The sequence below is a fragment of the Xanthomonas sp. LMG 12462 genome, assembly GCF_009192885.1.
In the GTDB taxonomy this organism is placed as follows: domain Bacteria; phylum Pseudomonadota; class Gammaproteobacteria; order Xanthomonadales; family Xanthomonadaceae; genus Xanthomonas_A; species Xanthomonas_A sontii.
On record NZ_NMPP01000057.1, the window covers coordinates 1 to 53,946 of the forward strand.

Annotated in this window: 42 protein-coding genes; 21 read left to right on the top strand and 21 right to left on the bottom strand. The window is 70.2% G+C overall.

The window, feature by feature from the left end:
• Positions 1 to 20: 20 nt before the first annotated feature.
• A complete protein-coding gene (locus CEK69_RS14075; RefSeq protein WP_043095008.1) occupies positions 21 to 1,409 on the bottom strand; it encodes a sigma-54 dependent transcriptional regulator in 1,389 nt (462 codons plus the stop codon).
• Between the two features lie 82 nt (positions 1,410 to 1,491).
• Entirely contained in the window at positions 1,492 to 3,105 is a 1,614-nt protein-coding gene (locus CEK69_RS14080) for an ATP-binding protein (RefSeq protein ID WP_152246240.1), read from the bottom strand.
• Between the two features lie 391 nt (positions 3,106 to 3,496).
• Between CEK69_RS14080 and sucC the strand changes: the two genes are divergently transcribed.
• The 4 genes from sucC (at position 3,497) to CEK69_RS14100 (ending at position 10,093) form a co-directional block, all read left to right on the top strand.
• Complete coding sequence (gene sucC, locus CEK69_RS14085) at positions 3,497 to 4,666, top strand: ADP-forming succinate--CoA ligase subunit beta (protein ID WP_010342227.1); 1,170 nt, start codon at positions 3,497 to 3,499, stop codon at positions 4,664 to 4,666.
• A gap of 22 nt (positions 4,667 to 4,688) precedes the next feature.
• Positions 4,689 to 5,564, top strand: a complete 876-nt coding sequence (sucD, locus tag CEK69_RS14090) for a succinate--CoA ligase subunit alpha (protein ID WP_010342226.1) — start codon at positions 4,689 to 4,691, stop codon at positions 5,562 to 5,564.
• A gap of 379 nt (positions 5,565 to 5,943) precedes the next feature.
• A complete protein-coding gene (locus tag CEK69_RS14095; protein ID WP_152246242.1) occupies positions 5,944 to 7,995 on the top strand; it encodes a pyrroloquinoline quinone-dependent dehydrogenase in 2,052 nt (683 codons plus the stop codon).
• A 460-nt stretch (positions 7,996 to 8,455) separates the two neighbouring features.
• On the top strand, positions 8,456 to 10,093 hold the full coding sequence (locus tag CEK69_RS14100; RefSeq protein WP_152246244.1) for an NAD+ synthase: 1,638 nt from the start codon (positions 8,456 to 8,458) through the stop codon (positions 10,091 to 10,093).
• Positions 10,094 to 10,295: 202 nt separating this feature from the next.
• Here CEK69_RS14100 and egtD read toward each other — a convergent pair whose 3' ends face one another.
• Positions 10,296 to 11,279, bottom strand: a complete 984-nt coding sequence (gene egtD, locus CEK69_RS14105) for an L-histidine N(alpha)-methyltransferase (RefSeq protein ID WP_152246246.1) — start codon at positions 11,277 to 11,279, stop codon at positions 10,296 to 10,298.
• On the bottom strand, positions 11,276 to 12,565 hold the full coding sequence (egtB, locus tag CEK69_RS14110) for an ergothioneine biosynthesis protein EgtB (protein ID WP_152246248.1): 1,290 nt from the start codon (positions 12,563 to 12,565) through the stop codon (positions 11,276 to 11,278). The genes egtD and egtB overlap by 4 nt, the downstream gene beginning before the upstream one ends.
• A 70-nt stretch (positions 12,566 to 12,635) precedes the next feature.
• Between egtB and CEK69_RS14115 the strand changes: the two genes are divergently transcribed.
• Positions 12,636 to 13,844 carry an aminotransferase class V-fold PLP-dependent enzyme gene (locus CEK69_RS14115; protein WP_226975167.1) on the top strand — a complete coding sequence of 403 codons (1,209 nt, stop codon included), beginning with the start codon at positions 12,636 to 12,638 and terminating at the stop codon, positions 13,842 to 13,844.
• A gap of 186 nt (positions 13,845 to 14,030) precedes the next feature.
• Here CEK69_RS14115 and CEK69_RS14120 read toward each other — a convergent pair whose 3' ends face one another.
• The 4 genes from CEK69_RS14120 to CEK69_RS14135 all read right to left on the bottom strand — a co-directional run bounded on the left by CEK69_RS14120 (position 14,031) and on the right by CEK69_RS14135 (position 18,481).
• Positions 14,031 to 15,533 carry a glycine betaine ABC transporter substrate-binding protein gene (locus CEK69_RS14120; RefSeq protein ID WP_226975168.1) on the bottom strand — a complete coding sequence of 501 codons (1,503 nt, stop codon included), beginning with the start codon at positions 15,531 to 15,533 and terminating at the stop codon, positions 14,031 to 14,033.
• A complete protein-coding gene (locus tag CEK69_RS14125) occupies positions 15,530 to 16,267 on the bottom strand; it encodes an ATP-binding cassette domain-containing protein (protein ID WP_026144649.1) in 738 nt (245 codons plus the stop codon). The genes CEK69_RS14120 and CEK69_RS14125 overlap by 4 nt, the downstream gene beginning before the upstream one ends.
• Positions 16,268 to 16,319: 52 nt before the next feature.
• Positions 16,320 to 17,270 carry a hypothetical protein gene (locus tag CEK69_RS14130; RefSeq protein WP_152246250.1) on the bottom strand — a complete coding sequence of 317 codons (951 nt, stop codon included), beginning with the start codon at positions 17,268 to 17,270 and terminating at the stop codon, positions 16,320 to 16,322.
• Positions 17,271 to 17,605: 335 nt separating this feature from the next.
• Entirely contained in the window at positions 17,606 to 18,481 is an 876-nt protein-coding gene (locus CEK69_RS14135) for an outer membrane protein assembly factor BamD (RefSeq protein ID WP_017910377.1), read from the bottom strand.
• Between the two features lie 116 nt (positions 18,482 to 18,597).
• On the opposite strand from CEK69_RS14135, the gene rluD reads away from it, so the two are divergent.
• The 5 genes from rluD to CEK69_RS14160 all read left to right on the top strand — a co-directional run bounded on the left by rluD (position 18,598) and on the right by CEK69_RS14160 (position 22,450).
• Positions 18,598 to 19,605, top strand: coding sequence for a 23S rRNA pseudouridine(1911/1915/1917) synthase RluD (gene rluD, locus CEK69_RS14140; protein ID WP_043091751.1), 1,008 nt, complete (start codon positions 18,598 to 18,600; stop codon positions 19,603 to 19,605).
• Between the two features lie 112 nt (positions 19,606 to 19,717).
• A complete protein-coding gene (gene pgeF, locus CEK69_RS14145; RefSeq protein ID WP_152246252.1) occupies positions 19,718 to 20,491 on the top strand; it encodes a peptidoglycan editing factor PgeF in 774 nt (257 codons plus the stop codon).
• Positions 20,476 to 21,018 carry a DUF4166 domain-containing protein gene (locus tag CEK69_RS14150; protein WP_152246254.1) on the top strand — a complete coding sequence of 181 codons (543 nt, stop codon included), beginning with the start codon at positions 20,476 to 20,478 and terminating at the stop codon, positions 21,016 to 21,018. The genes pgeF and CEK69_RS14150 overlap by 16 nt, the downstream gene beginning before the upstream one ends.
• Before the next feature lie 37 nt (positions 21,019 to 21,055).
• The gene (locus CEK69_RS14155; RefSeq protein ID WP_051064839.1) at positions 21,056 to 21,448 is read left to right on the top strand and encodes a thiol-disulfide oxidoreductase DCC family protein; all 393 of its coding nucleotides are present in this window, start codon (positions 21,056 to 21,058) and stop codon (positions 21,446 to 21,448) included.
• A gap of 249 nt (positions 21,449 to 21,697) precedes the next feature.
• Positions 21,698 to 22,450, top strand: coding sequence for a hypothetical protein (locus tag CEK69_RS14160; protein ID WP_152246256.1), 753 nt, complete (start codon positions 21,698 to 21,700; stop codon positions 22,448 to 22,450).
• 36 nt (positions 22,451 to 22,486) lie between these two features.
• Here the strand turns inward: CEK69_RS14160 and CEK69_RS14165 are convergent, their stop codons facing one another.
• From CEK69_RS14165 to CEK69_RS14185, 5 genes are all read right to left on the bottom strand, one after another.
• The gene (locus tag CEK69_RS14165) at positions 22,487 to 24,340 is read right to left on the bottom strand and encodes a methyl-accepting chemotaxis protein (RefSeq protein WP_152246258.1); all 1,854 of its coding nucleotides are present in this window, start codon (positions 24,338 to 24,340) and stop codon (positions 22,487 to 22,489) included.
• A 460-nt stretch (positions 24,341 to 24,800) separates the two neighbouring features.
• Positions 24,801 to 26,171: an alpha,alpha-trehalose-phosphate synthase (UDP-forming) gene (gene otsA / locus CEK69_RS14170; protein ID WP_017916188.1), complete on the bottom strand. Its 1,371-nt coding sequence runs from the start codon at positions 26,169 to 26,171 to the stop codon at positions 24,801 to 24,803.
• A complete protein-coding gene (locus CEK69_RS14175) occupies positions 26,168 to 27,949 on the bottom strand; it encodes a glycoside hydrolase family 15 protein (RefSeq protein ID WP_152237168.1) in 1,782 nt (593 codons plus the stop codon). Before CEK69_RS14175 ends, otsA begins: the two co-directional genes overlap by 4 nt.
• 76 nt (positions 27,950 to 28,025) lie before the next feature.
• Positions 28,026 to 28,778, bottom strand: a complete 753-nt coding sequence (gene otsB / locus CEK69_RS14180; RefSeq protein ID WP_152182409.1) for a trehalose-phosphatase — start codon at positions 28,776 to 28,778, stop codon at positions 28,026 to 28,028.
• Positions 28,779 to 29,107: 329 nt separating this feature from the next.
• Entirely contained in the window at positions 29,108 to 31,546 is a 2,439-nt protein-coding gene (locus tag CEK69_RS14185) for a TonB-dependent receptor (RefSeq protein WP_152246260.1), read from the bottom strand.
• Between the two features lie 243 nt (positions 31,547 to 31,789).
• Between CEK69_RS14185 and CEK69_RS14190 the strand changes: the two genes are divergently transcribed.
• The 5 genes from CEK69_RS14190 to CEK69_RS14210 all read left to right on the top strand — a co-directional run bounded on the left by CEK69_RS14190 (position 31,790) and on the right by CEK69_RS14210 (position 36,761).
• Positions 31,790 to 32,269: a DUF3574 domain-containing protein gene (locus CEK69_RS14190; RefSeq protein ID WP_010344366.1), complete on the top strand. Its 480-nt coding sequence runs from the start codon at positions 31,790 to 31,792 to the stop codon at positions 32,267 to 32,269.
• Between the two features lie 101 nt (positions 32,270 to 32,370).
• Positions 32,371 to 32,823, top strand: a complete 453-nt coding sequence (locus CEK69_RS14195; protein WP_226975169.1) for a GNAT family N-acetyltransferase — start codon at positions 32,371 to 32,373, stop codon at positions 32,821 to 32,823.
• A 106-nt stretch (positions 32,824 to 32,929) separates the two neighbouring features.
• Positions 32,930 to 34,528: a hypothetical protein gene (locus tag CEK69_RS14200; RefSeq protein WP_152246264.1), complete on the top strand. Its 1,599-nt coding sequence runs from the start codon at positions 32,930 to 32,932 to the stop codon at positions 34,526 to 34,528.
• 54 nt (positions 34,529 to 34,582) lie between these two features.
• The gene (locus CEK69_RS14205) at positions 34,583 to 35,788 is read left to right on the top strand and encodes a lysozyme inhibitor LprI family protein (protein ID WP_226975170.1); all 1,206 of its coding nucleotides are present in this window, start codon (positions 34,583 to 34,585) and stop codon (positions 35,786 to 35,788) included.
• A gap of 139 nt (positions 35,789 to 35,927) precedes the next feature.
• Positions 35,928 to 36,761, top strand: a complete 834-nt coding sequence (locus tag CEK69_RS14210; protein WP_152246266.1) for a DUF3014 domain-containing protein — start codon at positions 35,928 to 35,930, stop codon at positions 36,759 to 36,761.
• Positions 36,762 to 36,982: 221 nt separating this feature from the next.
• Here the strand turns inward: CEK69_RS14210 and CEK69_RS14215 are convergent, their stop codons facing one another.
• On the bottom strand, positions 36,983 to 37,687 hold the full coding sequence (locus CEK69_RS14215) for a glutathione S-transferase (protein ID WP_150409759.1): 705 nt from the start codon (positions 37,685 to 37,687) through the stop codon (positions 36,983 to 36,985).
• A 218-nt stretch (positions 37,688 to 37,905) separates the two neighbouring features.
• On the opposite strand from CEK69_RS14215, the gene clpB reads away from it, so the two are divergent.
• The 4 genes from clpB (at position 37,906) to CEK69_RS14230 (ending at position 42,557) form a co-directional block, all read left to right on the top strand.
• Entirely contained in the window at positions 37,906 to 40,491 is a 2,586-nt protein-coding gene (clpB, locus tag CEK69_RS14220) for an ATP-dependent chaperone ClpB (protein WP_152246268.1), read from the top strand.
• Positions 40,491 to 40,988, top strand: coding sequence for an HAD family hydrolase (locus tag CEK69_RS14225; RefSeq protein ID WP_226975171.1), 498 nt, complete (start codon positions 40,491 to 40,493; stop codon positions 40,986 to 40,988). The genes clpB and CEK69_RS14225 overlap by 1 nt, the downstream gene beginning before the upstream one ends.
• A 6-nt stretch (positions 40,989 to 40,994) precedes the next feature.
• The gene (locus tag CEK69_RS21310) at positions 40,995 to 41,141 is read left to right on the top strand and encodes a hypothetical protein (protein ID WP_226975172.1); all 147 of its coding nucleotides are present in this window, start codon (positions 40,995 to 40,997) and stop codon (positions 41,139 to 41,141) included.
• A 129-nt stretch (positions 41,142 to 41,270) separates the two neighbouring features.
• Positions 41,271 to 42,557 (top strand): O-acetylhomoserine aminocarboxypropyltransferase/cysteine synthase family protein, encoded by a 1,287-nt coding sequence (locus tag CEK69_RS14230; RefSeq protein ID WP_152246270.1) that lies wholly within the window; start codon positions 41,271 to 41,273, stop codon positions 42,555 to 42,557.
• A gap of 24 nt (positions 42,558 to 42,581) precedes the next feature.
• On the opposite strand, the gene CEK69_RS14235 is transcribed toward CEK69_RS14230, so the two are convergent.
• Positions 42,582 to 43,412 carry a helix-turn-helix transcriptional regulator gene (locus CEK69_RS14235; RefSeq protein WP_226975173.1) on the bottom strand — a complete coding sequence of 277 codons (831 nt, stop codon included), beginning with the start codon at positions 43,410 to 43,412 and terminating at the stop codon, positions 42,582 to 42,584.
• A 30-nt stretch (positions 43,413 to 43,442) separates the two neighbouring features.
• On the opposite strand from CEK69_RS14235, the gene CEK69_RS14240 reads away from it, so the two are divergent.
• Entirely contained in the window at positions 43,443 to 44,681 is a 1,239-nt protein-coding gene (locus CEK69_RS14240; RefSeq protein ID WP_152246272.1) for an MFS transporter, read from the top strand.
• Positions 44,682 to 44,783: 102 nt separating this feature from the next.
• Positions 44,784 to 45,881 carry a sterol desaturase family protein gene (locus tag CEK69_RS14245; RefSeq protein ID WP_152246274.1) on the top strand — a complete coding sequence of 366 codons (1,098 nt, stop codon included), beginning with the start codon at positions 44,784 to 44,786 and terminating at the stop codon, positions 45,879 to 45,881.
• Between the two features lie 462 nt (positions 45,882 to 46,343).
• Here CEK69_RS14245 and CEK69_RS14250 read toward each other — a convergent pair whose 3' ends face one another.
• The 6 genes from CEK69_RS14250 to CEK69_RS14275 are packed head-to-tail and all read right to left on the bottom strand — an operon-like array spanning position 46,344 to position 53,832.
• Complete coding sequence (locus tag CEK69_RS14250; protein ID WP_152246276.1) at positions 46,344 to 46,658, bottom strand: PsiF family protein; 315 nt, start codon at positions 46,656 to 46,658, stop codon at positions 46,344 to 46,346.
• Positions 46,659 to 46,712: 54 nt separating this feature from the next.
• On the bottom strand, positions 46,713 to 47,966 hold the full coding sequence (locus tag CEK69_RS14255) for a type III PLP-dependent enzyme (RefSeq protein ID WP_152246278.1): 1,254 nt from the start codon (positions 47,964 to 47,966) through the stop codon (positions 46,713 to 46,715).
• Positions 47,963 to 49,720 carry an IucA/IucC family protein gene (locus CEK69_RS14260; RefSeq protein ID WP_152246280.1) on the bottom strand — a complete coding sequence of 586 codons (1,758 nt, stop codon included), beginning with the start codon at positions 49,718 to 49,720 and terminating at the stop codon, positions 47,963 to 47,965. Before CEK69_RS14260 ends, CEK69_RS14255 begins: the two co-directional genes overlap by 4 nt.
• The gene (locus CEK69_RS14265) at positions 49,698 to 50,870 is read right to left on the bottom strand and encodes an MFS transporter (RefSeq protein ID WP_152246282.1); all 1,173 of its coding nucleotides are present in this window, start codon (positions 50,868 to 50,870) and stop codon (positions 49,698 to 49,700) included. The genes CEK69_RS14260 and CEK69_RS14265 overlap by 23 nt, the downstream gene beginning before the upstream one ends.
• Positions 50,867 to 52,663 (bottom strand): IucA/IucC family protein, encoded by a 1,797-nt coding sequence (locus tag CEK69_RS14270; RefSeq protein ID WP_152246284.1) that lies wholly within the window; start codon positions 52,661 to 52,663, stop codon positions 50,867 to 50,869. The genes CEK69_RS14265 and CEK69_RS14270 overlap by 4 nt, the downstream gene beginning before the upstream one ends.
• Positions 52,660 to 53,832 carry a siderophore biosynthesis protein PvsA gene (locus CEK69_RS14275; protein WP_193313995.1) on the bottom strand — a complete coding sequence of 391 codons (1,173 nt, stop codon included), beginning with the start codon at positions 53,830 to 53,832 and terminating at the stop codon, positions 52,660 to 52,662. Before CEK69_RS14275 ends, CEK69_RS14270 begins: the two co-directional genes overlap by 4 nt.
• Between the last annotated feature and the right edge of the window lie 114 nt (positions 53,833 to 53,946).

Genomic DNA, 53,946 nt, shown 5'->3' on the forward strand with positions numbered 1-53,946 from the left:
ATTCCCCATTCCCGGCTTCACTACTCCATCCCCAGCTTCTTCAGCTTGTAGCGCAACGCGCGAAAGGTGATACCCAACTGCGCGGCGGTGCGGGTCTTGTTCCAGCGGTTCTCTTCCAGCGCCTTCTGGATCGCGGCGCGTTCGAGTTGCTCGATGTAGGACGGCAGGGCGGAGGAGCTGGGGTCGATGTCGACCACGCCGCGCGGCAGTGCGGGAGCGGCCTCGGCGGCGCTGCGTGCATGGTTGCCGGGTTGCGGCAGGCGCAGGTCGGTGGCGCTGATCTGGTCGTCCTCGGCCATTGCCAGGGCGCGCTCGAGGATGTTTTCCAGTTCGCGCACGTTGCCGGGGAAGGCGTAGCTGCTCAGTGCGTCCAGGGCGGAGGGCGACAGCAGCGGGGTGGGGCGGCCGTGGCTCTTGGCCAGCCGCGCCAGGATCGCCGCGGCCAGTTGCGGCAGGTCGCCGCCGCGCTCGCGCAGCGGCGGCACGCGCAGTTCGATCACGTTGATGCGGTAGTACAGGTCGTGGCGGAAGCGGCCCTCGGCGACCAGGTCGGCCAGGTCCTTGTGGGTGGCCGAGAGGATGCGCACGTCCACCGGCACCTCGGTGGCGGCGCCGACCGGGCGGACCGATTTTTCCTGGATCGCGCGCAGCAGCTTGACCTGCATCGGCAGCGGCAGTTCGGCGACCTCGTCGAGGAACAGGGTGCCGCCGTGCGCGGCCTGGAACAGGCCGGCCTGGTCGGCGTGGGCGCCGGTGAAGCTGCCCTTCTTGTGGCCGAAGAACTCGCTTTCCATCAGTTCGGCCGGGATCGCGCCGCAGTTCACCGGGACGAAGGGGCCGGCGGAGCGGGCGCCCTGTTCGTGGATGGTGCGCGCGACCAGTTCCTTGCCCACGCCGGATTCGCCGAGGATGTAGACCGGCGCCTGGTTGCGTGCGACCTTGGCGATGGTGCTGCGCAGGGCGTCCATCGCCGCCGAGGCGCCGAGCAGGCGGCTGGCCTGCTCCGGGGCAGGCTGCGGCGGCGCGGCGCGGCTTTCGTTGTTGAGTTCCAGCGCATGCTTGACCAGGCCGCGCAGCACCTGGATGTCCACCGGCTTGCTGACGAAGTCGAAGGCGCCGGCCTTCAGCGCTTCCACCGCCAGGTCCATGCTGCCGAAGGCGGTGATCATCGCCACCGGCGTGCGCGGGTAGTGTTTGGCGATCTCGCTGACCAGTTCGATGCCGTTGCCGTCGGGCAGGCGCATGTCGGTGATGCACAGATCGTAGGGATTGCTCGCCAGCAGTTCGCGCGCTTCGGCGAGGTTGGCGGCGGTGCTGATGCGCAGCCCCATCCGGCCCAGGGTCAGGACCAGCAACTCGCGGATGTCGCGCTCGTCGTCGACGACCAGGGCGCTTCGGGTTTCGTTCATGTGCAGGGAAGATAGCGTAGGAACCGGGGCATGCGCCAATTTACCGGCGCCGGCCGCGCGCTGGCGGAGCGATTCTCACCTTTCAGCCGCTGAGCATGGCGTGCGGGCCGGGCAGGGCGACGCGGAAGCAGGCGCCGCCGGCCGGCACCGGCACGTACTCCAGGCGCGCCTGGTTGGCCCGGCACAGCTCGCGGGCGATGTACAGGCCCAGCCCGGTGCCGTGCTCGGAGGTGGTGAAGAACGGCCGGAACAGCTGCGCCGCCACCGCCTCGGGAATGCCGGGGCCGCGGTCCATCACGTCGACGATGGCGTTGCGCTCCTGCAGCGCCACGCGCAGGCGCACCCGCGCCGGCTCCTCCATCACCCGCCCGTACTTGAGCGCGTTGTGCACCAGGGCGCTGAGGATCTGGTGCAGGTGTTTGGGATCGACCAGCGCGTGCACCGGCTGCGGGGCGAGGATCGCTTCGAGGCTGTCGGTCTCGATCGACAGGGTCTGCCGGTATTCCAGGACGAAGCGGCGCACGAACGCGCCCAGGTCCAGGTTCTCCGGATTGGAGCGCTCGCGCCGGGCCAGGCCGAGCACGCTCTCGACGATGCCGTTGGTGCGCTGGCACTGCTGGTGGATGATCTGCAGCAGGCGGCGGTCGGCATCGCCGATCGCCGGGGATTCCTCCAGCAACTGCGAGGCATAGTTGATCGCGGCCAGCGGGTTGCGGATCTCGTGGGCCAGGCTGGCCGAGAAGCGGCCCAGCGCCGACAGCGTCAGCGATTCGGCGCGCCGCGACACCACCGTGGCGTCGTCGAGGAACACCAGGGTCAGGTCGCCCTCGGCCAGCAGCCGGGCGAAGCGCGGCTGCACCTCCGGCTGGTCCGGCGACAGCTGCAGCGGGCTTTCGTCCTGGTTCCAGCCGTTGCGCCAGCGCTGCAGGCGCCGCGCCAGTTCCGGCGCGGCGCTGGCCAGGTCCAGCCGGCCGCTGCCGCTGTTGCCGTCTGTATCGCCGAGCAGGGCCGACGCGGCCTCGTTGGCCAGCGTCACCCGGTTTTGCGCGTCCACCACCAGCACCCCGGTGCGCATGCGGCGGATGATCAGTTCGTTGATTTCGTAGAGATTGGCCACCTCGGCGCCACGGCGCTCGGCCAGGTGCTGGCTGGTGCGCGCACGCTGGCCGATCCGGTTGCAGATGTAGGCCACCGCCAGGTAGCTGGTGGCGAACATCGCCAGTTCGGCCAGGCTGCGGGTGTTGTCGGCGCCGTCCAGCACGCTCCAGACGTATTCGGCCAGCGTCGCCGCCGAGGCGGTCAGGGCGATGGCGATGCCGCCGCGCAGGCGCAGCAGCATTGCCGCGGCGGCGACGTTGAACAGCAGCATCATCGCGATGCCGGCGCTGGCCGCGGGCAGGGCATGCGCGGCCAGGGTCGCGGCGACGATGTCGGCCAAGGCGCTGAAACCGACGATGGGCGCCAGGTGCGCCTCGTTGCGCCCCCACATCAGCAACACCAGCGCCACCGCCAGGTAGGCGGTGGACAAGGTGGCGGCCAGTTGCGGGTAGCGCGGTTCGCCCACCAGTACGCTGAGCGGGCTGAACACCAGGGCGGCGATCAGCCCGGCCACCAGCACCCGGTACAGCGCGAAGAAGTACAGCTCGCGGCGCGGAATGGACTCGATGCGATCGATGAGCGAGGCGCTGGTGGGCAAGCCGGACTCCGGGCGGACAGCGGACGGCGCGAGTATAGGGGCGGCGCCGTCTACGCGGAGGGCGACCGGGGCGGTGGCGACCTGCCTGGGCCGTCACCGCCCTCGACGGGGAAACCGCGATTGCCGTCGCCGGCAGCCCGGCGCCGGATCGGGGCAAGGGCCAAGGACGACGTCGCGGAGTGAGGGAAGCATGGCGGGGGCGCCCGAGTGCCTGCTCCACCCGGTGGCGCCACCGCGGACCTCGCCGGAGGCCTCGGTCGGGCCAGGCCGCCGGCGCTTTTGCGCCGCCGCCCTCGGTCGGCGACAATAGGCGTCCCGTCCGTACCGCTCCCGGCCGCCACTCAGGGCCCGGATCGCTGCGGGACGGTCGTTCCTTTTCCCACGGTGACGCATGAATTTCCACGAATATCAGGCAAAACAACTGCTTGCCGAGTACGGCATCCCGGTCCCGGCCGGCAAGGTCGCGGCGACTCCGGAAGAAGCGGTTGAAGCCGCCAAGTCGCTTGGCGCTGGCCCTTGGATGGTCAAGGCGCAGATCCACGCAGGTGGCCGCGGCAAGGCCGGCGGCGTCAAGTTCTGCAAGACCACCGACGATGTGAAGGCCGTTGCCGAGAAGCTGCTCGGCACCAAGATGGCCACCTACCAGACCGCCGGCGTCGAGCTGCCGATCAACCTGGTGCTGGTGACCACCGCTGGTGAGATCGTCAAGGAGCTGTACCTGTCGGTGCTGGTCGACCGCGGCACCCGCACCATCAGCTACATCGCCTCCTCCGAGGGCGGCATGGAGATCGAACAGGTCGCCGCCGAGACCCCGGACAAGATCCACACCCTCAACGTCGACTTCGTCGAGGGCGTGCAGGGTTACCACGGCCGCGACATCGGCTTCAAGATGGGCCTGACCGCCAAGCAGGCAGGCCAGTTCGCCAGCATCATGGTCAACCTGTACCGCATCTTCAACGAGAAGGACCTGGCGCTGGTGGAGATCAATCCGCTGGCCATCCTCGACGACGGCAACCTCTACGCGCTGGACGGCAAGTTCAACAGCGACGACAACGCCAACTTCCGCCACAAGGAACTGGTCGCCATGCGCGACAAGTCCCAGGAAGACGAGACCGAAGTGACCGCTTCGGAGCTGGACATCAACTACGTCACCATGGACGGCAACATCGGCTGCATGGTCAACGGTGCCGGTCTGGCCATGGCGACCATGGACGTGATCAAGCTCAACGGCGGCGAGCCGGCGAACTTCCTGGACGTGGGCGGCGGCGCCAACAAGCAGCGCGTGATCGAGGCGTTCAAGCTGATCCTGTCCTCGGACAAGGTCGAAGGCATCTTCGTCAACATCTTCGGCGGCATCGTCCGCTGCGACATGATCGCCGAGGGCATCATCGCGGCGGTCAAGGAAGTGGGCGTCAAGGTGCCGGTCGTGGTGCGCCTGGAAGGCACCAACGTGGAAGAAGGCAAGCAACTGCTGCGCGACAGCGGCATGGCCATCATCCCGGCCGACAACATCAACGACGGCGCCAAGAAGGTCGTTGAAGCTGTCAAGAACGCTGCCTGATCCACGACACCAAGGAACTCCAATGTCTGTTTTGATCAACAAGAACACCAAGGTGATCGTGCAGGGCTTCACCGGCCAGCAGGGCACCTTCCACGCCACTCAGATGATCGAGTACGGCACCCAGGTCGTCGGCGGCGTCACGCCGGGCAAGGGCGGCACCACCCACATCGACCTGCCGGTGTTCAACACCGTGGCCGATGCCGTGCAGAGCACGGGCGCCGACGCTTCGGTGATCTACGTGCCGCCGCCGTTCGCGGCCGACGCGATCCTGGAAGCGGCCGCGGCCGGCATCAAGGTCATCGTCTGCATCACCGAAGGCATCCCGGTGCTGGACATGCTGCGTGTCAAGAACGTGCTGACCCGCTCGCATCCGGACACCGTGCTGATCGGGCCGAACTGCCCCGGCGTGATCACCCCGGGCGAGTGCAAGATCGGCATCATGCCGGGCCACATCCACAAGCCGGGCAAGATCGGCATCGTCTCGCGTTCGGGCACGCTGACCTATGAAGCAGTCAAGCAGACCACCGAAGTCGGCCTGGGCCAGTCCACCTGCATCGGCATCGGCGGCGACCCGATCAACGGCCTGAACTTCGTCGACTGCCTCAAGCTGTTCAACGAAGATCCGCAGACCGAAGGCATCATCATGGTCGGCGAAATCGGCGGCGACGCCGAGGAAGCCGGTGCCGAGTACATCGCCAAGCACGTCAAGAAGCCGGTCGTCGGCTTCATCGCCGGTGCTTCGGCCCCGGCCGGCAAGCGCATGGGCCACGCCGGTGCGATCGCCTCGGGCGGCAAGGGCACGGCCGAGGGCAAGTTCGCGGCGATGGAAGCCGCAGGCGTCAAGACCGTCCGCTCGCCGGGCGACCTGGGTGCGGCGATCGCCTCGCTGGTGAAGTAAGCCGTCAGCGCTGCTGCAGCGACCCGCCTTCGGGTGCGTCGTTGTCGCCGCCGCTGTCCGCAAGGGCCTCGCGCGAGCGAGGCCTTTTGCGTTTAGAGGATCCGGTACGCGGCACTGCCGCAGTGTCCCTGGCGCGACGAGGCGGATGGGGCGGGCACGCACTGCTGCCCCGCCAACGTCTGCGCAATCAAGCAGTTGCGCCATCCCCTTGGTCGCCATTCGTCCCTGCGGCCCCGCCATTGGTCCCCTGGCCGGGTGGTGCCGTCCCTGCGTTGCCGACACGGTCCGGCACTGTGCCGACACTGCCGCCACTTTCTTCGACAGCGACAGGAGCGGATGCGTGATCAGGCGATGGCGGGCAGCGGTATGCGGGGCGGGCATGGCGATGGGTATCGGTGGCATCTGCGCGGCGGCGCCAGGCGACTGGGCCAGTTATGCCGGCGCGCCCGGCGGCGGGCAGTACTCGCCGCTGACCCAGATCACCCCGGACAACGTCGGCCGGCTGCGCATCGCCTGGTCGTTCCGCACTGGCGAACTCGGCGCGGGCCTGCCCGATCCGGAACGGCGCCGCTTCGAGGCCAATCCGCTGGTGCTGGGTGGACGCATGTACCTCACCACCGGGACCGGCATCGCCTTCGCGCTGGATGCGGCGAGCGGCCGCGAACTGTGGTCGTTCGATGCCAAGGTCGCGCGCAACAAGCACTACAGCGACCCGGCCTCGCGTGGGGTGAGTTTCTGGCGCGACACCCAGGCGACGGCGGGCGCGTGCCGCAAGCGCATCGTGTACGGCACTCTGGATGCGCGGCTGATCGCGCTGGATGCCGCCGACGGCAAGCCCTGCGCCGGGTTCGGCAAGGACGGCACGATCGACCTGCATGCCGGCATCGATGTGCACGACAACGCCAGCGATGCCTGGGCCAACTATGCGGTGACCTCGCCGCTGGTGGTGGCCGGCGACGTGCTGGTGGTCGGCAGCTCGATCGGCGACAACCGCGGGCATGCGCTGGAGCAGGGCGTGGTGCGTGGCTACGACGCGCGCAGCGGCCGCGAACTGTGGCGGTGGGATCCGGTGCCGCGCGATCCGGTCAAGGCCACCGCCGCCGGCTGGCAGCCGGAGCAGGCGGCCACGGTCGGCGGCGGCAATGCCTGGGCGCCGCTGTCGGTGGATCCGGCGCTGGGCCTGGTCTACGTACCGACCGGCTCGGCCAGCCCCGACTATTACGGCGGCGAGCGCCTGGGCGACAACCGTGACACCGACTCGCTGGTGGCGCTGGACCTGCGCAGCGGGCGCCGGGTGTGGGCGCAGCAGCTGGTGCATCACGATCTGTGGGACTACGACCTGGCCTCGCAGCCGGTGCTGACCACCGTGCAGACTGCGCAGGGACCGCGCGCGGCGGTGCTGCAGGCGACCAAGACCGGCTTCCTGTTCGCTTTCGATCGCCGCGACGGCACGCCGCTGTTCCCGATCAGCGAGGTGCCGGTGCCGGCTTCCGACGTGCCGGGCGAACGCGCCTCGCCGACCCAGCCGATGCCCGAACCGGGGCTGCGCCTGGCGCGGCACACGCCGCTGACTGCCGCCGACGCCTGGGGGGCGACGCCCGGCGCGCGCCGCGAATGCGCAGCGCTGATCGCCGGGCTGCGCTCGGAAGGCCTGTTCACCCCGCCCAGCGTGCGCGGCACGATCGCGCTGCCGGGTTGGGCCGGCGGCGTGAACTGGGGCGGCATCGCGGTGGATCCGCAGCGCCAGCTGGCGATCATGCCGGTGTCGGACTTGCCGATGCAGGTGGCGCTGATCCCGCGCGAGCAGTTCAGCAAGGCCGAGCATGCGCGCCATCCGGACCAGCAGTTCAACGACATGGAAGACACGCCGTACTACATGCGCCGCGGCATGTTGAGCTCCTCAGGCGGCATTCCCTGCGTCAAGCCGCCGTGGGGGCGACTGGTGGCGGTGGATCTGCGCACGCGCAAGATCGCCTGGGAGCGCCCGCTCGGCACGCTGGAAGAGAAACTGCCGTGGCTGCCGCTGGAGGTGGGCACGCCGCTGCTCGGTGGCGCGGTGACCACGGCCAGTGGCCTGACCTTCATCGCCGCGGCGGCCGATGCGCGCCTGCGCGCGCTCGACAGCGCCACCGGCAAGACCCTGTGGGAGGCCAAGCTGCCGGCCGGCGGCCAGGCCACGCCCTCGGTCTATGCGGTGGGGGGCAAGCAGTACGTGGTGATCGCGGCCGGCGGGCGCGAAGGCATGGGCACGATGGGCGACTACGTGGTCGCCTACACGCTCGACGGCGAGGGCAAGGACGTGGTGTTCCAGCACGGCGTCGGCGTGCGCATGGCGGTGCTGGGCCTCGCTGGGCTGAGTTTGTGTGCGGGAGTGGTGATGTTGCTGCGGCGCTGGCGGCGGCGTGCACGGGCTGGTGGTGGGGCACGCTGAAGCGGAGCGCGGTGGCTGGTCGGCGTTTCGGGGGTGATGCAGTCGGGACTGAAGTCCCTCCCACAGTGACGCCTCTGCACGTGCTGTCCCTGAAGTGAGCGCGGCTTCGGCGGCGAAGCGCGGCGCATGCACCAGCGATTTCTATTGGTCGTGCATGTTGCTCGATTGTGGGAGCGACTTCAGTCGCGACGCGGGGTGCCTGGCCAAGCGGCTTTCTCGGGGGCGTGCACCTTGGAGAGCGTCCTGCGGCAGCGCCGCGGCTGCCGCCATGTGCACATCCAAGATGCGGCCTGCGTGGGCTACATGCCCACACTCCAACGTGGCGGCACGCGCATCATCGGCCGCAACCCGGCACAGCGCTACACTGCGCATGGGGCCGTGCGATGCAACGGCGCCGCGGCAGGTGCGATGCGCTCGTTTGGCGCCTGACGGTCTTCCATCCGTTCCTGCAAGGTTGCCTATGTCCGCTTCCCTCCGCCTCGCCATGGCCCAGTTCGATTTCCCGGTCGGCGCCGTGACCCAGAACACCGACCGGATCATTGCGTTGATCGAGGAGGCGCGCGACGAGTACGGCGCCGACGTGGTGCTGTTCCCGGAACTGGCGGTCAGCGGCTATCCGCCGGAAGACCTGCTATTGCGGCCGGGCTTCCTGGCCGACTGCGAGCGCGCGGTGCAGCGCATTGCCGCACAGGTGCGTGGCATCGTCGCGGTGGTCGGCTGGCCGCAGAGCGCCGGCAGCGTGGTCTACAACGCCGCCAGCGTGCTGCGCGGCGGCCGCATCGAACGCACCTACCGCAAGCGCGAACTGCCCAACTACGCGGTGTTCGACGAGCGCCGCTACTTCGATGTCGACCCGGACGGCGAGAACTGCGTGTTCGAGGTCAAGGGCACGCCGGTCGGCCTGGTGATCTGCGAGGACCTGTGGTTCCCGGAGCCGCTGGCGGCGACCGTGCAGGCGGGCGCGGAACTGGTGCTGGTGCCCAATGCCTCCCCCTACGAACGCGGCAAGCATGCGCAGCGCGACGCGCTGCTGGCCGAGCGCAGCCGCGAGAGTGGCGCGGCGCTGGCCTATCTCAACGTGGTCGGTGGCCAGGATGCGCTGGTGTTCGACGGCGCCTCGGTGGTCGCCGACGGCGACGGCACCGTGCATCCGGCCGCGGCGGCCTTCACCGACCAATGGCTGGTGGTGGAATACGACACCGCCGCGCGCCGCTTCGCGCCGCTGCGCTGGACCGACGACGGCGACGAGAGCATGGATGCGCTGGCCTGGCGCGCGGTGGTACGCGGGCTGCAGGACTACTGCGGCAAGAATCGTTTTTCGAAAGTGTGGCTGGGCCTGTCCGGCGGCATCGATTCGGCGCTGGTGCTGGCGATGGCGGTGGACGCGCTTGGCGCGGACAACGTCACCGCGGTGCGGCTGCCGTCGCGCTACACCGCCGACCTGTCCAACGACCTAGCCGCGGATCAATGCCGCGTCCTCGGCGTGAAGCTGGAGACGGTGGCGATCGAGCCGGCGTTCGAGGGCCTGCTGAGCGCGCTCGGCCCGCTGTTCGCCGGCACCGAGCCCGACGTCACCGAGGAGAACCTGCAGTCGCGCAGCCGCGGCGTGATCCTGATGGCGCTGGCCAACAAGTTCGGCGGCCTGCTGCTGACCACCGGCAACAAGAGCGAGTACGCGGTGGGCTACGCCACCATCTACGGCGACATGTGCGGCGGCTATGCGCCGCTGAAGGACCTGTACAAGACCGAGGTGTTCGGCCTGGCGAAGTGGCGCAACACGGTCGGCGGTGCGCCGGTGATCCCGCCGGCGGTGATCGCGCGGCCGCCCTCGGCGGAGCTGCGCGCCAACCAGACCGACCAGGATTCGCTACCGCCGTACGACGTGCTCGACGGCATCCTGTACCGCTACGTCGACCAGGAAGAATCACGCGACGAGATCGTCGCCGCCGGCTATGCCGCCGAGGTGGTCGACCGGGTGGTGCGGCTGGTGCGCATCAGCGAATGGAAGCGCCACCAGGCCGCGCCGGGCCCGAAGGTGTCGCGCCGCGCGTTCGGGCGCGAGCGGCGCTATCCGATCAGCAATGGGTATCAGGCCTAACGCGGTAGTCGACCTGGCATCCGTCATCTGTGGCAGCGGCTTCAGCCGCGACGGGCCTTGCCAGCGTTTATGGGGAACGCCCGTCGCGGCTGGAGCCGCTCTTACGAGACAGGTTACGAGGGGCGCGTTGACAGGAAACTGCCGAAGCGCGCGCCGTAGTCGCTTCTGGAAATCCCCATTCCCGATTCCCCAATCCCGGCCTTCAAACCACCTGCAACAACCGCAACCCAAACGCATCGTCCTGCGCATTCCAACCGTGGCTGACGCGCAGACCGGCCTCGGCGGCCATCGCCGCAAAGCTCTGGTCGGTGTACTTGTGGCTGTACTCGACCTGCATCGCTTCGCCTTCGGCAAAATGGAAGCGGCGCCCGGCCACGGTCACCTGCTGTGCGCACTGGCTGACCAGGAAGGTCTCGATGCGCTCGCGCGCTTCCGAATAAACGGCATGATGACGGAACTGCGCCAGGTCGAAGTCGCTGCCGATCTCGCGGTTGAGCCGGCGCAGCAGGTTCAGGGTGAATTCGGCCGTGACCCCGGCGGCGTCGTTGTAGGCCGCCTCCAGCAGCGCCGTGTCCTTGACCAGGTCGATGCCGACCAGGGCGCAGCCGTCCGCGCCCATGGTCTGGCGCATCGAGCGCAGCAGGGCGATGCCGTCCTCGTGGGTGAAGTTGCCCAGGGTCGAGCCGGGGAAGAACACCAGGGTGCGGCGTGCGCCGCGCTGCGGTGCCGGCAGCGCCACCGGCGCGGTGAAGTCGGCGCACACCGGCAGCATCTGGATGTGCGGGAAGCGCTCGGCCAGCCGCGTGGTGCTGGACATCAGCATGTCGCGGGAAATCTCGATCGGCGTGTACGCCACCGGCACGCGCAGGCCGTCCAGCAGCAACTGGGTCTTGCGGCCGCTGCCGCTGCCCAGTTCCACCACGTGCGCGCCGGTGCCCACCGCCTGCGCGATCGAGGGCATGCGCGCTTCCAGCAAATCCAGCTCGGTGCGGGTCAGGTAGTACTCGGGCTGGCGGGTGATCGCCTCGAACAGGCGCGAGCCCTCGGCGTCGTAGAAATACTTGGACGGTAGCTGCTTGGGGCTGCACGACAGGCCGGCGATCGCATCGGCGGCAATGTCGTCCGCTTGCGGATGCAGGTCGGTCAGGGCGGCCTCGGTCAAAGCACGGGCGGTTGCGGCATTCATGCGGAATCCTTGGCCAGGCGCACGCCGGCGAACTGCCACCGCGCATCGGAGGGGAAGAAGTTGCGGTAGCTGGCGCGGATGTGGTCGTGCGGCGTGGCGCAGCTGCCGCCGCGCAACACCCACTGCGCGTTCATGAACTTGCCGTTGTATTCGCCCAGCGTGCCCGACCACGGGCGGAAGCCGGGGTATGGCAGGTAGGCGCTGCCGGTCCATTCCCAGACATCGCCGAACAACTGCTGCGGGCCGGTGTCGGCAGGCGCCGTCGACTGCGGATGCAGTGCATCGGTGTCGACGAAGTTGCCGGCGATGGCGACACCGGTGGCCGCCTGTTCCCACTCCGCCTCGGTCGGCAGGCGCGCGCCGGCCCAGCGCGCGAAGGCATCGGCCTCGAACAGGCTGAGATGGCACACCGGCGCATGCGGATCGCGTTCGCGCCAGCCGCCCAGGGTGAATTCGCGCGCGCCGTCGGCATGCCAGTACAGCGGGCGCTGCCAATCCTCGGCGCACCGCTGCGCCCAGCCGTCGCTGAGCCATAGCCCGACCGTGGCATAGCCGCCATCGGCAATGAACTCGTCGTATTCCGCATTGCTCACCGGGCGGCTGGCCAGCGCATGCGCCGGCACCAGCACGCGATGCCGCGGCGATTCGTTGTCGTAGGCGAAGCCGGCATGCGCCGGCCACGGTGCGGCACCGATCTCGCTGATCTGTTCGTCGCGCTGAAGCCAGCGCAGCGGGGACGCCGGCGCGTGCTGGGTCGCCAGGTCGGCGCGATAGGCCGGGCCCAGTGGATTGCGCCAGAACGCGTGCTTGATGTCGGTGAGCAGCAACTCCTGGTGTTGCTGCTCGTGCTGCAGGCCAAGCTCCAGGATCTGCAGGGTCTGCGGCGCAAGCGCGCCTGCCTGCAACTGCGCCAGTACGCGGGTTTCGATCTCGCTGCGGTAGTCCAGCACCTGCGCCAGCGATGGCCGCGACAGCAGACCGCGATGCGGCCGCGCATGCGCCGGACCGATGCTCTGGTAGTAGCTGTTGAACAGGTAGTCCCACTGCGGATCGTGGGGGCGGTACGCCGGATCGGCGCCGAGCACGAACCGCTCGAAGAACCAGGTGGTGTGCGCCAGATGCCATTTGGCCGGGCTGGCGTCGTCCATGCTCTGCACCATCGCGTCTTCTTCGCTCAATGGTGCGGCGAGATGACGGCTGCGTGCGCGCACGCGGCGCAGGCGGTCCGCCAGCGTCGCGACGGATGCGATGGGCGAGGGCGGTGACGCCGGAGAGATCGCTTGCATCGATGCAGTCTTAGCGCAGCGGCGTGAACGGACCGTCACGCGTCGCGGACCGCGGCGTTACCCTAGACACATGTCTACGAGCGCCTTGCACCACCCTGCCGGTTCGGCTTCCGCCGGCGCCCTGGTCGACCTCGATGCCGCGGCGGAGGCGTTCGCGCTGCCGCCCGGCGTGCGCTATCTGGACACCGCCAGCAAGGGACCGCGCCTGCACCGTGCACTGATCGCGGGGCAGGCGGCGCTCGCCGATGCGATAATGCCGTGGACGCTGTCCTTCGATGCGTGGCGCGCGCAGATCGAAGACCTACGCGTGCTCGCGGCAGCCACGGTGTTCTCCGGCGACAGCGAGGGCGTGGCGATGGTGCCGTCGGCCGCCTATGGCCTGGCCATCGCGGCGCGGCAGGTGCCGTTGGCGCCCGGCGATGCGGTCCTGCTGCTCGATGGCCAGTTTCCATCGAATTTGCTGGCGTGGCAGCAACGCTGCGCCGAGAGCGGCGCGTCCCTGGCGGTGGTGCGGCGCGCACCTGGGCAGGACTGGACCGCGGCGGTCCTGGCGACGCTGGATGCAGAGCCGCGCGTGCGCGTGGCGACCCTGCCCAACGCCTACTGGCGCGACGGCAGTCTGTTGGATCTGGACCGCATCGCGCCGCGCGTACATGCGGTTGGCGCGATGCTGGTGCTGGACCTGAGCCAGAGCCTGGGCGTGCTGCCGGCCCGGCTGGACGCCTGGCGGCCGGATTTCGTGGTCTCGGTCGGACACAAATGGCTGCTCGGACCGATGGGGCTGGCATGGCTGTGGGCCTCGCCGCACTGGCGCGCGCACGGCGTGCCGTTCGAGCAGCACTGGCAGGCGCGCGACCCGGGGGCGGATTGGCAGTTCCCTGCCGAGGCGCCGCCCCCGTACCGCAGCGGCGCGCGTCGCTTCGATGCCGGAGGCGTCGCCGACCCGCTGCGCCTGGCGATGGCCAGCGCGGCGCTGCAGCAGGTGCAGCAGTGGCAGCCGGCGCGCATCGCGCAGCGGCTTGGCGCACTTGGTGCGGCATTCGACGCGGAGTTGCATGCGTTGGGCGCGGGCGACTGGACCGTGCCTGGGCATGCGCCGCACCTGTACGCGCTGCGCCCACCAGCGTCGTCGATGCCGGCCTTGCTGCCATGGCTGCAGCACGCGCAAGTCATCTGCACCCATCGCCATGGCGCCCTGCGCATCGCGCCCTATCTGCAGTTGACGCCGGAGGCGATGCGCGGCCTGGCGCAAGAGATGGTGGCTGCGGCGCGTGCTTGAGCGCACGTGCGTGCGGTCGTTGTCTGTCTTCGGTTTCGATGGGAAGGCAATCGACTACTGGTCCGCATCGCCGATCCTGTTTGATGCCTGGCTTCAGCCGCGACCCGATGCCGCTGTGATGCGTTAGCGCGGGTGCGGGTTGCCGAAGGCCGGCCACATCGCTGATGCCCGCGGTGCTGGCTTGACCTACCGCCGCGCCGCCAGGCGCAATCCACGCGGGGTCAGCACCCGTTCCAGCAGCTCGAACAGGCCCTGGACCAGCAGCGCCAGCAGCGCGGCCGGCACCGCGCCTTCCAGGATCAAACCGAGGTCGTCCAGGCGGATGCCGGTCAGGATCGGCTGGCCGTAGCCGCCGGCGCCGATCAGCGCGCCCAGGGTCGCGGTGCCGACGTTGATCACCGCCGCGGTCTTGATGCCGGCGAGGAGGGTGCGCAGCGCCAGCGGCAGTTCGATCCGCCACAGCCGCGTGCCCGGCGGCAGGCCCAGCGCGGCGGCAGTCTCGCGCAGCTCGCGCGGGATGCCGGTGATGCCGGCATGCATGTTGCGCACGATCGGCAGCAGGCTGTACAGGAACAGCGCGGCGATCGCCGGTTTGGCGCCGATGCCGAACAGCGGGATCATGAACACGAACACCGCCAGCGACGGCAGCGTCTGCAGCACACCCGTCAGGGCCAGCACCGCCTGGCCGAGCCGTGGCCGATGCGCGGCCAGGATGCCCAGCGGCAGCGCCACCAGCAAGGCCAGGCCCAGCGACAGCCCGACCAGCGCCAGGTGCTCGCGGGTGCGTTGCAGCAGCCGTTGCATCCGTCCGTCCTCGGCCGGCGCGGCGATGCCCAGCCAGTGTGCGGCGATGGCGCTTTCGGCACGCTTGTCGAGCTTGGCCTTGGCGTTGAGCCGCTGCATGGTCGCCGCGTCGATGCGCCCGCCCAACCGCTGCAGCGCCTGCACGAAGCGCGGCGCGCGCTGCGCCAGGTCGGCGCGGTACAGGAACACCGCGGCGTAGCGCGGGAAGTAATGCCTGTCGTCCTGCAGCACCAGCAGGTCGTGCGCGGGGATCTCGGCATCGGTGCTGTACAGGTCGGTGAGGTCGATCGAGCCGCTGTCCAGCGCGCGGTAGGCGAGGTCGTGGTCCAGGCCGGTGGGCACCTGCGGCAGCCCGTAGGCGTCGCGCACGCCGGGCCAGCCGTCGGCGCGCGAGACGAATTCGTTGCTCAGTCCGAACTTAAGCGTCGGATGCGCGGCGAGGTCGGACAGGCGCACGATGCCCAGCGCCTGCGCGCGTTGCCGGCGCATGCCGAACGCATAGGTGTTGTCGAAGCCCAGCGGCGCGCTCATCGCCAGGCCGCGCTGCGCCAGCGCCTGCCGCAGCGCATCGTCGTCGGCGCCGGGCATGTGCAGCAGTTCGGCGGCCAGGGTGCCGGTGTACTCGGCATAGGCGTCGATCGAACCCTGCTCCAACGCACGCCACAGGATTCGGGTGCCGCCGAGCTGGCGCCGGTGCTCGACCTCGACCCCGGCCTGGCGCCCGGCGCCGGCGGCGATCTCGCCCAGCACCACCGCTTCGGTGAAGTTCTTCGAGCCGACCACGACCTTGGCATCGGCGGCAGCGGCCGGCAGACCCAGCAGGCTGGCAAGGCTGCCCAAGGCGACCACTGCGATCGCGCGCCAGCGCGCGCCTCGCGAGGTCATCGCGCCTCCTCCAGGGTGCGCTGCGCCTGCAGGAACTGGCTCACGAAGGGATCGGCCGGCGCCTCCAGCAAAGTGCGTGCACTGCCTTCCTGCAGCACGCGGCCGCCGCGCATCAGGACCAGGGTATCGCCCAGGTAGGCGGCCTCGGCGACGTCGTGGGTCACCAGCACCACGGTCTTGCCGAGCAGCGCGAACAGTTCGCGCATCTGCGTCTGCAGTTCGTGGCGCACGATCGGGTCGAGCGCGCCCAGCGGTTCGTCCAGCAGCAATACCGGCGGGTCCAGCAACAGGGCGCGGATCAGTCCGACGCGCTGGCGCTGGCCACCGGACAACTCGGCTGGATAACGCGCCAGCAGCGCTTCCGGCAGGCGGCACAACGCAGCGAGCTCGTGCAGACGCGCCTCGATGCGCGGCCGCGTCCAGCCCAGCGTGCGCGCCAGCAGGGCGGCGTTGTCGCGGGCGCTCAGGTGCGGGAACAGGCCGCCTTCCTGGATCACGTAGCCGATGCGCCGGCGCTGCGCCAACAGGGTGGCGCGACGCAACGGCTCGCCCTGGAAGCGCACCTCGCCGCTATCCGGCCACTCCAGCCCCAGCAGCAGGCGCAGCACGCTGGACTTGCCGGCGCCGCTGGGACCGATCAACGCGGTGGTGCGGCCCGGGGCGATGCGAAGATCGACCTGGTCCAGCGCCAGCATGTCGCCGTAGCGGCGGGTGACCCGATGCAGTTCGAACATCGCCGCAGCATAGCCGCAGGCGGCGACCACGCCGTGCGAAGACGCCGCGGCCTCAGCGGGCGGCGTCGGTCAGCAGGTCCAGCGTCGGTTTCGGCCGGCCCAGGTCGTACATCAGGCCGAAATGCGCCTCCGCGCCCTGCTGGTCCGGCTGGTCGAGCAGTTCGTAGAGATTGATCTCGGCGACCACGTCGGCATAGTCGCTGCGCAGCGTCTGCAGCAGGTCCGCCACGCTGTCGTAGCAGGCGCCGTCGCCGGGATGGCCGCCATCGGTGTTGCCGGTGTAGATCTCGGCGCAGTTGAGCTCGTTGACGTAGACCTTGGTGCCGTATTTCTGCGCGGCGGCGCGCAGCTGTCCGAGATACAGGTCCATCCAGTAGCCGCGCTCGCCGTGGAAGGCGTAGTAGTGGAAGCTGATCCGGTCGAAGTCGAAACCGGCGGCCTTGGCCTGGTCCAGGAACCACAGCGAGCCGTTGCGGTCGCCCGGGCAGCGCGCGTTGGCCGAATGGTCGTCGCTGTTGCAGGCGGTGATGTTGATGGTGAACTGCAGGCCGGCGCCCACCTCGTCGGAGGCCTGCTTCATGCCGCGGTACATCGTGGTCATCGCCGCGATCCGCGCCGGCGCGGCGGCACGGTCCAGGTCCTGCTCGTTGCCGATCTCCCAGACCTTGATGTCGTTGGCATAGCGGCGCGCCAGCGCGTAGCCGATCTCGCGCGACATCGGGTACACCATCGGCCGCAGCGCGATGTTGTACTGGCGCGAGAGCTGCACCAGCCGGTCGAGCACGGCGAAGTTGCGCGGGTCCACGTCGAACCGGTAGCTGCGCAGGTTGCGCTGGTCGAGCAGGCGGAACACCGCTTCGCTCTGGCTGAGCGGGTAGGCCGGGCGGCCGTCGTGGCCGTTCACCCCGTACACGATGGCCGGTGCCGCGGTGGCAGGGGCGGCAGCGACGGCGAGGAGGGCCGCGAACAGGCGCAGCAGCGGGCGCAGCAAGGACAGAGACATGGCGTTCCCGGCGGAAGCGGCCCGGGGCGGGCACGGGACCAGCCTAGCAAGCCCGGTCACGGGCATCGGCGCCAATTCCCGGGACTGCGGTGCGGGTCGCACTCCGCCTGGATTGGTCTGGAGGCGCGCCATGCTGGGCGTCCAGTGATCGGGACTGGCGCTGCCTGGCGACGCGCGCACCCGCCTCGCCTTGGGTGCCCGCTGGTGTCGTCATGGCCGACTGCAGCCGCCGCGCGCAGGTGCCCGAGTGGACCACGGGGGCCGATCGGCGCTGCCCGGAAACGCGACAGGGGCCTTGCGGCCCCTGTCGGTGTGCATCGTGTCGGCGCGGTGGATCAGCGCTGCATCTGCGAATTCGACTGTCCGGTGGCGGCGGACTTCTCGCCGGCGAACGGGTTGAGCTTGCGGATCATCCACGGGTACTTCGGCCAGTTGCCGGTCAGCCACGGATGCTGCGGGTCGTTGAGCTCGAGCACGCGGCGCGCGTCGGCGGCCAGGGTCTTGTTGCCCAGATGGGTGTAGGCATCGGCCAGCACCGCCACCGCGTCGTTCTGGTAGGCGCTCTGCGGGTAGGTCTCGAGCAGGTAGGTGGCACGCGAGGCGGCCGACACCCAGGCGTCGCGGCGCAGGTAGTACAGCGCGTTGTCCAGCTCGTGCTGGGCGAACACGTTGCGCAGGGCGATCATGCGCGCGCGCGCGTCGGCGGCGTAGCGGCTGTTCGGGTAGCGCTCGGCGACGGTGTTGAAGTCGGCGTAGGCCTGCTGCGGCGTGGACAGGTCGCGGCGGCTGGGGTCCAGCGACCACACCCGGCGCAGGAACACCGTGTCGCGGTTGGAGTTGGACAACCCGCGCAGGTAGTACATGTAGGCGATGTTGCGCTGGGTCGGGTAGGTGCGGATGAAGCGGTCGATGGTCGACACCGCGTCGTCGTGCTTGCCGGCCTTGTACTGGGCGTAGGCGCTTTCGATCATCGCCTGCTCGGTGTAGTTGCCGTACGGGTACTGCGCGATCAGCCGCTTGAAGCTGCTCTCGGCGCCGGCCCAGTTGCCGCTCTCCATCTGCGCATGCGCCTTCTGGTAGAGCTGCTCGACCGGCATGCCTTCTTCGGGGTTCTTCTTCTGACGGTGGCAACCCGTCGCCACGACCAGCGTGACCAGCAGCAGGGCGATGAAACGGACGTGCGCGGACAGCGGGACGGAGCGTCGGATCATGGGTTCGGGCGCGGCAGGGCAGGAATACGAAGGGGCGATGATAGCCTAGTGGCCTGTCCTGCGACTGACTATGGCCGCCGCGACCCCCTTTTTCCGACCCAAGCCGTGCCCCTGCCATGCCCCATACCCCCCCGGATCTCCCCGAGGACGCCGTCAGCGACGGCCCGCGCCAGGCGCGCGTCCCCGATCACGCCGCCGGTCGCCGCTTCGACGCGGTGCTGGCCGAACTGTTCCCCGAATACTCGCGTTCGCGCCTGGCCGAATGGATCAAATCCGGCGACGCCCTGCTCGACGGCGCCCCGGCGCGGCCGCGCGATGCGCTGCGCGGCGGCGAGATCGCCAGCCTGCATGCGGTGCTGGACACCCAGACCCACGCCCTGCCCGAGGACATCCCGCTGGAGGTGCTGTACGAGGACGACCAGGTCATCGTGCTGAACAAGCCAGCCGGGCTGGTGGTGCACCCGGGCGCCGGCAACCCCAGCGGCACCCTGGTCAATGCCTTGCTGTACCGCGACCCGGGGCTGTCGGCGCTGCCGCGCGCCGGCATCGTGCACCGCCTGGACAAGGACACCAGCGGCGCCATGGTGGTGGCGCGGACCCTGCAGGCGCATACCTCGCTGGTGGCGCAGCTGTCCGCGCGCGACGTGCACCGGCAATACCTGGCGGTGGTGGTCGGGGCGCTGGTCTCCGGCGGCACCGCCAATGCGCCGATCGACCGCCATCCGCGCGACCGCCTGCGCATGGCGGTGCGCGAGGACGGCCGCGACGCGGTCACCCACTACCGGCTGCGCGAGCGCTTCCGCGCCCACACGGCCCTGGAATGCCGCTTGGAGACCGGCCGCACCCACCAGATCCGCGTGCACATGGCGCACCTGAAGCACCCCATCGTCGGCGACCCGCTGTACGGTGGTCCGCTGAAGCTGCCCAAGGGCGCCAGCGAGGAGCTGATCGCCGAACTGCGCGGCTTCAAGCGCCAGGCGCTGCACGCCGAGACCCTGGAGTTCAAGCATCCCTCAAGCGGCGAGCCGGTCCGCGCCACCGCGGCGGTGCCGGCCGACCTGCAGCAGCTGATGGCCGCCCTGCGCGTGGATGCGCAGGCGGCCGCCGAGCGGGCGCGGCGCTGAGCATGGCCGGGAGCCCGGTTTCCCACGCCCTCGCGCGCGACTGCGTTTCGCGCGGCGGCCGGCGGCGCCAGGCTGGCGGCATGTCGGCCGATGTGGGGCGAGGGCTCTGCCGATGAGCGACTTCGCCCTGTCGGCCGATTGGCCGGCACCGCCGCGGGTCCACGCCCTGACCACCCTGCGGACTGGCGCCGGCGCCTCGCAGCCGCCGTTCGACCGCTTCAACCTCGGCAATCGCAGTGCTGCCGACGGCGACGACCCGGCCACGGTGCAGCGCAACCGCGACGAGTTGGCCGCGCGACTGGCGCTGCCGACGCCGCCGCATTGGCTGCGGCAGGTGCACGGCGTGCAGGTGCTGCGTTTCGACGGGCCGCCGCAGGGCGCCGGCATCGATGCCGAGCCGACCGCCGATGCCGCGGTCACCGCCGAACCGGGCGTGGTGCTGGCGATCCTGACCGCCGACTGCCTGCCGGTGGTGTTCGCCGCCCGCGACGGCAGCGAGGTCGGCGCCGCGCACGCCGGCTGGCAGGGGCTGGCTGGCGGCGTGCTCGAGGCCACCGTCGCCGCGCTGCGCACGGCGCCAGCGCAACTGCAGGCCTGGCTGGGGCCGGCGGCCGGACCGCAGCACTACGAGATAGGCGTCGAGGTGCGCGAGGCGTTCCTGCGCCACGATCCGGCCGCCGCGGCCGCATTCGTGGACACCCGGCCCGGCCACTGGCGGGTGGACCTGTACGCACTGGCGCGGCAACGCCTGGTCGCGGCCGGCCTGGCGCCGGACCGGATCCACGGTGGCGGCCTGTGCACCATCGCCGATGCGCAGCGCTTCTACTCCTATCGGCGCGACCGCCGCAGCGGGCGCATGGCGACCCTGGCGTGGATCGCGCCCTGACCCCGTCGCTGTTCGCGCAGGTGCTGGGTCCGGCGTTCGCGCAATTGCCGCCGGTACTGCGCGAACTGCATACGCCCTCGTCGCAGTCGCGCTATGTCGGTCAGGCGATGGTCCAGCGCGGCCGCCACCCGCTGTTGCCGCTGTGCGCGTGGCTGGTGCGGTTGCCGCGCACCGGGCCGGCGACGCCGGTGGAGGTGGTGTTCCGCGCCGATGCCCACGGCGAGCGCTGGGAACGCCGCTTCGGCACGCATGCCATGCCCTCGCGGCTGTGGCTGCACCGCGGCCGCCTGCGCGAGCGGCTGGGTGCGGTGGTGTTCGAATTCGCCCTGCGGATCGACGGCGCCGGCATCGAATGGCGCGCGGCGCGCGCCTGGGCCTTCGGCGTGCTGCCGCTGCCGCAGCGCTGGCTGGCCGGCGTGCACTGCCGCGAAGACCAGCGCGAGGGCCGCTACGCGTTCTTGATCGCGGTGAGCCTGCCGTGGATCGGCCCGTTCATCCGCTACGAGGGCTGGCTTGCGCCGGCCTGAGCCGCCACCGGGTGCGGCGCCCGCGGCGTCGGAGGACATGGCCATCGTCGTGTTCGACGGGGTCTGCGCGCTGTGCAGCCGCTGGGTGCGGTTCCTGCTGCGCCATGACCGCCGCGGCCGCTACCGGTTTGCGGCGATGCAGTCGCCGCGCGGCAGCGCGCTGTTGCGCGAGCACGGCCTGGATCCGGCCGATCCGCTGTCGTTCCTGCTGCTGACACGGCACGGTGCCTTGACCGATTCGGACGCGGCGATCGCGGTGATCGCCGGGCTTGGCGGGGTGTGGCGCAGCGTCGCGTGGCTGCGCCTGCTGCCGCGGCGCTGGCGCGATGCCGGCTACCGGGTGCTGGCGCGCAACCGCCATCGCTGGTTCGGTACCACGGCGCAGTGTTTCCTGCCTGAGCCGCAACAGCGTTCGCGCTTTCTGGAGTGAGCACGACGCGCGCGGCGCGTCTGATCGGCTGTTTCCTCGCGCGAGCCCATCGCCGCGGGTTCACAAGTGCCTGCGGTGGCCGTTCTTGACGGACGGGCCACCCACGCGATCGGACCGGCAACGATGGAGATTCCTCTGCTGCTTCTGCTGGCAAGCCGCTGGCAGCGGCGTCCGTCAGCCTCCTTGGCAGATAGCACCGTGGTGCCCCCCGTTTCCACGCTCCCACACCCGCCCGAGAGGAGTTCCGCTATGCCCAGTCCTACGCCTGCGCGGCTGATCCATCCAAGCAATCGCGTGTTCGGCACGATCGATATCAAGAACTACAGATTCGTCGGCGAGCAGCTGCCCAGTACCTACTACATGAGCGGAACGGGCCCGTTCATCCGCTTGCGTCCATTGCACCGATCCGGTTTCGCCATCTACGAAAGGCCGACGCGCGTGGTGGGGCTCTATGTGGGCGACTGGGACCGGGACGACACCTTCGCGCAGAACATCCAGAATGTGGCGCTGTATCGCGAACTCGGCGCAAGCGCGGCCGACATCGCCGCCAGCATCGAACGCCTGAAACTGGTCGCGCGTCGCACCGACGAGATCATCCAGCAGAATACCGCCCAGCCGCTGGAGTTGAACGACGCCGTCGTCTTCGTCAACGAGGGCGCCTTGGCCGGAACAGTGTGGGGCGGCGACAAGCAAAAGACCGGCAACGTGTACAAGCCGTTGAAGGTGGTCGATGCGACCGGCCCCAGCAGGAAGGCCCATGCCGGTCATGCCTTCGCCACGCGCGAGGCGGTGGAGCGGTTCTATGCCGATTACTATCCGCACGTGCTGGGGCAATTGATGTTGCTCGGGCAGGCCCAGCAATCCTTCGTTTCGCAAGCGCCCAATGGCGATGACGTCGTGACGGTGATCAATACCGACACCGGGTACTTTCCTCAGAGCGAGTTTCCCACCCGCGCCAGCCAGTTGCAGTTCCTGCTCCAGCAATTCATGCGCTTTGCCTGATCCTGGACGGGGCGGGAGGTCGTCGCGTGCGTCGCCTCAGTACGTACGGCGCAGCAGTGGGGTGACATTGCTGCCGCCCGGCCGCCCTTGTCCCGTCTCGATCCGGAACACCGCGACCGCCGCAGCCAGGCCGCCGGCCTGCTCCTCCATGCTGCGCGCGGCGGCGGTGGCTTCCTCGACCAGGGCGGCGTTGCGTTGGGTCACCTCGTCCAGTTGCGCCACGGTGCGGTTGACCTGTTCGATGCCGCTGGACTGCTCGCCGCTGGCGGCGCTGATCTCGCCGATCAGGCCGGTCACCCGCTGCACCGAACCGACGATCTCGTGCATGGTGGCGCCGGCGCGGTTGACCAGCGCGGCGCCTTCGCCGACGGTGCGCGTGGACGCTTCGATCAGGTCCTTGATCTCCTTGGCCGCATCGGCCGAGCGCTGCGCCAGCGACCGCACCTCCGAGGCGACCACGGCGAACCCGCGGCCCTGTTCGCCGGCGCGCGCCGCTTCCACCGCGGCGTTGAGCGCCAGGATGTTGGTCTGGAAGGCGATGCCGTCGATCACGCCGATGATCTCGCCGATGCGCTGCGAGGACGTGCTGATCGCGCGCATCGTCGCCACCACCTCGTCCATCACCTGGCCGCCGGAACGGGCGACCTCGCCGGTGTTCTGCACCAGGCCGTTGGCCTGCTGCGCGTTGTCGGCGTTCTGCTTCACCGCCGAGGTCAACTCTTCCATCGAGCTGGCGGTCTCCTCCAGGCTCGCCGCCTGCTGTTCGGTGCGGTCGGACAGGTCGGTATTGCCTGCGGCGATCTCCGAGGCGGCGCGGCGGATCGTGTCGGCCGACTCCTGGATCCCGACGATGATTTCGGTGAGCTTGGCGACGGTGCGGTTGGTGTCCTCGCGCAAGCGCGCGAACACGCCCTGCGCCTGGCCGTCGACGCGGTGGGTGAGGTCGCCTTCGGCCAGCGCCGCCAGCGCCCCGGCCAGTTGCGCCAGGTTGCTCTCCACCCCATCGGAGATGCGGTTGACGCCCTCGGCCAGCGACTTGAGGACGCCGTCCATCGCCGCGGTCTCGATGCGCTGGCTGAAATCGCCGTGCGCGGCCGCCTCGATCACCGTGGCCAGCGCCTGTTCGGCGTTGACCTGCGCGGTCACCTCTTCCCATTGCGCGATGGTGCCCAGGCGGCGGCCGTCGGCATCGTCGATCGGGCTGTACACGAAATCGATCTGGCGGCCGAAGAACGGCGCACGCACGCGCTTGGAGCCGGTCAGCGCGCGCATGCGATCGATCGCCGCCTGGCTGTCCGGATAGATGTCGCCGATGCTGCCGCCGACGAACTGTTCGGCGCGGAATTCGGGGCGGAAGCGCTGCACGTCCGGTTCGATGGTGCGCAGCATCTGCAGCAGCTTGCGGTTGGCGAAATGCACGCGGCCATCGTCGTCGGCGATGCGCACCATGGTGTCGAGATCGTCCAGCGCCTGGATCACGAAACGGCCGTGGCGCAGTTCCGCCTCGGTCTGCGCCTGGCGCGCCGCCAGCGCCTGTTGCGCGTTCTGCAGCGCACGCAGCAGCGCCACCTCGGCCGTGTCCCCGAGCACCTCCACACGCTGCTCGAAGCGGCCTTCGCCCAGTGCCTGCAGCGCCTGCGTGGCGTGTTCCAGGGCGCGTGGCGCGCTGCGTCTGCCGAGCCAGACCAGTGCCGCGGCGGCGGCCACGGCGACCAGCAGCGCCGGCAGCAAACGCGGCAATGCCGATCCGTTGGCTCCCACCGTGCGGCCGACGTGCAACGCATAGCCGGCCAGCGCCAGCAGGACCAGGACATGAGAGACAGCAAGCAGCGCCGAACGCGGGCGTAGCCAGGAGGGGGTGGGGCGGAGAACGGCGGTTGGCGTGGGCATGGTCTGCACCGGCTGGGAAACAACGGGCAACGCCGCGAGGGCGGTGCGATCGCGTGGGGGGTGATCCAGTATCGGCATATCACCGTGCCGGCTTGATCGCCTTCACCTGCCGTTCGTCGGAAACTTTATATGGACTGAACGCCCAAGGCAGAGCGCCGAAAGCGTGATGATGTGCTGCGGCGCAGCAGGCGATCGACGCAGGGCCGCGCCTGGGACGCGGCGCGGGCGGCCGCAAGCGCGACGTGCATCGCGAAGCAGCGATCGCGCTGCGGTGGCCTCGGCAAGCAGATCAGCCGGCGCGGCGCGTGGCGGCTATGTTAGGCAAGGCAGGCAGTCGGGCCGCGACGGGACACGGAACACCGCGTCATGCCGCGCCATGGCGGATGGCGCATGGCCTGCAAGGCAGGATCGCACGGCGCGCAGGCGCTGCGCGCCGCGTCGTGCAACGCGTGTGCCGCCGCTAGCGCACGCTTTCCAGCGCCTGCAGATAGCGCTGGCGCCATGCGTTGATGTCGTGCTTGCGCAGGTGATCCATCATCGCCTGCCAGCGCTCGATGCGCTTGGCCTTGGGCAGCGACGCGCCGGTGGCGATGGCGTCGGCGACGCCGTCCAGGTCGTGCGGATTGACCAGCAGCGCTTCCTTCAGTTCGTCGGCGGCGCCGGCCAGCAGCGACAGCACCAGCACGCCGGGATTCTCCGGATCCTGCGCGGCCACGTACTCCTTGGCCACCAGGTTCATGCCGTCGCGCAGCGGCGTCACCAGGCCGACCTGTGCGGCGCGATAGAAGCCGGTCAGGGTGGCATGGGTGAAGTTGCGGTTGACGTAGCGCAGCGGCGTCCAGTCCGGCTCGGCGTGGCCGCCGTTGATGTGCCCGGCGATCTGCTCGAGCTGGTTGCGCAACTGCTTGTATTCGGTGACGTCGCCGCGCGAGACCGGCGCGATCTGCAGGTAGGTGAGGCTGCCGCGCTGGTCGGCATGCCGTTCCAGGTAGCGCTCGAAGCCGAGGAAGCGTTCCGGCAGACCCTTGGAGTAGTCCAGCCGGTCCACGCCGATCGCCAGCTGGCGGTCGCGCAGGCTGCTGCGCAGGTCGCGCACCGCCGGCTTGGACATCGCCGCGCGCGCCTGCTGCGCGATCAGTTCGGTGTCGATGCCGATCGGGAACATGGCCGCGCGGAACCGGCGCCCGCCCGGCGCTTCCAGCACGCCGTCCTTGATCACCTTGCCGCCGCCGAACAGGCGCACGTAGGCCTGGAAGCGGTCGACGTCGCGGCGGGTCTGGAAGCCGATCAGGTCGTAGGCGTAGAAGCCGGAGAACAGCCGCGCGTGGTCCGGCAGCGCCTGGATCAGGTCGGCCGAGGGGAACGGCACGTGCAGGAAGAAGCCGATGCGGCAGCCGATGCCGCGCTCGCGCAGCAGCGAGGCCAGCGGGATCAGGTGATAGTCGTGGATCCACACCGTGTCGTCCTCGCGCAGCAGCGGCGCGAGCTTGTCGGCGAACATGGCGTTGACCCGGCGGTAGCCCTCGCGGGTGGCGCGGTCGTAGTCGACCAGGTCCAGGCGGAAGTGCAGCAGCGGCCACAATGTGCGGTTGGCGAAGCCGTTGTAGTACGCGTCCAGGTCGGCGCGATTCAGGTCCATGGTGACGAAGCGGATATCGCCCTGGGTCTGTTCGTGCATCGCGCCGCTGTCGCCGCGCACGGTCTTGCCGCTCCAGCCGAACCACACGCCGCCGCGCTCCTTCAGCGCCGCCAGCAAGCCCACCGCGAGGCCGCCGGCGCGGTTCTCGCCGGGCAAGGCCACGCGGTTGGATACCACTACCAATCTGCTCATGACGCCTCCTGCCAACTGCGCGACAAGCGCATGGCGGCGATGATCAGGCCGACATGCGAATAGGTCTGCGGGAAATTGCCCCAGGCTTCGCCGTTGTCGAAGGCCAGATCCTCCGACAGCAGGCCCAGGTGATTGCGCCGGGCGAGGATGCGCTCGAACAGCTCGCGCGCCTCCTCCTTGCGCCCGATCGCGGCCAGGGCGTCGATGTACCAGAACGTGCAGATGGTGAAGCTGGTCTCCGGTTCGCCGAAATCGTCCGGCGCCACGTAGCGGTACAGCGCATCGCCATGCTTCAGGTCGCGGCCGATCGCCTCGACCGTGGCGATGAAACGCGGATCGTCCGGGGCGATGAACCCGATGTCGGCCAGCAACAGCAGCGAGGCGTCCAGCCGGTGGCCGTTGAAGGTGTCGGTGAAGTGGCCCAGCTCCGTGCTCCAGGCCTCGGCCAGCACGCGTGCGTGGATGCGCTCGGCGCGCTCGCGCCAGTACGCCACGCGGTCTTCCAGGCCCAGCCGCGCGGCGATCTTGGCCAGGCGGTCGCAGGCGGCCCAGCACATCGCGCTGGTGTAGGTGTGCACCTCGGCGCGGCCGCGGAACTCCCACAGGCCGGCATCGGGCACGTCGTGCAGTTCGAAGGCGCGCTCGCCCAGCGGCTCCAGGCGCAGGAACGTGTGGGTGTCGCCGGGATCCTTCAGGCGCAGGTCGAAGAACAGCTGGGTGGAGGCGAGTACCACGCTGCCGTACACGTCGTGCTGCTTCTGGATCCAGGCCAGGTTGCCGCGCCGCACCGGGCCCATGCCGCGATAGCCGGCCAGCGACTCGACCTCGTGTTCCTCCAGCGCCGCCTCGAAGCCGATGCCGTACAGCGGCTGCAGGCTGCCGTCGGTGGTGGCGATGTTGAAGATGTAGCCGAGGAACTGCTCCATGGTGCGGGTGGCGCCGAGCCGGTTCAGCGCGCGCACCACGAAGGCGGCGTCGCGCAGCCAGCAGTAACGGTAGTCCCAGTTGCGCGGGGTGTCCGGCGCTTCCGGGATGGAGGTGGTCATCGCCGCGATGATCGCGCCGCTGTCCTCGTACTGGCACAGCTTCAGGGTGATCGCGCTGCGGATCACCGCGTCCTGCCAGTCCAGCGGCACCGACAGGTAGCGCACCCACTCGCGCCAGTATTCCTCGGTGCGTTCCTGCGCTTCCTGGATGTAGCCGGTCAGCGAGCGGGTCAGCGATTCGTCCACGCCCAGCATCAGGTTGACCGGGTGGTTGAGCACGAACGGCAGTTCGTCGCGGATGAAGCGCACCGGCACGTCGGTGGTCAGGCGCAGGGTGAAATCCGGCAGCAGCCAGCGCACGTGGTTGCTGCCCCAGGTGCTCTCCGGCTGGCGCGCGCCCCAGTCGGCCAGCGGCCTGGCCAGCACGCGGATGCGCGGGTTGCCGGCCAGCGGCCGCACCTGGCGGATGATGCTGACCGGGCGATAGAAGCGGCCGTGGTTGCGCCAGCGCGGCGCGAAGTCGATCACCTCCACCGCGCCGCCGTGGGCGTCGCGCAACACCGTGCGCAGGATCGCGGTGTTGGCCAGGTAGTGCTGGTCGCTGTCGACGAAGTCTTCCAGCTCGATGCTGAAATCGCCGCCAGGATGCGCGCGCGGGGAGAGCAGGGCGCAGAACGCCGGGTCGCCGTCGAAGGCCGGCAGGCAGCTCCACACCACGCTGGCCCGTTTGTCGATCAGGGCGCCGAAGCTGCCGTTGCCGATGACGCCGAGGTCGAGATTGGGGGAACTCATGGAGCGGACGGGTCCTTGTGCGGAAGCAGTGGGGGAAGCGGCCACGGGGCGCGGACGGGCGGGCGTTGCGCTGGCCTCATCCGGCGTTATCGCGCAGCCAGGCGTGTACGCCGCGTGGATCGGGCAGCGCATAGGTGGCGACGCTGTCGGCGCGGGTGCCGACCAGCACGCTCCAGCCGCCGGCCTGGTTGGCCGCGGCGAAGCCGAATTCGTCGGTGAGATCGTCGCCGACGAACACCGGGCGGCGTCCGCGGAACGGCGGTTGCTGCAGCAGCGTGGTCAGCGCCACGCCCTTGTCGCTGCCTTCGGGCACGAACTCGACCACGTGGTCGCCGGGCTGCAGGCGGTAACCGGGCAGGTCGGCGATCTGTTCGTCGGCGAACGCCAGCACCGCCTCGGCCGCGCTGGGCGCCGCCCGCCAGTGCAGGGCCACGCTGGCGCCCTTGTCTTCGATCAGCACGCCCGGATGCGCCTGGCGCAGATGCGCGGCGCGCGCATGCAGCGCATGGAGAAAGTCGGAGGTATCGGCGGGAATCGCCGCCTGCGCGTCGGCGTCGCTGCGCAGTTCGTGGCCGTGCAGGCCGGCGGCGGGCAGCCACAGCGGCGCGAACAAGGCGTCCAGCTGCGTCAGCGGACGTCCGCTGACCAGCGCCACCGCGCCACCGAGGCGCTGGTGCAGGCGACCGATCGCCTCACGTACCTCGGGCAGCAACTGCACCTGGTCGGGGCGTTCGGCAAAGGCGATGAGAGTGCCGTCCACGTCCAGGAACAATGCGCAGGCATCGTCCAGACGCGGCGGCGGCGGTCGGAGGGGGAGCGCGTCTGCCATCCCGGCATGATGGCGCAGCGGGCGTTAGCGTCAGGTGGATTGGGGGCCGGGAATCGGGAATGGGGAAACGGGAATGGGGAAAAGCAATAGCCGTGCGGGTAGGCTCTTGCTCTTCTGCTCTTCCGATTCCCTTTTCTCGATTCCCGATTCCCCGCTCCTTCCCATTCCCGATTCCCGTCTCCCCATTCCCCACACCTTCGTCAGAAGGTGTCTGGGCCGGGAAACGGGAATCGAGAAACGGGAATGGGAGGAGCAAAAGCGGTGCTTGCGCGCACGGCTGTTGCTTTTCCCCATTCCCCATTCCCGTGTCCCCATTCCCCACACCTTCGTCAGAAGGTGTACCGCACCCGCCCATAGTAGTAAGCGCCGTTGCTGCCGATCGGCGAGAGCACGTCGTAGGGCAGGTTGCCGAAGTAGGCGATGTCCGGCTTGGAGCGGTCGGCGTAGGCGTCGGTGAGGTTCTGTCCGCCCACCGCCACGCTCCACTGCGGGGTGAGGTGGTATTCGACCTCGGCGTCGAGTTGCCACTTGGCGCTGTAGGTCTGCTCCGGGGCGAAGCCGCCGCCGAAGTCGAACACGCGGGTGGCGCTGCCGTAGCGGGTGACGCGGGTCTGCAGCGACCAGCGCGCGTCGCTCCAGTTCGCCGCCAGCTGCGCGCGGGTGCGCGGGGTCGCTTCGGTCAGGGTGTTGCGCTCTTCCACGCCGAACAGCACGTAGTCCGGATTCAGCGCCAACAACTGCGCCGGCGTGGCCACCACGTTCTCCAGCTCGGTCTTGGCGTAGCTCCAGGTGCCGGTCAACTGCAGTTGGCCCTGGCCCAGCGCCTGCCGCCAGTTGCTGACCAGCTCGGCGCCGCGGGTGCGGGTGTCGGCGGCGTTGACGAAGAAGCTGGCGCTCTGCAGGCCGGCGATGCCGAAGCGCTGCGCGACGAAGTCGGTCAGGGCGTCGCCGTCGATGCTTTCCGACAGCGCGATGCGCTTGTCGATGTCGATCTGGAACAGGTCCAGCGACAGGTCGAAGTGGCTGCCGACACGGCTGGTGAAGCCCAGGCTGTAGTTGCGCGACTTCTCCGGCTGCAGCGTGCGCGCGCCCAGCGCCTGCGCGATCGGGTTGTCGACCGAGAGCAGGCGGCCCTGCAGCAACTGTCCGTTGGCGTTGTAGCCGGTGGAACTGGCCTCGTAGCCGATCTGGCTCAGCGACGGCGCGCGGAAGTTGTTGGAGATCGCGCCGCGCAGGGCGAATGCCGGGACGAACTCGTAGCGCGCGGCCAGCTTGCCGGTCAGTTCGCCGCCGAAGTCCTGGTAGTGCTCGTAGCGCGCGGCCAGGTCGGTGGAGAGATTGTCGCCGAACTGGCTGGACACGCTGGCGTAGAGACTGGCGACGTTGCGCGACAGGTCGGCCGCATCCTGCGGGGTCAGGCCGCCGCCGGCCTGGGCGCCGGTGGGGCGGTCGGTGTAGGGGCCGGCGGCGTAGCTGGCCGGGTCGCCCGGACGGGTGCGGTAGTGCTCGCGGCGCAGCTCCACGCCGGTGCCCACGGTGTGGGTGGCGCCGGCGACGTCGAAGCTGCGGCTCAGGTCGAGGTTGGCCACGCCTTGCTCGAACGCGTAGTCGCCGGTCTTGAAGCGGGTCGGGCTGCCCGGGCCCAGCGAGGCGTTGAGCGAATGCTTGAGCCGGTAGGTGAAGTCGTTGCGGCCGTAGTCGAGGCTGGCGTCGTAGGCCCATTCGCCCCATTGCCCGCGCGCGCCGAGCACCGCCTGCAGGTCGCGGTTCTCGCCCAGCGACACCGGGCGGTAGCCCTGCGGATACACCTGCGTCCAGTTGGCGGCGCCGTCGGGGTAGCGGAAGTAGTTGGCGCCCTGCGTGTCGCGCTGGTTATAGGTGCCGAAGGCATAGACCTCGCTGCCCTGGCCGAACGGCAGCTTGCCGTTGATCCAGGCGTTGAGATCCTTGCTGGCGCCGTCGCCGAGTTCATAGTTGCGCTTGCCGGCCAGCGCCAGATTGGCCGGGGTCTGTTCCTCGAACGGCGGGATCTGGTCGAAGCCGGCGCGGTTGGTGGCCTCGTGGTTCTTCAGTTCCAGGCCGACCTTGAAGAAGCCGCCGTCCTCGCCCAGGCGTGTGCCGACCTTGCCGCTGGCATAGCCGGTCTGGCCGTCGGTGAGGGTGCGGTGGATCGGCTTGACGTCGGTGTGGTTGGCGCCGTAGCTGGCTTCCAGCGCGCCGCTGTCCGGGTCGTCGTCCAGGATCACGTTGATCACCCCGGCCACCGCGTCGGAGCCGTACTGCGCGCCGGCGCCGTCGCGCAGCACTTCGATGCGCTTGATCGCGCTGATCGGGATGGCGTTGAAGTCCACCGGGGTGGTGCCCTTGCCGATCTTGCTGTCGGTGTTGACCAGCGCCGAGGTGTGGCGGCGCTTGCCGTTGACCAGCACCAGCACCTGGTCGGGCGAGAGCCCGCGCAGCTGTGCGGCGCGCACGTGGTCGGCGCCGCCGGAGTTGGACTGGCGCGGGAAGTTGAAGGACGGCAGCAGCGCCTGCAGCGCGCTGCCGAGTTCGCCGTTGACCACGCCGGCCTTGCGGATGTCCTCGGCGCTGAGCACGTCCACCGGGGCGGTGGATTCGAGCACGGTGCGGCCGCTGGCGCGGGTGCCGGTGACGATCACCGTGTCCAGATTGGTCGCGGTGGCCGGAGCGGCCTCCTGGGCGAACGCGGGGGCCGCCAGGGCCAGTGCGATGGCCAGGCTCAGCGGCCTGACGAACGGGGACGACATGGGGGTTCTCTCCTGAAACGATGACCATCGAGACCGGCCGCGCCGGCCATGGCGGCGACTGGGGTCGGCAAAGGTTGCTGCATCCATCCGGATGAAGCGATATATTAGCCCGACGTTAAGGCGATGTGCGAGCCGTGTGTTCGGTGCGCTCGGGCATGAGCTCATGCCCGGCGGTTATCCGGCCCGGTCCGTACCTGGCCTACGATCGTGTGTTGCCTGCCCCTTCCGACCGAGACCTTGCCGATGCTCTTGCGTGCCCCGTTGATCGCCGTCCTCCTGGCCCTGAGCGCCTGCGCCAGCGTCGCTCCGTCTGCGCCCACCGCGCCGAGCAAGGTCAGCGCGACCATGCAGGGCGATGCGGCGCGGCCGGCGCAGGCCAGCGGCTGGGTGCGCAGCGAGCTGTACTTCGGCGTGGGCGAGGAGAGCGGCCCGGCCGACCGTCCGCAGGCCGAGCCGATCAGCGAGGCGCGCTGGCGCGCGTTCCTGGACAAGGAAGTGACGCCGCGCTTTCCCGACGGCCTGACCGTGTTCGACGCCTACGGCCAGTGGCTGTTCCGCGGTGCCAAGGAGCCGAACCGGCTCAACACCAAGGTGCTGGTGATCCTGCACGAGGACACCCCGCAGCGCCGCGCCGACATCGAGGCGATCCGGTTGGCGTGGAAGCAGGCCACCGGGCACCAGTCGGTGCTGTGGGCGCGGCAGGCGGTGGACGTGTCGTTTTGATTGCCGGGATTCGGGATTCGGGATTGGGGATGACCAGCCGTTTGGCTGTGGAAAGCGGGGATTCGCAAAAGCGGACCGCTGCAGTGAGTGCGGGGCCGTTCGTGATTCGGCCTGGTGATCTGGACGATCCGGCGGTGCGTGGGTTGCTGGAGTACCACGTGCAGCAGATGCATGCGCAGTCGCCGCCGGGCTGCGTGTATGCGTTGGGCCTGTCCGGTCTGCGGCAGCCGCAGGTGCGGGTGTGGAGCGTGTGGCGCGACGAGGCGCTGGCCGCGGTCGGTGCGTTGCGGACGCTGGACGATGGCGGTGGCGAACTGAAGTCGATGCGCACGCATCCGGCGTTCCTGCGCCAGGGTGCGGCGGCGGCCCTGCTCGACCATCTGATCGCGGTCGCCCGCGCCGAAGGCCTGCAGCGGCTGAGCCTGGAAACCGGCAGCGGCGCGGCGTTCGCGCCGGCGCTGGCGTTGTATCGCCGGCGCGGCTTCCGCAACGGGCCGGCGTTCGGCGACTACGTGCCGAGCGCGTTCAACCAGTTCCTGCATCTGCCGCTGTAGCTACCGCGGCGCGCCGTCGCCGGAAAACGGCATCCTGCGCGTGCACCGATCCGACGGTGCCGCTTGCCCTTACCATCCCTCGACCCCCAACGCCGCCACTGCCCGCATGTCCACTCCCGCTCCTGTCTCGCCGCGTCCGCGTTGGTTCGTCGCCGGCGACCTCAACGGCTTCTTCGGCCTGGTGGTCGACAACCTGTCGATCCTCGGCTTTATCACCCTGGCGCTGGTCGGCCTGTTCCAGTTCCCCGTCGAGGTCATCTACACCCGGATGATTCCCGGCACCGCCTTCGGCGTGCTGGTCGGCAACCTGCTCTACACCTGGATGGCGCGGCGGCTGGCCGCGCGCAGCGGGCGCAGCGACGTCACCGCGATGCCGCTGGGCCTGGATGCGCCGACCAGCATCGGCATGGCGCTGCTGGTGCTCGGCCCGGCCTTCGTGCGCTACAAGCAGCAGGGCCTGGACCCGCAGGCCGCGGCGCTGGCCACCTGGCACCTGGGCATGGCGTCGCTGGTGGTGATGGGCGCGCTGAAGACGGTGCTGTCGTTCTTCGGCGATGCGGTCACCCGCGCCTTGCCGCGCGCCGCGCTGCTCGGCTCCATCGCCGGCATCGCCATCGTGTTGATGGGCTTCCTGCCGCTGCTGGAGACGCTGCGCACGCCGCTGGTCGGGCTGGTGGTGCTGGGCCTGCTGCTGTACGTGCTGATCGCCAAGGGGCGGTTGCCGTGGCGCCTGCCTGGGGTGCCGCTGGCGCTGGCGTTGGGTACCGGCCTGTACTACTGGGCCAACGCCGCGGGGATCGGCATTCCCGGCCACCAGGCGCCGCAATGGAGCGCGCCGCAGCTGGTGTTGCCGTGGCCGAGCCTGGGGTTCGTCGCCGGCCTGGCCGACACGGTGCCGCTGCTGCCGCTGTTGCTGCCGTTCGGCCTGCTGATGGTGGTCGGCGGCATCAACGTCAGCGAGAGTGCGCGTGCCGCCGGCGACGACTACCGCACCCGCGACATCCTGTTGGTCGAGGCCGGCGCGACCCTGATCGCCGGTGTCTGCGGCGGCGTCGCCCAGACCACGCCGTACATCGGCCAGCCGGCCTACAAGCACATGGGCGCGCGCAGCGGCTACACCTTGCTCACCGGGCTGTTCATCGGCCTGGGCGGCATGTTCGGGCTGGTCGCCGGCCTGGTGCAGTGGCTGCCGATGGCGGTGCTGGCGCCGATCATCGTCTACGTCGCCATCGACATCACCACCCAGGCCTTCCAGGCCACGCCCAAGCGCCACGCCGGTGCGATGGTGCTGGGCTTCCTGCCGTCGGTGGCGTACCTGCTGGCGATCAAGGCGCCGGGCTGGATCGCCCCGGAGCAGCTGGCCAAACTCACCACCACCCTCGACGGCCACGGCCTGCCGGAGCTGGCGGTGATCCTGACCCTGGGCAACGGCTTCATCATCACCGCGATGCTGTGGATCGCCGCAGTGGCGGCGATGGTCGACGGCCGCCTGCGGCGTGCCGCCGTGTTCCTGCTGGTGGCGGCCGGGCTGACCCTGTTCGGGCTGATCCACTCGGTGGACCCGCGCGGCGGCCTGTACCTGCCATGGACGCTGAGCGGTGTGCCCAAGCTGATCGCCTGGCAGTTCGTCGGCGGCTACCTAGTGCTGGCCGCGCTGCTCGGCCTGCTGTCGTTGCAGAAGCCGCGCGCGGTGCTGGTGGACTGACGGCGGCGCGACAAGCGGTGCCGGGATCGCAACGATGCACGAGAGGAGGATGGCATGAACGCTTGCCCTGGCCTGCGCATGCGTGCGCTGGCACTGCTGCTGGCACTGGGCTGGATGCCCAAGGCTGGCGCGGTGTCGTTCGATTGCAGCAAGGCAACCACGGCGGTGGAGCGACTGTTGTGCACGGACAAGCGGTTGGACGCCACGGAGGAATGGCTGGCCCTGCGCTATGCGGCGCTGCGCGACGTTGTGCCCGCGGCGCAGCGGCCTGGCGTGCGCAACGCGCAGCGCGACTGGCTGGCGCAGCGCCAGAGCTGCCTGGCCGAGACCGATCCGGGGGCCTGCCTGAAACAGCGGATGGAGGCGCGGGTACGCGCGCTGGACGCCGAGTTCGCGCCGCAGGCGGCGCGCTTCGACCGCATCGTCGCCAGCATTCCCACCACGCCTGCCGCGGCGGCGGCGCAGCTGCGCGCCTACGATGGTGGTCTGGCCTCGGCCTGGCTGGTGTACCTGCATCGCTTCGTGCCGGCGGCCGGGGTGGCGGCGGCCGAAGCGCGTGCCCGGTTCGCGTCCGCTAGCACCGCCCTGCGGCAGCAGGACGGGGTATCCGCCGGGCTGCTCGACACGTCCGAGCCGAGCAGCCGACAGGCCGGGGAAGCGCGCGACCTGACCCTGTTGCGGCTATGGATCGAACGCAGCGGCTATACGCCGGATGCGGCCACGCAGCCGAATCCGCGCCCCTACGTGCATTGTTTCGTGTTCGCCGCGCAGGGCGAGGCCGCCTACGACGCCATGGGCCCGCTGTATGGCTCCAGCCGCGATCTTTCCGCGCCGATCTGCCGGCCGTTGCCCGGCCTGTTCGATCAACCCGCATGGATGCGCTTGCAGCAGGCATTCGGCAGCTTGGTGGATCGCGTCTCCGACGACGCGGGCACCATGCGCTACGCGGATTTCGCCGCATGGCGGGTGCTGTCGCTGCAGGCCACGGTGTCGCCACTGCTATTGCTGAAACAACCCAAGGGCGCCGAGCCGCCCGGCGATCCGGCCGCCGCCATCGCCGCGTGGCACGACGCGAGCGTGTGGCCGCAGGCCGATCGCAAGGCGGCACTGGCGGCCTTGCAGCCGGCGCGCGCTGCCGCGGCGCAATGGATGATCGCGCACAAGGCAATGCCGGCGGCGCAGGCCGACCGCGTCGCGGCGGCGCTGGTCGCAGCCTGGGTCGGTGCGCGCATCGCCTTTGCCGAAGGCCCGCAGGGGTAATGGTCGCGTACGCGGCGCTGGTGGGGCGCTGGCGCCTCGCGCAAGGCGTGCATCTAGGCTGAACGCCGGCCGTCCCGCGCTGGAACCGGTGCGCATCGCGGCGGTCACACCTCCATTGTCCGATGGAGATGTGCATCCCATGCAGCCGCGTCACTCGTTCTGGCCGTGGATCCTGGTCGCCGTGCTGGTGGCCGCCGCTGCGGCATGGTTGTTCCGCGACAACATCGCCGCGCCGTGGCCCGCCGCTGCGCCCGCACCTGCCGCGGTCGCGCCGCCGCCCGCCGCGGCCGCGCCGACAACGCCTGACGCGCCTGCCGCGGCGGCAACGCCGCCGCCGATCCAGCACCCGATCGATGCCGCGGAAGCCGCCGATGCGGCGATTCCGGCGCTGACCGCCAGCGACGATGCGGCCTGGTCTGCACTGAGCGCGCTGGCCGGCGGCGACGCACCGCTGGCGCTGCTGTTGCGCGACCACCTGATCCAGCGCCTGGTGACCATGGTCGACAACCTGAACCAGCGCCGCGTCACGGCCCGCTCCCTGGCGCTCAAGCAGGTGCCGGGCGAGTTGCAGGTGAGCACCGATGCCAGCGGCGCCAGCGTCATCGCCGACACCAATGCCCAGCGCTACGCGCCCTACGTGGAGGCGTTCACCCGGGCCGATCCGGGCACGGCGGTTGCGGCCTATCGCCGCTTCTATCCGCTGTTCCAGCAGGCTTATGTGGAGTTGGGCTATCCACAGGGCTACTTCAACGATCGCTTGGTGCAGGTGATCGACCACCTGCTGCAGACCCCGACGCCGACCGCGCCGCTCGCGGTGGAGATGGATCCGGTGCGCGGCAAGTACCGCTTCGTGGATCCGGCGCTGGAATCGCTGTCGATCGGCCAGAAGGCGCTGTTGCGCATGGGCCCGACCCAGGCCGCCGCGGTCAAGGCGCAGTTGCGTGCGGTGCGCGAAGCGCTGACGCGGACCTGAGCCAGGCGCGAGGCGCGTGCCGCGTCATGCGGGCTTTTTGTTTTTGGCAGGAACGGCCCGAGGCCACCTCGAGCCGCTCATGCGGGAAAGCGCCTATGGCCACGCCTGAAGCGCCCTTGTGGGAGGGACTTCAGTCCCGACGCGCTACACCATAGATCACCACGGCATGACGGCGGTCTTTCACCGGACGTGGCAGACCGACGCCGGACGTCCAGCCTCGCTCAGCCATCCAATTCCGGGTAATGCCGGAAGATGCCGTTCTCGTTGAACGGCAGGCGCCGCGGCGAGGCCAGGTAGGCGGCGATGCCCGGGCGCTCGCAGACGCGCTGCTGCAGCGCGCGCAGCCGCGGCAGCTTCGGCGAGAGTTTTTTCATTGCCTGCGGGAAGGCGTAGTCCAGCCCGCTCATCAGCTGGAACAGCGACAGGTCCACGTAGGAATGCTCGCGCAGCACGTGGCGCCCGCCGCCCTGGTCCAGCACCTGTTCGAAATAGCCAAGGAACTTCGGCAGCCGCTGCTTGCGCAGGTCTTCGGCGCGGCGTCGCGCTTCGGCCTTCTGATCCTCGTAGTACAGCGCGCTGGCGATGGGGTGGTGGCTGTCGTGGACCTCGGCAACCAGGTCGGCGATGGTCAACTGCAATTGCAGGGCCTGCAGTCGCCGCGATTCGCTGTCCGGCACCAGGCCCAGCGGCGGGCCGAGGTAGTGCAGGATGTTGGCGACCTGGGCGATCACCAGCCGGCCGGCCTTGAGGAACGGCGGCGCGAACGGCCGCGCGCCGGCATGGGCGCCGTCGAGGAAGGGCTGCATCGCCGCATCGCCCTGCTCGCGGGCGACATCGCGATAGCCGGCGCCGGCATCCTCCAGCGCCAGCCGCACGAACTCGCCGCGGCCCTGGATGCCGGTCCAGTAGTACAGCTCGTAGTGCATGGCGGGGCCTGTGCGTGGGGACGGGAGCGCCGAGGGTAGCCGCCGTTGCGGTAGCGGCGTGTGACTGCCCGGTGCCGGAGTGCGGCGGACGTCACGTCGCGTCGCCGCCGTGCCGCGAGGTGTATACAGACGTCGCGGACGGCCTTGAAACAGGGGCGGACAGCCGCATTTTGCTGGCATGCCGGCACGGCCGGCCCTTTCCTTCAGAGGACTTCCCGATGCGGATGGACAAGCTCACCTCGCGCTTCCAGCAGGCCCTGGCCGACGCGCAGTCGCTGGCCGTGGGCCGCGATCACACCATCATCGAACCGGTGCACGTGTTCGTGGCGCTGCTCGACCAGGCCGGCGGCAGCACCCGGCCGTTGCTGGCCCAGGCCGGCGTCAACGTGCCGGTGCTGCGCGAGCGCCTGGGCGAGGCGCTGGACAAGCTGGCCAAGGTCAGCGGCCAGCCCGGCAACGTGTCGATGGGCAACGACCTCAGCCGCCTGCTCAACCAGACCGACAAGCTGGCGCAGCAGCACAACGACCAGTTCATCGCCAGCGAGTGGTTCGTGCTGGCCGCGGCCGACGACGGCGGTCCGTTGGGCCTGGCGCTACGCGCGGCCGGCGCCGACAAGAAGAAGCTCGAAGCCGCCATCGACAAGCTGCGCGGCGGCGAGACGGTGCAGTCGGAGAACGCCGAGGAACAGCGCCAGGCGCTGGAGAAGTACACCATCGACCTCACCGCGCGCGCCGAGAGCGGCAAGCTCGATCCGGTGATCGGCCGCGACGAGGAGATCCGCCGCACCGTGCAGGTGCTGCAGCGGCGTACCAAGAACAACCCGGTGCTGATCGGCGAGCCCGGCGTCGGCAAGACCGCGATCGTCGAGGGCCTGGCCCAGCGCATCGTCAATGGCGAAGTGCCCGAAGGCCTGCGCGGCAAGCGCGTGTTGTCGCTGGACATGGGAGCGCTGATCGCCGGCGCCAAGTTCCGCGGCGAGTTCGAGGAGCGGCTCAAGGGCGTGCTCAACGACCTGGCCAAGAACGAAGGCCAGATCATCCTGTTCATCGACGAACTGCACACCATGGTCGGCGCCGGCAAGGCCGATGGCGCCATGGACGCGGGCAACATGCTCAAGCCGGCGCTGGCGCGCGGCGAACTGCACTGCATCGGCGCCACCACCCTGGACGAGTACCGCAAGTACATCGAGAAGGACGCAGCGCTGGAGCGGCGCTTCCAGAAGGTGTTCGTCGGCGAGCCGAGCGTGGAGGACACCATCGCCATCCTGCGCGGGCTCAAGGAGCGCTATGCGGTGCACCACGGCGTGGAGATCACCGACCCGGCGATCGTCGCCGCGGCCACGCTGTCCAATCGCTACATCACCGACCGCCAGTTGCCGGACAAGGCCATCGACCTGATGGACGAAGCGGCCAGCCGCATCCGCATGGAGATCGACTCCAAGCCGGAGGAACTGGACCGCCTGGAGCGGCGCCTGATCCAGCTCAAGATCCAGCGCGAGATGCTGAAGAAGGAGAAGGACGAGGCCTCGCGGCAGCGCCTGGCCGACCTGGAGAGCGACATCGACAAGCTCGAGCGCGAGTTCTCCGATCTGGACGAGGTGTGGAAGTCGGAGAAGGCGGCGCTGCAGGGCGCGACCAAGATCAAGGAGCAGATCGAGCAGGCCCGTGTGGAACTGGAGGCGGCGCAGCGGCGCCAGGACTACGCCAAGATGAGCGAGATCCAGTACGGCCTGCTGCCGAACCTGGAGAAGCAGCTGGCCGCGGCCAACGAGGCCGAACAGCACGACTTCAAGCTGGTGCAGGACCGTGTCACCGCCGAGGAGATCGCCGAGGTGGTGTCGCGCTGGACCGGCATCCCGGTCAACAAGATGCTCGAGGGCGAGCGCGACAAGCTGCTGCGCATGGAGGACGAACTGCACCAGCGCGTGGTCGGCCAGGAAGAGGCGATCAAGGTGGTGTCCGACGCGGTGCGCCGCTCGCGCGCCGGCCTGTCCGATCCGAACCGGCCCAGCGGCTCGTTCCTGTTCCTGGGCCCCACCGGCGTCGGCAAGACCGAGCTGTGCAAGGCGCTGGCCGAGTTCCTGTTCGACAGCAGCGACGCGATGATCCGCATCGACATGAGCGAGTTCATGGAGAAGCATTCGGTGGCGCGGCTGATCGGTGCGCCTCCGGGTTATGTCGGCTATGAGGAAGGCGGCTACCTCACCGAGGCGGTGCGGCGCCGGCCGTATTCGCTGATCCTGCTCGACGAAGTCGAGAAGGCGCACAGCGACGTGTTCAACATCCTGCTGCAGGTACTCGACGACGGCCGCCTCACCGACGGCCAGGGCCGCACCGTGGACTTCCGCAACACCGTCATCGTGATGACCTCCAACCTGGGTTCGCATCAGATCCAGGAGCTGAGCGGCGACGGCAGCGCCGAGGCCTACACGCAGATGAAGGCGGCGGTGATGGGCGTGGTGCAGGCGCACTTCCGCCCGGAGTTCATCAACCGCCTGGACGACATCGTGGTGTTCCATCCGCTGGACAAGGCGCAGATCAAGTCGATCGCGCGCATCCAACTGCATGGTCTGGAGAAGCGCCTGGCCGAGCGCGGGTTGAAGATCGAACTGGGCGACCGCGCGCTGGAGCTGCTCGGCAACGTCGGCTTCGACCCGGTGTACGGTGCGCGCCCGCTGAAGCGCGCGATCCAGGCGCAACTGGAGAACCCGCTGGCGCAGCAGATCCTGTCCGGGCAGTTCGTCAGCGGCGACACCATCAAGGTCGAGGCCGAGGGCGGCAAGCTGGTGTTCGAGAAGGCCTGATGGGTTCCATCGCGCAGGCGCGTTCCGCTGTGTCGGCGGCGCGCGCCCTGCTGGTGGACATGGACGGCGTGCTGCGGCTGTGGCCCGCCGACGACGCCGAACTCGAGCGCGCGCACGGGGTGCCGCCGGGCAGCCTGCGCGCGGTGGCGTTCACGCCGACGTTGTTGGAGCCGGCGATCCGCGGCGTGACGAGCGACCCGCAATGGCGGGCCGAGGTGACTGCGCGCCTCGCTGCGCTGGCGCCCGAGGCGGACGTCGCGGCGCTGGTCGCCGCCTGGTCCGCGCCGACGGCGGCGCGGCTCAACCAGCCGGTGCTGGCGCTGCTGCGGGACGTGCGCCAGCGGATGCCGGTGGTGTTGCTGAGCAACGCCACCTCTCGGCTGTCGCAGGATATGCAGGCGCTCAGCATCGCCGACGCGTTCGACGCAGTGGTGAATTCCAGCGAAGTCGGTGCGATCAAACCCGAGCCGGCGATCTTCCTGCATGCGCTGGCGTAACTCGGGATGGCCGCGGACGAGGTGCTGTTCGTCGATGACACGGCGGTCCATGTCGAGGCCGCGCGCGCCCTGGGCCTGCGCGCCGAGCGTTATGTGGACGCAGAAACCTTGCGTGCCTGGCTGCTCGCGCAGGGCGCGCTCGGCGGCGGCTGAGGCCGGCAGGCCATCAGGCTGCCGTCCGCAGCGCTGACAACCCAGCGACATGGCCTCATAACCGCAGGTTTGCATCTGACGTCGTGCGCGGCGCTATCGTCTGCGCTCCCTCGTTGCCGAGACGCGCGCATGTCCGACCCGAACTGGAAGCTGGAAACCATCGCCGTGCACGGCGGCTATCGACCCGATCCGACCACCCGCGCGGTGGCGGTGCCGATCTACCAGACCGTGGCCTATGCCTTCGACGACACCCAGCACGGCGCCGACCTGTTCGACCTGAAAGTGCAGGGCAACATCTACAGCCGCATCATGAACCCCACCACCGACGTGCTGGAGCAGCGCATCGCCGCGCTGGAAGGCGGCATCGGTGCGCTGGCGGTGGCCTCCGGGCAGGCGGCGGTCACCTACGCCATCCAGACCATCGCCGAGGCCGGCGACAACATCGTCTCCTCCAGCGCGCTGTACGGCGGCACCTACAACCTGTTCGCGCATACGCTACCGCTGTCCGGCATCCAGACCCGCTTCGCCGACTACCGCGATCCGGGCGCCTTCGCCGGGCTGATCGACGAGCGCACCAAGGCCATCTTCGTCGAGTCGATCGGCAATCCGCGCGGCAACGTCACCGACCTGGAAGCGGTGGCCACCATCGCCCACGCCCACGGCGTACCGCTGATCGTCGACAACACCGTGCCCACGCCGTACCTGCTGCGGCCGTTCGAGTTCGGCGCCGACATCGTGGTGCATTCGCTGACCAAGTACCTGGGCGGCCATGGCACCAGCCTGGGCGGGGCGATCGTCGATTCCGGGCGCTTCCCGTGGGCGGCGCACGCGCAGCGCTTCCGCCGCCTCAACGAGCCGGACGTGAGCTACCACGGCGTGGTCTACACCGAAGCGCTGGGCGAGGCCGCCTACATCGGCCGTGCGCGGGTGGTGCCGCTGCGCAACACTGGCGCGGCGCTGTCGCCGTTCAACGCGTTCCAGATCCTGCAGGGCATCGAGACGCTGCCGCTGCGCATGGACCGGATCAACCAGAACGCGCTGGCGCTGGCGCGGCACCTGCAGGGCGAGGCCAAGGTGGAGTGGGTCAACTACGCCGGCCTGCCGGACCATCCCGAGCACGCGCTGGCGCAAAAGTACCTGCGCGGCCACGGCTCCGGCGTGCTGACCTTCGGCCTGCGCGGCGGCCGCGCCGCCGGCGCGCGCTTCCTCGATGCGCTGCAACTGTTCACCCGCCTAGTCAACATCGGCGACGCCAAGTCGCTGGCCACGCATCCGGCGTCCACCACGCATCGCCAGCTCTCGCCCGAGGAATTGCAGCGCAGCGGCGTCAGCGAGGATACGGTGCGGCTGTCGGTGGGCATCGAGCACATCGACGACCTGCTCGCCGACCTGCAGCAGGCGCTGGCGCAGGCCTGAGCCACGCCGTGGCTGCACGCGTGCTCAGCGGAAGAACTGGCTCGGCGGCTGCCCGAACTGGCGCTTGAACATGGCGGCGAACGCGCTGGGGCTGTCGTAGCCCAGGTCCACTGCCACGTCGATGATGCGGTCGCCGGCGGCCAGCCGTTCCAGCCCGCGCAGCAGGCGCAGTTGCTGGCGCCACTGGCCGAAGCGCATCCGCAGCTCGCGCTGGCACAGGCGCTGGATGGTCTTGACGTCCACGCCTAGTTCCGTGGCCCAGGCATGCAGGGTGGTGGCATCGGCCGGGTCGGCGTCGAGCGCGGCGGCGATGCGCAGCAGGCGCGGATCGCGCGGCTGCGGCAGGTACAGCGGCAGCGCCGGCAGGGCATGCAGTTCGTCCAGGATCAGCCGCATCAGCCGCCCGTCGCGCGAGTCGGCGGCGTGGTCCCAGGGGATCTCCGCGGCGCTGCGGATCAGTGCTTCCAGCAGCGGCTCCACCGCCATCACCGTCGGCGTGTCTGGCATGCCGGCGATGGCGGCGGGGCGGATGTACAGGCTGCGCATGCGCAGGACGCCGATCCAGCGCACGCTGTGCTCGGTGCCGGCGGGGATCCACAGCGCGCGCGTGCTCGGCACCACCCAGTGGCCCTGGCCCGAGCGCACCACCATCAGGCCGGACACCGCGTAGATCAACTGATGACGCGCATGCCGGTGCGGGGCGATGGCGCTGTCGGGCGGGTAGTCGACGGCCTTGCACACCACGTCGGCGGGCGCGTCGTCCGCATTGCGGCCGGCGCGCGGCACCAGCATGTCCTTTTTGCGATGGTTGCTGGGCATGTCGCGCAAGAAGGTCGGGGCAGGGCAGCCTACCATGCACGCACTCCCGGCAATGCCCGTCCCGCCATGTCCACGCTGCGCCCTGCCGCGCCCGTCGCTGCCTCTCCCGCCGCTCCCGTCGCCCCGCGCAAGGTCGCGTCCGGCGTTCTGGCTGCGATCACCTCCTCGCACCTGATCAACGACATGATGCAGTCGCTGATCCTGGCGCTGTATCCGGTGCTGAAGGGCCAGTTCCAGCTCAGCTTCGCCCAGGTCGGCCTGATCACCCTGACCTACCAGATCACCGCCTCGCTGTTCCAGCCGCTGATCGGGCTGCGCACCGATCGCCGACCGGCGCCGTATTCGCTGCCGATGGGCATGAGTTCCACGCTGTGCGGGTTGTTGCTGCTGGCCTATGCGCCCAGCTTCGGCATGGTGTTGCTGGCGGCGGCCTTGGTCGGGATCGGCTCGGCGATCTTCCATCCCGAATCCTCGCGCATCGCGCGGTTGGCCTCGGGCGGCCGCCATGGTCTGGCCCAGTCGGTGTTCCAGGTCGGCGGCAATACCGGCACCGCGCTTGGGCCGCTGATCGCCGCAGCGGTGATCGTGCCCAACGGCCGCCACAGCGTGGCCTGGTTCGGCGGCGCGGCGCTGCTCGGCATCGCCCTGCTGTCCTACGTCGGGCGCTGGTACGCGCTGCACCTGCAGGCCGCGCGCGCGACGCCGCGGCCGGTCGCCGCGGTGCCGGCGCTGCCGCGCGCCACGGTGGTGCGCATCGTCGGCATCCTGCTGCTGCTGATCTTCTCCAAGTATTTCTACATCGCCGGGCTGAGCAGCTACTACACGTTCTACCTGATCCAGCGCTTCGGCATCTCGGTGCAGAGTGCGCAGCTGCACCTGTTCGCGTTCCTGCTGGCCTCTGCGCTGGGCACGCTGATCGGCGGCCCGGTCGGCGACCGCATCGGCCGCAAGCCGGTGATCTGGGTGTCGATCCTGGGCGTGGCGCCGTTCGCGCTGGCGCTGCCGCACGTGGGCCTGCATGCGGCCACCGCGTTGACCGTGCTGATCGGCTTCGTGTTGTCCTCGGCGTTCTCGGCGATCCTGGTGTATGCGCAGGAAATGATGCCCGGACGCATCGGCACCATCTCCGGGCTGTTCTTCGGCTTCGCCTTCGGCATGGGCGGGCTGGGCGCGGCGGTGCTGGGGCTGCTCGCCGACCATCGCGGCATCGTCTTCGTGTACCAGGTGATGTCGTTCCTTCCGCTGCTGGGCATCGTCGCCGCGCTGCTGCCGAGCCGGCGACCCGACGCCGTCGCGACGCACTAGCACGACCGCGCGTGGCCGGCATCGGCCGGCGCGGACAGCTTGGCGAAAGCCAGCGGCCGCATGCTGTCGCGCCGGCCGTCGCGCCTCCATCGCCGTCTTCGCATGCCTGTCATCGCCCTGGTCTCGTCCATTGCCCACGCCTGGTCCACGCTGGTCGACCTGGTCGCCAGCCATGCGGTGGCGCCGCTGCTGGCGGCGCTGCACCTGACCGGGCTCAGCGACGATCCGCACGACATCGCCGCCTCGCTGCTGGTGGCCGCGCTGCAACTGTCCATCATCGGTGTGCTGTTCCGGCCGCTGGAGAGCCTGTGGCCGGCCGAGCGCTGGGAACATCGGCGGCTGGCGCGGATCGACTTCCACTACACCTGGTTGATGCTGATCGGGGTGTTCCCGCTGTTCTCGTTCCTGATCCTGACCCCGGTGGTCAACGCGCTGGGCGGCGTCGACCCCAACGCCGCGGCTGCGCCGGAGACCGGCCTGCGCCATCTGTGGCCGTGGCTGGACCAGCATCCGCTGGTGCTGTTCGCGCTGTACTACCTGGCCTACGACTTCACCTACTACTGGATGCACCGGGTGCAGCACTGGATGCCGTGGTGGTGGGCGATGCACAGCATGCACCACAGCCAACGCCAGCTCAGCTGCTGGGCCAACGACCGCAGCAACTACCTGGACGGCATGCTGCAGTCGTTCGTGCTGGCCGCGGTGGGCATCGCCTTCGGGATCGAGGCCGACGAGTTCGCCTGGCTGATGCTGCTCGGCGAGCTGGTGCAGAACCTGTCGCACGCCAACACCCGTTTCGGCTTCGGCCCGGTGCTCGACAAACTCCTGGTCGATCCACCGTTCCATCGCCTGCACCACATGCGCGTGGATCCGGAGCGGCCCGGCCTGCACAACTGCAACTTCGGCCAGGTGTTCGCGTTCTGGGACGTGCTGTTCGGCACCGCGCTGTACGGCGAGCCGGTGCGGCCGACCGGCGTGGGCGACCCGATGGTGGACCGCGACAACGAGCTGGGCCTGGTGGCGCTGCAGTGGGAAGGGCTCAAGCGCTTCTGGGGCGCGGTGCGACGCCGCTCAGGGTGGACGCCGGGCGAAGTGGCGTTCGGCGAGGACTATGCGCCGATCCCGGTGGATCACGCTGGTTTGCCACTGCATGTCGAGCCGCCTGCGGCTGCGGCTTCTACGCCTGCGTCGAATGGTTGAAGGGCCGGGATTGGGGAGTCGGGATGACCAGCCGTTCGGCTGTGGAAAGCAGGGATTCGTAAGAGCGGCGGCGGTTGGCAATGCCGGTCCTTGCTGGCTTCGCTGGCTGCCGCACCCTCACCCCAACCCCTCTCCCGAGGGGAGAGGGGCTCGGCTTTTCCCCTTCTCCCCTTGGGAGAAGGCGCCCCGCAGGGGCGGATGAGGGTACGGGCGCAGCCTCGTGCACCCGAACATCGCGAGACGCCAGGCGCCGTACCCTCACCCCAACCCCTCTCCCGGTGGGAGAGGGGCTCGGCTTTTCCCTTCTCCCCTTGGGAGAAGGTGCCCCGCAGGGGCGGATGAGGGTAAGGGCGCAGCCTCGTGCGCCCAAACACCGCGAGACGCTACGCGCCGGACCCTCACCCCAACCCCTCTCTCCCACGGGACTTCCTTCGGTCGCCGGGGGGAGAGGGGCTAGTCGGCTTACTTCTTCTTCAGACAGCCGCTCATGAAGGTCTTGCGGGCGTCGCCCTGCAGTTTCTGCGTCGCGGCTTGCGCGTTGCAGTCCTTCATCCGCTGCTGGGAGGCGTTGCCCGCCGCCGGGGCGGTGCCGCCGCTGAGGCAGGCCTTCTGCGCGCTCTTGTACTCATCGCCTTTCTTGCCCTTGTTCTGGGCCGAGCACTTGGCCATCAGGGTCTGTTGTGCGGTCTGCGGCTTGGTCGCGGCGGCGGCCAGCAGTGGGGCGGCGGTGAAGCTCAGCAGCAGGCAGGTGGCGGCGAAGCGGGCGGAACGGGTCATGGCGGCAGCTCCGGTTGGATGTGCCGGCAGGGTGCGCCGGCACGGGTGACCGGATCATGACGCGGCGGTGGCCGGGTCGGCAATGCGGCGCTGCGGCATGGCATCGACGGCCTGCGCCGGCCCGTCGAGGAACAGCATCTGCGGCGGTGGATGCATCAGGAACTGCTGGTGCGAGATGTTCCAGGCGTAGGCGCCGGCCAGCGGGAACGCCAGGCAGTCGCCCGGCGCCAGTGCGGCCACCGGCTGGTCGCGGGCCAGCACGTCCTTGGGCGTGCACAATTGGCCGACCAGGGTCACCCGCGCATCGCGCAGCACCGGCGGCTGGGTGCCGCGCATCACCAGGAACGGATGGTCGTGGCCCTGCGCGGCAGGCGTGCGGAAATGATGGGTGCCGCCGCGGCCGATGGCGAACTGCGCGCCATGGCTGCGCTTGATGTCCAGCACCTCCATCAGGTACCAGCCGCAGGCGGCGCTGACGTAGCGGCCCGGCTCCAGGCGCAGGCGCAGGCCTTGGCCGTGCGTGCGCAGTAGCGCCGGCAACCCGGCGCAGAACGCGGCCCAGTCGAACGAGGCCGCCGGATCGGCGTAGTCCACGCCGAAGCCGCCGCCGGCATTCGCCGTCAGCGGGCCCAGCGCGTAGGCCTGGCGCCAGCCCTGCACGGTCTGCAGGTAGTGCGCGATCAGCCGCAACTGCAACTGCGCATCGCGCTGGTGCGACAGCAGGTGGAAGTGGAAGCCGTCCAGGCGCAGCCCGCTCGCGCCGCGCAGCACCTGCATCGCGGCATCCAGGTCGTCCACGTCCAGGCCGAACGGCGAGGGTCGCCCGCCCATCACCAGGCGCGTGTCCTGCATGCCCGGTACCACGATGTTCAGGCGCAGGAACACCGACAGCGGCCGCGTGTGCGACGCGGCGATGCGCGCCAGTCGCTGCAGCTCGCCCAGGCTTTCCACGTGCACGCTGCAGTCGGGCAGGCTGGCGGCCAGCTGCAGTTCGGTATCGAGCTTGCCGGGGCCACCGAACAGCAGCCGGCGGCCCGGCTGGTGCGTGTGCAGCCATTGCAGTTCGCCGCCGGAGGCCGCCTCGAAACCGTCCACCCACGGTGCCAGCGTGCGCAGCACGGGGGGCTCGGCGTTGGCCTTGGCCGCATAGAACAGCTCGCACTCGGCCGGCAGGTGCGCGCGCAGCATCGCCGCATGCGCCTGCAGCGCGGCCAGGTCGTAGACGTAGGCGCAGACCGGGCCGTCGGCCTGCGTGCGCAACTGCGCCAGCGCCGCGTGCAGTGGTGCGGGATCGATGCGCAGGCTCATGCCGCCGCCTGCCGCAGCGCGGCGCTGCCGATCGGGTTGGGCAGGAAGCTGTAGTCGGCATGGCGGTCGGCACGCTGCAGCAGGCGCAGGCGCAGGTTGTTTTTGGCCGGCAGCGGCGCGCCGTCGAGCAGGGCCTGCAGTGCCGGTTGCGTGCCGTGGCGCTGCTGCCAGCTGCGCGCGATGTCGCCGACGATCTGCCACAGCTGGCGTTCGCGGCGGTCGTGGCCGTCGGCGAGGTGGAAGATCGCTTCGGCCAGGTTGTTGACCAGCGCGCAGTAGGCGATGCGGTTCCAGCCGCGTTCGGCGCTGTAATACAGCGACTGTCGCGCGGTCTCGGACATGCCCGGCAGGCGTGCGGCCGGCCAGCGCGACGGCAGCAGCTTGGTGCCTTCGAGATCGCGGATCCACACCTGTGTCGGCAGGCCGTCCTCGCAGCCGATCACGGTGTTCTGCAGGTGTGGCTCCAGCACGATGCCGTAGCCGAACCAGGCGCTCCACACGCCATCCAGCAGCAGTCGCGCATAGGCGCGGAACCAGGCCGCGGTGGCCGCCTCCAGGCTGCTGCCGCTGCGCTGCGCCAGCGTCTGCAGTGCGGCGGCGCAAGCCGGCTGGCCGCGTGCGTCGTTGGTGAACAGCGCACCGGCCACCTGCGGGCGATAGCGCGCGCGCTGCGCCGCCGGGATCGCCTGCCGGTACAGCACGCCGAAGCTCTCGCCCAGTTCGCGGCAGGCCTGCGCATCGGCGTCCAGCGCGGAGAAGTCCAGATCGGTGGCGGCCGGCTCCAGCAGCACGTGGAAGCCAGGAACGCGCTGCGCCAGCGCCTGCCAGTCCGGCGCCAGCAGGCGGGTCAGCGCCACCGCGCTTTCCAGTTCGTACCAGGCGTTCTTGCGCACGCAGTTGGTCAGGCGCACGTGCACCGACAGCTTGAGGAAATGATCGAGCTCGGCGTGGTAGAGCGTGCGCACCGACGAGGTCGGGCGCAGCGCCAGGCCGCGTTCGCCCAGCGGCTCGATCCAGCCGCGCGCCTGCGCCTGGCGCAGCAGCGGATGCGCCAGCACGCGCTCGGCCTCCCACGGATGGCAGGGGTACAGGTCGGCGCCGCCGCCGGCCTGTGCCAGGGTGGCGCGCACATCATGGCCCTGCGCGCGGTACAGGCGCGGGTCGATGCGGAACCAGAACAGCGGGAAGGCGCTGCGCGCTTCCGGCGCGCAGGCCAGCACCTGGTCCAGCGGCACGCCCTCGCGGCTCTTGGGCGTGGGATGGAAGGCGTGGCCCCACAGCATCGATTGCTCAGCATCGATCAGCGCCTCGCCGGTGGGCTGGGCGGCGTCGGCCTGGCGCAGCAACTGCGCGGTGATGGCGATGCTGTTGGCGCTCTGCGCCAGCAGTTCCAGGTTCGGCGCGTGCTCGCCTTCGCTGAGTTCCTGCAGCAGCAGGCGCACCAGCGCCTCTGCGTCCAGGCAGTGCCAGGGACGGCCGTCGGCCTTGAGGTAGGGTGCCGAGGCGAAGCGGCAGCGGCCCAGACGGTCGGCATGCGCCAGGCGCACGCACAGCGTGGCGCCGGAGGGCAGGCATAGGCGCAACCAGCGCTCGCCGGCGGCGGCGATGCCGGGCCGGTCCAGACCGCGGTAGTCGAAGTCGGCCAGGCCGCGATCGAGCGCGACTTCGCGCAGGTAGCAGTTGAGCCAGCAGGTGATCGCCTGCGCTTGCGCCAGGCTGTCGTACCACGGGTCATGCATCGGCAACGGGGACATGGACGGTTCTCCGAACGGACGTGAGCATCAGGGCCGGCAGCAGCGCCAGCAGGGCGGCCGCGGCGGCGGCGAGGAAGGGAACGGCCAGGCCATGGCCTTGCACCAGGGCACCGGCGAGGGCGCCGCCGGCGACGCCGGCGTACTTGCCGGCGGCATCGAAGCGGCCGAACAACTGGCCCGCGCCGCGCCCGCCGGCAACCTCGGCCAGGCTGCGGTTGAGGCCGCGCAGCGCCATCCACATGCCCAGGCCGAACAGTAGCCGCGCGGCGATCAACCAGCCGGGCGCCGGCGGCGCCATCTGCAGCAGGCAGGCCAGTGCGAACAGCGCCAGCCCCGCCGGCAGCGGCGACACGCGATGGTCGCGGCCGCGCCAGCACGGCATCAGCACCAGGTAGACCAGGTGCGGCAGGCTGTACAGCAGGCCGGCGACCGCGCTGCTGCCGATGCCGTGCGCCTGCGCATACGGCAGGAAGTAGGGAAAGGTCACCACCATGGCGAAGCAGAACAGGAACTGCGTGGTCCACAGCGCCCAGCGCTGGCGGCGTTGCGCCGCATCCGCCTGCGGCATTGCGGGTGTGGATGCGGCTGCCGCCGGCACGCGCGGCGGATCGGCCGGCAATCGCCAGCTCAGCGCGAAGGCCAGCAGCGGCAGCAGCGCCAGGTAGCGGTACAGCGACTGCGCCGGCCCCAGCGCGGTGGCCAGGCCGAGCAGCGCCGGTGCGGTGACCATCGCCAGGCGTGCCGAGAACTGGGTCCAGTCCAGCGCCCGCGCCAGCGAGCCACGCTGCGCCTGGCTGCTGAGATAGGCGTTGGTCGCGGCCAGCGAGCCGCCGCAGGCGCCTTGCACGACTAGGCCGGCGACCAGCCAGCCCAGGTTCGGCGCGAAGCCGGCCATGAGGAAGCCCAGCGCCAGGCCGAGTTGCGCGCGCAGCAGCGAGCGCTTGCGTCCATAGCGGTCGGCCAGCCGGCCCCAGGTGCTGGCGGTGAGCGCAGTGCACAGCGTCGGCAGCACGTACAGCACGCCGCTCCAGCCGATCGCCGCACCCGGCGCGAGCTGCTGCAGCACCTGCGGCAGGAACAGCGGCATGCCCAGCGCGGTGAAGGCGGCCAGATAATGCGCGGCCAGCACCGGGCCGAGGAGGCGCTTCATCGCGCCGCCCCGGCCGCGACCGCGCGCGCCGCCAGCGCAGCCTCGCGCAGCAGGTTGGGCGCGCTGTCGCCGTAGAACTTGTTGATATCCGCCGCGCCGGTGATCTGCTTGCCGAGCAGGCTGCCGGCGCTGAGCAGGTACTTCACCGGAAGCGTGGGCGCGTCCAGCAGCGCCTGCGCCGGGGCGGTGTCGATGCCGTCCTCGCGCAGCGCGCGCAGGGTGCCGTGCAGGCGCGCGCGCAGCAGTGCGTACAGCGGGGCGCGCAGCCCCGGCTGCCATTCCGCCAGCCCTTCCAGCACCGCCTGCAGATCCAGTTGCAGGATGATGGTGCAGAACATCCGCGCCAGCGCGGCGTCGTCCTGCACCACGATGCGCGCGTCGCGCGGAGCGCCCAGCGCGGCCAGCGCTGGCCGTTGCGCGTGCAGCCGCGGCAGCAGCACCCGCGCCGCGTCGTTGTCCTTCATCAGCAGCCGCGGCGCACGGCCGGCGGCGTAGATCAGCACGCTGTTCTGCTGGTTGGCCTCCAGCGCGATGCCGTAGCGCAGCCACAGCCGCAGGTGCACCTGGCACATCAGCGCCAGGTAGCTGTCCCACCAGGCGGTGAGGTTGCCGCCATGGAAGCGGTCGGCCAGATGCATGGCCAACGGCCGGCCATCCGGCAGCGTCGCGCACAGGCCGGCCACCGGCACCAGGGTTGCGTCCGGCAGCGCGGGATAGCGGCGCAGCAGGTAGGACAGGTGGCGTGTCTCGCCGACATGGCCGGCATGCGCCTCGTCCACGTGCAGGTAGCGTTCGCCCAGCGCCGGATCGTGCGCGGCCAGGTCGCACAGCACGCGTTCGAACCAGTGACCGTCGTACAGCGTGGACGGTTTGATCAGGCGCAGGTTGAGCGCGCCGAGCGTGCGCATCGGCACCGGCAGCTTCAGATGATGATCCGGAAACGCCAGCGGGATCACCGTGCGCAGCGACAGCGACGGGCGCACCTGCAGCCACGGCTGCGGCGCGGCGATCGCGCCGTCCGGCAGGGCGAAGCCGTCCTCGCCCAGCCGCGCGAAGATCAGCGGGTGCAGCGGCCAGGCGACGTGGTCGGCGTCCAGCGCCGGATCCAGGCCGAGCATGCTCGGGCGCGGCCAGAACGCCGGCGGCGGCGTGGTCTGGGTGACCTGTGCGGCCGGCAGCGCCAACCAGCGCAGCGCGAAGCTGGGGCCGAACTCCGGGGCGTAGCGCGGCAGGTCGGCATCGTCCAGGCCAAGCTTGGCGCGTGCGCTGGGATAGAACGGATGGTCGCGGTGGCTGGCCAGTTGTTCGCAGCGGTAGGCGCGCTCGTGCGCGTCGGCGGCGTCCAGCGCGGTGGCCAGCAGTGGCCGTTGCTGCGCGTAGGCCTGCCGCGCCAGCGCGCGCTGGCGCACCGCGCACTCGGCTTCCTCGACATAGGCGCGGTGCAGCGCCTGGGTCTCCGCGTCGAGCCCGGCACCCAGTCGCGCCAGCCACTGCGCGGCGCCGGATTCGCAGACACTGTGCTGCCCGGTGTGCAGGACCCAGCCGTCGCTGCAGGCGCTCACGGTCTGCAGGTAGCCGGCGCGGCGCAGCGGCAGCCACAGTTCGCCGTCGGGCAGGTGCGCGATGCGCCACCAGATGGCGTCCGCGGGCAGCGGCGCCTGCGCCCAGGCGGCCAGCACCGCCGGCGGCAGCGTGGCCGCGGCGCCGCGGCTGACGATGCCGCGCAGGTCTTCGCGCAGGCAGGCGTCGATCACGCGCAGGTCGATGTAGCGGCGGTCGGCGTCCTGGCTCATGCCGCCACTCCGGTGGTGGTGTCGATGCGCCAGTGCAGCGACGCCTCGGTGCGGGCCAGCGCCTGCTGCAGGTCCGACGCGGTGTCGGCGAGCACGTCCAGCACGCCCAGGTAATCCTTGTTGGAGTGGCTCAGGCGGATGGCGTCGCCGGGTTGCCGCAGGCGCCGGTAGCGCGCTTCCCAGTGCGCATCGCTGCTGGCGTGGTCGGCACTGGCCACCGCCAGCGTGCCGTCGTGCTCGGCCACGTAGTAGCGCACCAGCGCCTGCGCGCGGCGCGCCTGCAGCGCCGGCAGCGGCCGGCCCAGGTGCAGGCCGAGCACACTGTCGAACCAGTGTCCGCCGAACAGGCGATCGAGCAGGAATTCGCGGCCGTCGCCGATGCTGCGGTAGTTGATCTCCACCAGCACGGGGCCGTCGGCGGTGAGGATGAACTCGCTGTGGCACACGCCGAAGCCGATGCCGAACGCCTGCAGTTGCGTCAGTGCCTGCTGCAGTACCGGGGTGTCGATGGCGCTGCGCCAGCGCGCCTCGCATTCGACGAAATGCGGTGGCGCCGACAGCTGCACGTCGAAGCCGCCGATCGGCTGCAGGCTGCGCCCGTCGCCGAGCGTTTCCAGGGTGAACAGCGGACCCTCCAGCACGCTTTCCAGCAGCACGCTGCGCTGCGGGTGGCGTTGCCAGAAATCATCGAGGTAGGCCTGCAGCGCCGCGGCGTCGGCGCAGTGGCGCACGTCCAGGCTGGCCACGCCTTCGCGCGGCTTGGCGATCAGCGGCCAGGGTGCCTGCGCCGGCGGCATCGCGCCCGGCGCCAGGCTGCAGAACCACGGCGCCGGCAGGCCGAGCGCGCGCAGCCGCTGGCGCATCGCCGCCTTGTTCTTGGCCGCGTAGCAGACCTGCCAATCCTTGCCCGGCACGCCGAGCGCGGCGGCGACCACGGCGGCGCTGGTCTGCAGGTGATCGCTGTTGCTGAATACCGCGCGCGGCGGCTGCGGCAGGCTGCCGAGCAGGTCAAGCACGCCCAGCGGATTGAACACGTCGCACTCCAGCACCTGCACCGGTGCGGCGGGCGGGTGGCGGCGGAAGTGCTCGAGGGGGGCGGGGCGGGGGGGGGGCAGGAGCGGCACCGGCCCGCCCCGGGGCGGGGCGGGGGGGGGGGGGCCACCGGTCACCGCCCGGGGGGGGAGGGGGGGGGGGGGGGGCGGGGGGGGGGGGGGTGGGGGGGCGGTGGGGGGGTCTGGCGGGGGGGGGGGCGCGCGCCGCCCGGGGCGGCGCGCCGGGGGGGG

Excerpts from the sequence above, each read along its gene's own strand:
- CEK69_RS14075 (WP_043095008.1), bottom strand. The coding sequence starts at position 1,409 with ATGAACGAAACCCGAAGCGCCCTGGTCGTCGACGACGAGCGCGACATC.
- sucC (WP_010342227.1), top strand. The coding sequence starts at position 3,497 with ATGAATTTCCACGAATATCAGGCAAAACAACTGCTTGCCGAGTACGGC.
- sucD (WP_010342226.1), top strand. The coding sequence starts at position 4,689 with ATGTCTGTTTTGATCAACAAGAACACCAAGGTGATCGTGCAGGGCTTC.
- CEK69_RS14095 (WP_152246242.1), top strand. The coding sequence starts at position 5,944 with ATGGCGATGGGTATCGGTGGCATCTGCGCGGCGGCGCCAGGCGACTGG.
- CEK69_RS14100 (WP_152246244.1), top strand. The coding sequence starts at position 8,456 with ATGTCCGCTTCCCTCCGCCTCGCCATGGCCCAGTTCGATTTCCCGGTC.
- egtD (WP_152246246.1), bottom strand. The coding sequence starts at position 11,279 with ATGAATGCCGCAACCGCCCGTGCTTTGACCGAGGCCGCCCTGACCGAC.
- egtB (WP_152246248.1), bottom strand. The coding sequence starts at position 12,565 with ATGCAAGCGATCTCTCCGGCGTCACCGCCCTCGCCCATCGCATCCGTC.
- CEK69_RS14115 (WP_226975167.1), top strand. The coding sequence starts at position 12,636 with ATGTCTACGAGCGCCTTGCACCACCCTGCCGGTTCGGCTTCCGCCGGC.
- CEK69_RS14120 (WP_226975168.1), bottom strand. The coding sequence starts at position 15,533 with ATGACCTCGCGAGGCGCGCGCTGGCGCGCGATCGCAGTGGTCGCCTTG.
- CEK69_RS14125 (WP_026144649.1), bottom strand. The coding sequence starts at position 16,267 with ATGTTCGAACTGCATCGGGTCACCCGCCGCTACGGCGACATGCTGGCG.
- CEK69_RS14130 (WP_152246250.1), bottom strand. The coding sequence starts at position 17,270 with ATGTCTCTGTCCTTGCTGCGCCCGCTGCTGCGCCTGTTCGCGGCCCTC.
- CEK69_RS14135 (WP_017910377.1), bottom strand. The coding sequence starts at position 18,481 with ATGATCCGACGCTCCGTCCCGCTGTCCGCGCACGTCCGTTTCATCGCC.
- rluD (WP_043091751.1), top strand. The coding sequence starts at position 18,598 with ATGCCCCATACCCCCCCGGATCTCCCCGAGGACGCCGTCAGCGACGGC.
- pgeF (WP_152246252.1), top strand. The coding sequence starts at position 19,718 with ATGAGCGACTTCGCCCTGTCGGCCGATTGGCCGGCACCGCCGCGGGTC.
- CEK69_RS14155 (WP_051064839.1), top strand. The coding sequence starts at position 21,056 with ATGGCCATCGTCGTGTTCGACGGGGTCTGCGCGCTGTGCAGCCGCTGG.
- CEK69_RS14160 (WP_152246256.1), top strand. The coding sequence starts at position 21,698 with ATGCCCAGTCCTACGCCTGCGCGGCTGATCCATCCAAGCAATCGCGTG.
- CEK69_RS14165 (WP_152246258.1), bottom strand. The coding sequence starts at position 24,340 with ATGCCCACGCCAACCGCCGTTCTCCGCCCCACCCCCTCCTGGCTACGC.
- otsA (WP_017916188.1), bottom strand. The coding sequence starts at position 26,171 with ATGAGCAGATTGGTAGTGGTATCCAACCGCGTGGCCTTGCCCGGCGAG.
- CEK69_RS14175 (WP_152237168.1), bottom strand. The coding sequence starts at position 27,949 with ATGAGTTCCCCCAATCTCGACCTCGGCGTCATCGGCAACGGCAGCTTC.
- otsB (WP_152182409.1), bottom strand. The coding sequence starts at position 28,778 with ATGGCAGACGCGCTCCCCCTCCGACCGCCGCCGCCGCGTCTGGACGAT.
- CEK69_RS14185 (WP_152246260.1), bottom strand. The coding sequence starts at position 31,546 with ATGTCGTCCCCGTTCGTCAGGCCGCTGAGCCTGGCCATCGCACTGGCC.
- CEK69_RS14190 (WP_010344366.1), top strand. The coding sequence starts at position 31,790 with ATGCTCTTGCGTGCCCCGTTGATCGCCGTCCTCCTGGCCCTGAGCGCC.
- CEK69_RS14200 (WP_152246264.1), top strand. The coding sequence starts at position 32,930 with ATGTCCACTCCCGCTCCTGTCTCGCCGCGTCCGCGTTGGTTCGTCGCC.
- CEK69_RS14205 (WP_226975170.1), top strand. The coding sequence starts at position 34,583 with ATGAACGCTTGCCCTGGCCTGCGCATGCGTGCGCTGGCACTGCTGCTG.
- CEK69_RS14210 (WP_152246266.1), top strand. The coding sequence starts at position 35,928 with ATGCAGCCGCGTCACTCGTTCTGGCCGTGGATCCTGGTCGCCGTGCTG.
- CEK69_RS14215 (WP_150409759.1), bottom strand. The coding sequence starts at position 37,687 with ATGCACTACGAGCTGTACTACTGGACCGGCATCCAGGGCCGCGGCGAG.
- clpB (WP_152246268.1), top strand. The coding sequence starts at position 37,906 with ATGCGGATGGACAAGCTCACCTCGCGCTTCCAGCAGGCCCTGGCCGAC.
- CEK69_RS14225 (WP_226975171.1), top strand. The coding sequence starts at position 40,491 with ATGGGTTCCATCGCGCAGGCGCGTTCCGCTGTGTCGGCGGCGCGCGCC.
- CEK69_RS21310 (WP_226975172.1), top strand. The coding sequence starts at position 40,995 with ATGGCCGCGGACGAGGTGCTGTTCGTCGATGACACGGCGGTCCATGTC.
- CEK69_RS14230 (WP_152246270.1), top strand. The coding sequence starts at position 41,271 with ATGTCCGACCCGAACTGGAAGCTGGAAACCATCGCCGTGCACGGCGGC.
- CEK69_RS14235 (WP_226975173.1), bottom strand. The coding sequence starts at position 43,412 with ATGGTAGGCTGCCCTGCCCCGACCTTCTTGCGCGACATGCCCAGCAAC.
- CEK69_RS14240 (WP_152246272.1), top strand. The coding sequence starts at position 43,443 with ATGTCCACGCTGCGCCCTGCCGCGCCCGTCGCTGCCTCTCCCGCCGCT.
- CEK69_RS14245 (WP_152246274.1), top strand. The coding sequence starts at position 44,784 with ATGCCTGTCATCGCCCTGGTCTCGTCCATTGCCCACGCCTGGTCCACG.
- CEK69_RS14250 (WP_152246276.1), bottom strand. The coding sequence starts at position 46,658 with ATGACCCGTTCCGCCCGCTTCGCCGCCACCTGCCTGCTGCTGAGCTTC.
- CEK69_RS14255 (WP_152246278.1), bottom strand. The coding sequence starts at position 47,966 with ATGAGCCTGCGCATCGATCCCGCACCACTGCACGCGGCGCTGGCGCAG.
- CEK69_RS14260 (WP_152246280.1), bottom strand. The coding sequence starts at position 49,720 with ATGTCCCCGTTGCCGATGCATGACCCGTGGTACGACAGCCTGGCGCAA.
- CEK69_RS14265 (WP_152246282.1), bottom strand. The coding sequence starts at position 50,870 with ATGAAGCGCCTCCTCGGCCCGGTGCTGGCCGCGCATTATCTGGCCGCC.
- CEK69_RS14270 (WP_152246284.1), bottom strand. The coding sequence starts at position 52,663 with ATGAGCCAGGACGCCGACCGCCGCTACATCGACCTGCGCGTGATCGAC.